Consider the following 57,671-nt stretch of genomic DNA (forward strand, 5'->3'; position numbering starts at 1 on the left):
CCGCTCATCAGCCTGTCCACTGCCCACACCACGAGCAATAGGGGCAGTGTGCCGAAAACAAGATGCAGTATGACCACCGCATTGGAGAGCAGGCTGCGACTCTCCCGTTCCTCATCGAGAGGCTTGATTTTTTGTTTATCCATATATCTGTATCGTTTTGATTTTCTAAGATGCAAAAGTACGGAGACGCACAGGGGTAAAATAACCCGAATGAGCATTACACTGCCCAAAAACGATAACTTGACACATATAAAACTCAATAGGGGTATAAGTGTGGATAGTAGGGTTATTTATCTGTTTTATAGGTGGGTAATTTTGTACGAGTTTTTATAAACAGATAAGATATGTCAATCAACTCAATAGTTCATTTATACAAAAGAATGCTCATCATCAGCATCCTATTGCTGTGGGCTTATCCGATGTTTGCACAACAGCATTCCATCGAAATAAAAGTTATTGATGCAGAGAATGGTAACAGTATAGAATTTGCCACGGTGCAATGGAAAGGTCTGAACGACCCTTCGTACAAGAACGGTACAACCACCAACATAAAAGGAGTGGCGAAACTAAATACGCCTGCCCATCAAAAACTGGTATTAAGGGTAAGTTATGTAGGTTATCAGACAATTACCGAAACGATTACGGCAAATGAGAAGCGTCATACCCTGAAATTACGTCCGGAATCGACAGAATTGGCAAATGTGGTAGTCTTCGGAAAAACAAAAGCACAGGTTATCAGAGAGTCGCCCGAAGCGGTTTCAGTGATAAATGCAAAGGAATTGCAAGGTCGTTCCGTTTCTTTAGAAACCATCTTGAACAAGACCATTGGTTTGAAGGTCGGGCAGACAGGTGGATTGGGAAGCAGTTCGAGGATTATTGTTCACGGTTTGGAGGGAAATCGTATTCAGATTCTTTGGGATGGTATTCCGATGAATACTTCGGACGGAGCCTTTTCGCTTGATGAAATTCCGATAGACATTATCGAACGGATAGAGGTCTATAAAAGCATTATCCCTGCACGTTTCGGTTGCGATGGCTTGGGTGGTGCCGTCAATATCGTCACGAAGGAGTTCAGTACGGACTATTTGGATGCTTCGTATGAACTTGGTTCTTACCAGACACACAAGGGAAGCGTCTTCTCTCGCAAGAACTTTCCGAAGAGCGGTATTCTGCTCGGTGCGGGAGGGTATTATACGTCTGCAAAGAATGATTACTCATTTAGAGTTCCCGAAAGAGAAAACCTGTTAGTGAAGCGTGACCACGACCGTTTTCGTTCGTATATGCTGAAAGGGAAAGTCGCTTTCACGAAACTTTGGTTCGATGAGATTAGTACCGAGTTCGGGTATTACAACCGTTTCAATGAGATACAAGGAGTATTGAAGAATATCCAGCACGCTGAAAACAAATCCGGGATGTTTATGCTCGAAAACAAACTGATAAAAAGCGGAATACTGAACAATCGACTTAACTTCGAGTCGCATTTCTCCCTCTCGCATACGACGAACAATTTTGTGGATACGGCACGAGTTAATCACGATTTTGAGGGAAATATATATCCGAGCCCGAACGGACAGGGAGAAACGGGGGACGTTCCTCACAACTCAAACGACAAAGGTTTGGAAATCAACGAACGTATCAACCTTGATTACAGATTGTCTGTCAATCACAGTTTGAACCTGAACACGCTTATTAACTATGCCCGCAGACAGCCGAATGATGACATTGCAAGTCAGCACGCAGGGTTTATTATCGGAGGATTTCCCAGCAAAAAGACCAGCGTCGTCTCGGGCTTGACTTGGGAAGCGAAACTCTTCGGCAGGAAACTGACGAATATGTTATCTGTAAAATATTTCCATCTCCATTCCGAGATAGAGGATTTGACGTCATACGAGATGATCGAGGCTCCGAAGAAAAAGAGCAATACGACATCGCAAATCGGCTGGATAGAGGCAATGAAATACGAACCGTTCAGAGGCTTTCATCTGAAGACATCTTATCAACGGGCAATACGACTCCCCAATTCGCAAGAGTTGTTCGGTGACGGTATCATTACCTTTCCTGCTGCCGGGCTACGACCAGAGAAAAGCCACAACTTCAATCTGGGTTTCTTGATAGATAAAAACGATGTATTCGGACTGTCGCGATTGCAATTTGAGGTGAATGGCTTTTATATGCAGGTGAGCGATATGATAAAACTGATGAAACAGCATATGGCAGCCGGATATGTGAATGCAGAAAAGGTGCATATCAAAGGTATAGAGACCGAGTTGAAATTGGATATATCGCCGACAGTCTATGCCTACGGGAACCTGACTTATCAGGACGTACGCGATGTTTTGGACTATTTGCCGGGCACCCAAGCCCCTAATCCGACAAAAGGATTGCGACTGCCGAATATTCCCTATCTGTTTGCCAACTTCGGAGCGGAATATCACAGCGACCGATTGTTCAAGAATTGGTATGTCAAGGCATTTTGGGACGGGAAGTTCACGGAAGAGTTCTTCTACTTTTGGGAACTTACCGAATTGCAGAAACGACGTATTCCTCGCAGTTTCGTCAATGATATTGGTCTGCTATTGACCTACAAGAACAAATATTCCATCGCTTTGGAATGCCACAATCTGATGAATAAAGAAGTGTGGGACCAGTTCCGCCAACCGTTGGCAGGACGGACATTCCACCTCAAATTCAGATACGTCTTCTCGAAAGGTATTTTATAACTCTAAACATAAATGATAATGAGAACAACAACATTGAAGAACATAGCCCTTTCTGCTATGCTGGTCGGCTCCATAGGGCTGACGTCCTGCGACAAGAACGATGACCCGAAACCAACGCCCAATGAGGTGCAACAGCATTTTGCCTTTGTGCATTATGTGGACAAAAGTGCTTACGTCGGCACGTTCGGTGATTTGACACCTCAAGCAACCGACAACAAGAAAGCCTTTGAATTTGGCTTTGGGTGTTATCTCTTCGCAAAAGGAAACACGGTACTTGTGCCCGAAGGGAAATTCGGAGATAAGGTACACAAGTTTACAAGAGGGGCGCACGGCGAACTTCTAAAAGCAGGTACGATGACCTTTGAACAGATGGCGCAACCCGGAGAAATCAATTTCATCGACGAACAGCGGGCATACGTTGCTTTGCACGGAAGGGGAAAGATTGCGCTAATCAATACCGCTACGTTGCAAAAAGAGGATGAAATCGACCTCTCGCCTTATGCTGTTCAGGACAATAATCCCGACCCTGGCTGCAACGTCATTCGAGACGGAAAGATGTATGTAGCTCTTAACCAGCTCAATTCGCCCCACACCTCCGTTCCGGGGACGGGTGCAGAGGTGGCTGTTATTGACCTTAAAACGAAAAAGACCGAAGTCATCAAGGATAGTCGCACAAGTGTTGTCGGATTGTTTCGCCATTCCGATGCCTTTATGGACGAGCGAGGCGACATCTACTTTTACAGTGCGGGCAACAACTTCAACGTTGCCAATAAGGAAGGTTTCCTGCGTATCCGCAAAGGAAGCGACCAATGGGACGCCGACTACCTGTTCAACTTGTCGAAGACAACCATAAAAGGGATTGGCAAAACGGGGCAGTATATGATTAAGTCTTACTATGCGGGCAATGGCATTGTATATAGTTGCTTGAAAGTAACGGATACGGAATTCGGAATACTCAAGAAAGACTTCCAACCCGTGAAAATCGACATTTGGAACAAAACCATCGAAAAACTCGATTTGCCGATGACCGACAGCAATGGCTCTTTTGCCATAACCCGCTACAAAGATTTCATCGTCTTTGGTATGACGTGCAATAACGGAACGGGCTACTATACCTACAATACCAAGACGGGTGAATGCTCTCAAACACCTGTCGTTACTGCCGTGGGAGTACCTTCAAGTTTGGTCGCATTTGAGTAAATCCCTATCGCAAGAGTATTCCCTCAAAAAGGAATACTCTTGTTTTTTATAGAGCACGTGATTCAACAAGGATAAAAATATAAGAAAATCCTCTTTTTTATCCTTGTTTATTTGTAAATTTGCAGAAAGGTATAATGATATGACCATAGAATTTTGTGCAATCAATAAGCCAGAAGATTGGATGGAGATGGTTGCCGAGCAATTCGGCACATCGGTAACGAACGATGGTTTTACCGTTCCGCCCTCAGTGGGCAGCGGCTTTTTCAAGCAATACTACCCGTTGTCATGGCTCACATTGACCTACATCAGTTTCGTATCGTACGAACCGATGACAATGGTGCGTCGCTCGGTGGAAAACTCGAAATGGATTCCCGTGATGTTCTATATCAACGAGCATAAGCACGAGCAGATTATCGGCACAAGCACGAAAACGGTCGGGATGGACACGCTCGACGGTATCTTTATGCCCTCAAGCAATATCCCTACGGAGTGGACTTTCGCTCCCAAACGGCAGTATGAAAACATCACATTGACCTTCAACAAGGATTGGATAGAGCAAATGGATACGGCTCACGAAACCTACATCGGTCGGTTGCTTCAGTCAGACAAGTCTTTTTATCTCTTCGAGACCATCACACCTGCGATGCAACAAGTATTGGATGGCATTAAGGCCACAGCCAAAAGCGATGTGCTTTTCTATCCCCTCCATTTGCATGGAAAGGCAATAGAACTGCTGACAATATTCCTTGAAAAACTCGAAAAGCGTTCGGAAGTAAAATCCCTTTCCAACTTGAATTTGAACGATGTGGAGGCTGTCTTCCGTGTCCGTCGTCAGATTTTACAAAGTTTGAACAACGTACCGAGCATTCCCGAACTGGCACGTGAAGCAGCAATGAGCAGTTCCAAACTACAAAAATGCTTCAAACAGGTTATTGGCAAGGCGATTGCCGAGTATGCCCTATCCGAAAAGATGGAATGGGCAAAACGTTTGCTTTCCACTCGTCTTTACTCTGTATCCGAAGTAGGCTATAAAATCGGATATGCCAATCTCAGCCACTTCACGGAGGCTTTCCGAAAATATCACAGAATAAAACCCAAACAATATCTCGACTCCTTGTAAGATTGACATAGCATGGATAAAACTTGCTGTCTGAGGGTTATTTTACTCCAAATAATCTTCCAAACTTCGCCTATAAAACATTAGGCAATATGAAAAGACTTATTAAAAAAGAATCCTTTAAACTGTTATTCTCCAGTAAAAGTAAGGAAGCAACCGATGATCTTATCAGAGAAATCATCAAGTTGGGGGATAGTGAAGAAAATCTTGTTTTGTTGTTTCGCACATTAAACTTTACTCGATTCCAATTGCGGATGATAGTAGAAAACTCAGACATAACCTCTGAAGAGGGGAAAAAATGTGTCAAAGTTGCTCTTTATCATTGGCACAGAGTTGAAATTGCTAAAGATGCGCATGCAAGGAATGTTGCCCGCGTCACAAAGCAAACCTGCCAAGAAGTTCTGTTGGACAGGAAAGATCGTGGACTTGGTAGAACTACTCTATGCTCTTGACACTTGCGATTGTATTAACAATGGAGAAATCGGTGTAGAGGAACTGGCTGATGCCCTTTCCGAAATCTTCGGAGTAGAAATCAAGAACTGCTACAACGTCTATATGAACATGAAAAATCGCAAGGACGACAGTCGCACATATTTCCTTGACGAACTCCGAGAGAAACTGAACAAACGAATGGTAGAGAGCGACCTGAAAGGTGGAAAATTCAAAAAACGGTAATTGCATGCAAATAATCAATCAGGCTTCCCCAAACGAGATGGAAGCCTGATTTTTTCATCCAAAAAGAACAGTACGATGTAAAATGGTTACTGCCGATGTTGCCATTTCTCTTGAAATTCACGAGTCAGTTGCACGATTTCACCTCCGATTATTGCTAATTCAAGTGTCAGTTTCTCCAACTGGGTGAGCATCACAAAGGCTTTCTTCTCCGTGAAATTGCTTTTCAGAGCGACCACAGTCTGGTTGTAATTCACCCCGACGCTGCGAAATTGCCCGTACAGAGTCGTCAATTTTTGATAGTAATCAAACAGTGACCGATCCACTTTTATCACTCGAAAGGTCTCATTAAAGACTCTTGCCTTGATAAATAGTGACAGACTTCGTACACCATTTTCCTCTTTCATCGTGAGGAAATGAGCGTATTCCGTCGGTGTGAAATTGACCGAAACACGCTTTTCTGTCTTCTCTTTGGAGCGTGCGCTCCGAATTTTCTTCATTTTCATTTCTTACTTCGGATTTTAGTGTTTCACGGCATAACCGGCATTCGAAACATGATATTGTCTCTTTCAAGAAAAACGACTTCGGAGTTTTTCAGCTCTCTCGGGGAGCAAGGGTTTTATGCTGCAAAAACGGAGTCGTGCTGCATAAAACATACCTTGCTATTTGCCCGATGCAAATAAATCCGTCCCGAAGAGCGGAGCATTTCTTTCTCGAAAAGAGAGGATTTATGCCTCGAATGCATCTGCTCACCGCTTGGGTGCAAAGTTACTAAGCGTTGTGTCTAAACCACTTGCCTCTCACAGAGCCACAGATACGCAAATCAACGCCACAAGTACGCACTAAAGAAAATCACGCAGATTACAGCATCACCGAACCATATATTTGCATTGTCAAATATGTCGGTGGTAGTATGCGTTTTCGATAACATCACGTTTCGATGAGCGATATAGGCAAGGGTGTATATCAAAGAGCATATCCTTAATTCTCTCACTCGAACGTGGGAATGTGCGAAAGCAGATACAATCGAACGATTGTATTGATGGACACTAATGAACATCTCCACTGAAAGGGTATGAACGAAAGGATGTAGCCCTACTGGTACAAGCCGATTGTTGGACATATCTTCGATAGTGGATGTATTCGTCTTCGTCGGTAAATATACCGGCAACGAAATGAACAGAGAATTGTATAACGAACTATATTAATAAGCAAATAAAATGAGAGCAAAAATTCCACCATAGGTTATTTTGTTTGATGGGTAGAAACGAATCCATCCACATAAGGTGCATCTGACTTGATTACGGCAAATGCCTGTCTGACGAGCTTGTTCGCGACAGCAATAAGAGCTACCTTGGAAGGCTTCCCATTGGCTTTCAATCGCGCATAACACTCTTTGCAAGTAGTGTTTCCACGTAATGCCGACCACGAAGCGACATAAAGTAGTGAACGCAGACTCGCATCCCCGTTGCGGTTAATCCCACCTTTGATGTGTACGGATGTTCCTGACTGCTGGTAAGTCTGGCATATCCCGATAAAACGGGAAACCTGCTTTGCATTGTTGAAATAGGAGAATCCTCCGGTAGCGACAATCAAGGCTGTAGCCAAAGTGATGCCAATCCCTTTGATGGATGTGAGTAGTTTAACCTGCCTGTCAAACTCAGATGAAGCCAAGTCTGCAAGTTCAGATTCCAAAGACTCAATTTGGCTTGCCAAAAAAGAAATAGTCTTATCCAAGGCTTTCATCCCGTTCTTGTCTTGGAACGGAAGCACTACGAGAGAGCTTTTCAGGTTCTTGCTGGCCGTAAGCTGTTTCTTCAACTGCCTGATAATCGTTTTCTTCTGCTTCAGCAGCATGACGGTTTCAGAGGGCATCTTGTAAACGGGAGGATTCATTTTCTCCCCGTACATGGCAATCATACAGGCATCTTTGGGGTCGGTCTTGGTGACGGTCATCATCATGCGTGAAAAGTGCTTGATTTGTTTGGGATTTACCATACTGGCAGCTATTCCTTGCCTGTCAAGCAGATAAAGAAGCAGAAAGCCGTAATTGCCGGTGGCTTCCATCACACAATGATGTTCTGTTATGGAAAGTGAGCCGATGAACTTCCTGATACCTTTTACGCTATTAGGGTAAGTTTGGGTCTGATAACCCGATACTTTCGGAAAAGCAGCTACAAAGCTGTCCTTGCTGATGTCAATTCCAATGTAAGTCATAACGTTTTTAATTGGGCTGAATACATCCTGTAACCTATCGTCGCTAACACGGGATCATAAGTCCCAACGAACTATCCAGATTTCAGATGTAAAGGCATGGGGACTGAACGTTAAACCCGGCTTCAAGAACCACCAATAAATCGGTCTTTGTCCATGCCTATATCAAAGTTATAAATTATCGAATTATTAACCAACGTACAAATGTACGACAATAGAAATTAAGAAAGTATGACAGAGAATCAAAACAGCAAGGTAGATCCCATTGCCATCCGAGAACTTATTTCACAGGGTATTCCCATGAAAAGAAAAGAGAGTGAGATGAAACGAGCTCAATCAGAAGAGCGGTGTGTTGAATCAGAACGTCCAAATGACGAGCCAATGTCAAAGGATTTTTCAAGAGTCCCAAGAAGAGAAAGGCGAAAGGCTGACAAAGGCGATTATGAGTCACTTTTCATCTGTCGCAACACTTTGAAAAATCGCAAGACCATCTATATTGCCAAAGAGTTGCAAGACACGTTGGCGGAGATAGTCATGTCGATGAGAAACAGAGATATGACCATCGGCATCTATGTGGAGAACATCATCCTCCACCACCTTGAGACCTACAAAGATGAAATCAACAGATTGGCTGAGATGAAATTTAGGAAGCTATTGTAAGTCGCCTTTCGCCAACATCCTGCTACTCTTCAATAATGACCAATCGGATGTTTTGATTTTATGCGGATTCCAGAGAAGAGGGAGTTGAGTTTTCATTTTTCTTTTTCTCTGTCCTCGCGTTATCGACATTTTTATGCGTCTTTCCATCGGGTTGGTCGTTTTCGTTTCGAGACAACAAAGAGGTAGGGAGCAAAGACAACAAGGTTTAGGGCAAGAATACTACCTGTAATGAAATGGAAGTGTGGAGATTGTTGCTCTAACGGCTTGCCATTTGACCTTGTTGCCCGCAGTACGCCGGAACTACCTTTGCCGAAGAAAATGAGAATGATCAATCTCTGATGTATAGTACAGAAAAGGCTCAAATATCTACTGATAATTTTGTGAGGATAGAGAAAATCAGTAAATTTGCAAGAAAAAGACTATTTCATAAAAGAAAAGTCGAAGTTGAAATATTTGAACATATGCTATTTCCGAGTAAAATAAAAAAGTTACGAGAAGAGAAAAAACTTTTGCAAAGACAATTGGCTACAGTATTAGACATAGATACGCCTTCATATAGCAAAATTGAAAGGGGAGATAAAAAAGCAAAACGAGAACATTTGCCGATTCTTGCAACTTACTTCAACATTGAGGAGCAAGAACTTCTTGTACTATGGCTTGCGGATGCAGTATATGCCATTATTGATAAAGAAGAATGTTCTGAGGAGGTCATAGAGGTCGTGAAAAATCAAATCAAGAGCCATAGAAAGAATGGAAAAATCTAATGTGAAGAAATTATCGGCACAGCCAATAATTGAGGCCATAGACTTATTTTGTGGCATCGGAGGATTGAGTTTCGGTCTTAAAAATGGCGGAATACATGTTCTGGGTGGATATGATTTGGATGCTAGTTGTCAATATGCTTTTGAAGCTAATAATGGAGCTGTTTTTCACCACAAGGATATTAAAGAGGTTATGCCAGAAGAGATATTAAATACATATTCTTCTGATTCTATAAAACTTTTAGCCGGCTGTGCTCCTTGTCAACCTTTTTCTTCATACGCTTTTAAGAACAAGAATAAAGATTCCGGTAAATATGACTTGCTCTATGAGTTTGGTCGTTTAGTAAAAGGTGTTCAACCTGATATTGTTACGATGGAAAATGTCGCTCAGATATTGACATTTAAAGAAAAACCCGTATTAAGTGATTTTGTATCCTTACTACAAGATGAAGGATATTATGTTAGTGTAGACAAGGTGTTCTGTCCCGATTATGGAATACCTCAAAGCAGAAAAAGGTTGGTTTTGTTAGCATCGAGATTTGGAGAAATCAACTTAATCTCGCCGACACATAAACCTAGCGACTACTTAACAGTGAAGGACGCTATCGGTGGACTTCCAGAACTTAATGCGGGTGAGATTAATAAACAAGATCCTCTACATAGAGCAAAGGCATTATCGCCATTAAATATGGAGCGGATTCAGAGTACCCCGTATGGGGGAAGTTGGAGAGATTGGCCGGAGGACTTACTTCTGCAATGCCATAAATCAGAAAACGGTAAAAGCTTTGGAAGCGTATATGGAAGAATGGTTTGGGAAAAACCTGCACCAACGATGACAACCCAATGTACGGGACTAGGAAATGGTCGTTTCGGACATCCCATTCAAAATAGGGCGATTTCTATCAGAGAAGCAGCTTTGATTCAAACTTTCCCAAAGACGTATAAATTCTTCCTCAATGAAAAAGAAATAGCTACAACAAAAGCATCTAGATATATTGGAAATGCAGTTCCTCCTAAATTGGGAGAAATAATAGCTAAAAGTATAATATGTCATTTATCTTTAATAGGAAAATAACGACAAAAAAGACTATATCTGATCAACAATGAAAGAATATGAACTGAATGTAGATCCAAGAATTTTGGAATTATTGGGTCCTAATCTATATACGAATATCTATTATGTGTTGGCTGAGTTAATTGCAAATGCTTATGATGCTGATGCTCATAATGTATATGTTATTTCTAATAGAGATGACATTCGTATAGAGGATGATGGGCATGGTATGTCATATGAACACGGAGAAGTTAAAAAATTTTTGAATGTCGCCGGTATATCACGAGCCAAAGAAGATGAATCCAAAACTCGATCAGGCAATAGGCGAAAAATGGGACGAAAGGGGGTAGGTAAATTAGCGGCATTGTCTGTTTCTGAATATGTTGATATAATGACTATCAGTAATGGGGAAAAATCAGGATTTATTCTATCACGTAGACCTATTGATGGAAACAAACTACAAGCTATATCGGAAGAAGACATAGTATTCGATTATGTTGAAAACAATGGAACAGCAATAGTTATGCGTAACCCGCAATATAGATTGAATAAATCTATGGAATCAATAAAACGCAATCTCTTGAAAATCTTCCCTTTAGTAAATGAGGAATTTAAGATTCATATAATCAGAGGAGGGGAAAGAACAACAATAGATACATTTGATAAGAATATTGCTAAAGAACTTTGTGCATTCATTTCTTTAGGAGATGAGTTTGTCTGGCTTTCTAATCATATACCGAATACATTTCCAAATAAACGAACAGAATTAGTTGAAAGAAAGGATGCTTATACTGAACCTTTGGTATTGAAAGACAATACTGGAATAGAACACGAATATGAACTGAAGATTACAGGATGGATAGGAGCATATGCTTCTACTAGAGGACGCAAAGCCACCTTTACAGATTTTCCCGATAATTTCATTTCGTTATACGCTAATAAGAAATTAGGAGAATTCAATATTTTGCCTCTCGTGGGGCAAAACAAATTGAATGAAGTTTTTGTTGTTGGGCAATTACATGTAGATTTATTCGAATTATCCGAACTTCCAGATATGGCGTTGAGTAATAGGCAGGGTTATAAATCTGATGATTCACGTTATGAAGCTGTAATAAAATACGTCAGAAATGACCTTCTTCCAGATATTCTCCGTAAAAGAGTTATCTTTTCCAACGAACAAAGCAAAGCAAAAAAGCAACGTAAATTAGACACACAAAAAGGGAATGAGGATAAATTTCGGAAAGCTGTAGATTTATTTAGGACAACAGTCAGTGAAAAAGCTGCTGAGGAAATTGGACAATTGGCACCCAATTCTCCCAAAGAGACTATTGAACAAGTTATTTTTAAAACAATCAATAATAATGCAAAGACTTTGGGATTAAAGCCTATTGTAGATTCTCAAAAAAAGAAAATATTAATTAGTCACGCCTCAAGAGACAAATTGCTAGCAGATCTTATATATTCATTTTTGATATTTAACAATATTCCTCCTGAAGACATACTGTATACGAGCTGTGATGATGAGGTAAGCCGCATTCCAGAAAGTGCAACATCTATCTACGATTATTTGAGGGATTTTTTTGTTGAAAGCTATTCAAATCAAAAGATATTTGTCATATTCGTTACGAGTATCAATACTCAAAATGCATGGGGTGCAATGACAGAAGTGGGAGCATCGTGGATAACGCAAGTTGATAATAGAATATTCAATATTCCTCCATTTAAACCACAACATCCATTAAATGATGAAGCGTTATGGCATAGTACAGAGAGAAGTGATGACAATGAATTGTCTATGAGTCCTTTGAACTCCGATATTTTTTGCCAAAAGATAGAGGCAATCTGCGATAAACTCGGATATAAAAAGAAATCTCGAATAGAGAATATTACACGGTTAAAAGATTATATTATCATTAAAGGATAATGGGCGATATTGTCAGTAAGGAAAAGCGTTCGGAAATAATGTCTCATATTACCGGAAAGGAGACAAAACCTGAAATAATAGTCCGAAAGTATCTGTTCGCTCAGGGCTTACGATATAGGAAAAATGTAAAACAATTGCCTGGCACTCCAGACATTGTTATTCATAAGTATAAAGCTACAATATTTGTTAATGGTTGTTTTTGGCATGGACATGAGAATTGTAAGTTTTCTCGACTCCCGTCAACCAATGTGGCTTATTGGGAGAACAAAATTTATGCGAATATTGAACGAGACAAAAGAAAAATATCAGAATTAGAGAATTTAGGATATAAAGTATTGATAATATGGCAATGTCAGTTAAAAGCATCAGTTAGAACATATTTTCTCAATAGATTGGTAAAAGAAATTAAATCAGGGCTATCAAAGTAGTTTCAGGAGAAAAAGTGGAGAGAAATCTACCTTTCTGTGCAGAAAATGCGACCTTTGCTACCTCAAAAAGTGACCCTTCGAAAAGGTTAAAGAAAGGAAAATATAGAACTTCACTGGTTTCTTTATCATCACCCGCTATTTATTGTAAACCACTGAAATGCAACTGTTTGCAAATTTGATTATGTCTAGTAATATAAAAAAATACTGTTACCCCCTCCCCAAAATATATATAGCAATTAACGTTTTTATTATTGAAAACAACCATAACAGTAGGGGCAATTCCTTGATGTCCGAACCATACAATTAAAAGACTTATTCCGAAATAAATGTGCAGTTCGGGAGGAAACACTACACATTCCATTAGTAGAAGAAAGACTAGGCAAAAACTAGAAAAAATATAAAAAACGTTCCACCAACAATGAACCTTAGAGAAAAGGGAATGATATTATCGCTTGCATGCTCGGAACTTACAACGTTTTGGAGATAAAATCCGTTGTAACTGAGAAATTAAGAAGATAAAACTACATACCAATGCTATCATCGGAATAAAATTATAGGAAAGAGTGATCTCGATACAAGAATATATTGGCATACTTAGAGCCGGATACAAATAGACAGATCGACTCAAAAATTTTCTTCATAAATCAGACTACCATCACTATACGAAAAAGGAAGGGAGAACTCCAAATGAATTGTTTTCTGAAAATAAAACGGAGAATAATTGCTCCTTCCCGTGGATCCTATTACCTTTGTGCATATATAAGAATATCACCCACGAAAAAGAAGCAAAGCATTGCAGAAAATCGGTGGAGCAATAGCGGGAGATTAGGTCTTTTGTAGAATATAAACTCAAAGAAATACAGCCACTTATCAATTTTATTCGATTCCTGGTGGCACCACTTTGAAGAAAAGCAAAACCACGTAAACTCCTGATTTTCAAACGAAATTAGGAGTTTTTCTTTTTTCGACTATATGATAAGTGGAAAATCCAGTGTAAGATGCCCCCCTAAAACCAAAATGATTCTACCCCCTGAAAATATTCAATAATGCCCCCGTCTTGACCGTATGCCGCCATCTTCCGGACACTTTCCCCGGTTAACTCAGTTCGGTGAGCCGTATGTATAATACGATCCATGATGGCATCTGCCACGGTAGGATCCCCGATTGTATCATACCAATACAACAAGAAAGCAACCATCCTGACAAGCCAACTGCCGGTTGTAGACTGGCACCATGTCTTCTAAAGTGAGCTGATTGCAGAAGCCTGTCTGGACAGAATCGTACACAAGGCAATGAAATTTTGCCTCACAGGAGAGAGCCTAAGAAAAAATATTAACTTTGCTAACGATACAGAAGATTACCAACGGAGTGAACGGGTATCACCGGAAATGCTGAACGGGTATCAACCGAAATATGCATTAGAATTATTGATGTAGACAAGTAACCTTATTTCGACATACCAAAACAGGGTTATAATAGATATTATTAGACTTTCCTGGACATGAAAATCTTGTAGAAATCTTCACGATAGGTAGCACCAATACCTATTCCTCGTTCTCCAATAAAGACATCGTTATTATCAAAGGAATCTATTCTTTTCAAGTTTACAATATAGGATTTATTGATTCGGAAGAACTTTTTTTCGGGTAACAATTCAAGAATAGTTCGCAGATACATTTTTGTTATAATTCGCTTGTTTCCGGTTTGGATAATTACATAATCTTTTAGTCCTTCGATAAACAAGATATCATCATAATAAACCTTGAAATAGCGGCGTTCAGATTTCACAAAAATGAAATCATTATCCGCGTCTATCTCCTCTTTAGCTTCATTTACTAATAGGGAATGATAAGAGATTGCTTTATCAACCGCTTTTCTAAACCTTTCCCATTCAATGGGCTTGACCAAATAATCTATGGCATCAACATCATAGCTATCTAAAGCATATTCGGAATAAGCAGTTGTGAAGATAACAAGCGTTTTTTTCGGGATGCTTCGGGCAAACTCTATTCCGTTTATTCCAGACATTTCGATATCCAGAAAAATCAAATCAACAGGATGAACGTTGATATACTCCGAAGCTGTTTCTGCAGATTCAAAACTTCCTTCTAATTGCAATTGGGGTATTTTTCCTATTAATGCTTCTACTCCTTCCCGAGCAATAGGTTCGTCATCTACAATAATGCACTTCATATTTTCAGGTATAAATTAACGATATATTTTTTATCCGATTCGTCTATGTGCAATGTATGGTTATTGCCATATAACAACTCTAATCTCCTATTGATATTTTTTAGTCCTAATCCACCAGATTTATATTTTGATGGAGTGACAGGTTTTGTATTTTCACAATAAAAATGCAAATATCCCTTTTCTTCTCGGAAAAAGATACGAATGTATGCTTCTTCTTTCACAGAAACACTATGCTTTACAGCATTTTCTACAAAGGGAATAAAGAGAAGAGGTGGTATTTCCATATGAGATATCGTTTCTTCTGTTTCCAGTTCATACGAAAAGCGGTCTCGGCGAGTTTTTTCTAATTCCAGATAATCCGTTATAAATGTTACATCATCTTTCAGTAGCACTGTGCGTTGAGAAGTACCAGTCAATTGATACCTCAACAATTCAGATAACTTTGTTATTATATGATAAGCTAATTTCTGGTCCTTTTCGACCTTGATATTTGCGTTGTTTATCGTATTGAATAAGAAATGAGGATTAATCTGATTTTTTAATTGTTGCAGTTCCGCTTCTATAGTTGTAGTTTCCAGTTCATTGATATTTTTATTACGTTCTATCCAGTTACGAAAGAGAGGAAATGTAGAGGAAGCTATAATAATCAATCCAATAGATATAAGCGTACTGATTATGTTAATTCCTACTTCAGAACCAGTTCTGTTGTCATCCACAGAATAGGAGAATATATTTTGTATAAAGACAAACGTAAAAAGCAAGAAAACCATTGTTATGATAATGAGAATGGCATACGTGAGCAATTTGTTTTCCAGAAGGAATTTGGGAACAAGCAGGTACAAATTGAAGTAAATAACTCCGACGAACAACAAGTAAGTTCCCGTGAATTGGTATAACAAACCATATTCAGAGTAATATCCGTCACTATTTTTATAGATCATACCAAACACAATGATACCAATTATAAGCAAAGACAACATATGACGGAGAAGTTTGTATTCTTTTCCGCTAAGCATATTAATTACCTTCTCATCTATATTTTTATAAGGTTGCATCTATGGACTGTTTCTCTTTTATTATCCTTACATGTAAAAATCACACAATTGTCTGTAATTGCAAATTTCAGTTCAATCAAAAGGTCATCCTTTTGTTCACGAAACGTATCTAAAGCATCTTCAACAATAGGAACAAAAGATAACGGAGGAACGAAATAATTTTTCTCTAACGGAGGATATGTTATTATATAATTCAGATTCTCGTTACAACTATTCTCTAAACTCAAATAATCACTTAGGAAATTTATTTCTGAACGTAACAAAACCACATCTCTGGAACTGTCATATAACTGATATCTAAGCAGCCGACTTAGTTTCAATAATATTTTTGAGGAAGTAGCTGGGGTTGATTTAGTAGATTCTCCTGCTTTATACAAGACATTTAACAAGAAAGAAGGAGCAACCCTCTCTTTCAATACATCCAATTGGGTATATAGTTTATCTTTCTTCAATGCTTTTTCCCGCTCCATACTTAACAGCCAGTTCTTGAAAAATACGGTAATAGAAATACCTATGAGCAAAATACTGGTTAATAATATATCTGATAGTAGTTCTACAAACGGAATACTTCTCAATGAGAAAAAAGAAAATCGGTTGAACGGTATCCCATAGTAGCGATGAATAAAATATTCTATACAAATATCAGCAATCGTAATCGAAATTGCTGTCATGAGAAGTGCAATCAAATAATAAAGATATTTGCTTTTTATCAGAAGTTTAGGGATTAGGACATAGAGATTTAGATAAATAAAGAATAAATATACAGATAAATAACCTATCAAAACAGGTAGGGGGTTAATTTGATTTACGACTTCGGAATAAGCAAGCAAAAACTGATTGAGAACGATTAGGCAGACAACACAAAATAAGATGATGTGCCTGATAAATCTAAATCTTGGCTCAATAAGCAACTGATATAGTAGATTGTTATTGTTATTGTTTTGTTCTCTCTGCATACCTTTTAAACTCTAAAATTACAGGATTATTTTTAGAAGCCGTATTTTATCCCGACTGAAAAATAGGCAGATACACCAAAATGGGGATAATTATCTTCACTTTTATAGAACGCCTTTAATGTTCTGGATTGAAAGTAAGTATCCCGCGTAAGCGAAACCCCGCCTGTCGCATAAACAGCTAAATCTTTAGCAATTTTATATTCAGGTTGGATACCCGCATATCCATATTGAGAAACAAAATACATATTTTTTCCGTCTTTCTCTACTGCTGACATTAAACCTTTAGATTCTCCAACAATACTTAACTTAAAGTTATCATTAATCTGAGAACTTAAACTTAGCTGAAATGAATCATACATAGACAAATTGAAGTCATATATCCCGCCTAAACGCCAATCCAAATAGAAGGAAGGGAATATCATCGGATAACCGAGTGCGTTATTTATGGCAACTCCGACACCCCAATCAAAATTTGGTTTAGCGTGTCTTATAAACAATATCCCGCCTTGCCCTAATATGGATTTCCCCGAAATTTTATCGAGGTTAGAAGTATATATTCCCGCTCCCAATGTGGCAAGTATCGACCATTTTTCGTTTAGTGGTCGCACATGCATTACTCCAACTTGCGCATTTAGTATTTCAGACGTAGCGTAATCTTTAGAAATATCTTTATTACCTAGCGAAGCATACGTTCCAGTAAGCGCAATAGCCCAAGCAATAGGTTTATTATTCTCATCCATTTTGATACACACAGGAATTCTGATACCTCCGTCTATTGTTTTCAAATCTCCCTTCCCACGGAGTTTGTTTCCGTTCTTATCTTTGAACTTTGAAGGAGAGATATATTCGGATTTTAAGAAAACCTGTGCTTGTGCCTTATTTCCAAGACAAAGAAAGACACATATCAATAACGTTAGATTAGCCGTCTGCTTCATGCTGATTGGTTTATAAATTCAGACGACAAAAGTAAAAGGGAAAGCAAAACATATTTGTGAAAGTGGACAAAGACGTTCTTTTCATAGACGAACAATGCTACTTTTACATACAAGTATATTTCTGGCATTATTTTTGATGGTTATAATGCTTTGCTAAATCATGTAACTCGAAATTAATCCCTAAAAAAATCGTCATAAATTTCCAATTTATGACGATTCCTCGTATATTTTGTAACAGGAAATGAGTAGTGAAGAATTTCTCTACAAAATGGCGCAAAAGTTTGATGGAGCATAGCGGGAGATTACTTCTTTATAAAAACTTATATATAAGAAATACAGCCACTTGAATCAATATAACGATTCCTGGTGCACCACTTTGAAGAAAAGCAGAACAACGTAAACTCTGATTTTCAAACAAAATCAGGAGTTTTTCTTTTTTCGACTATATGATAAGCAAAGTATAGCAAAATATTACCGATTCCGGCAGAGCAAAAGGTAGAGACAAAATAGGCAAAACGGAATGTCTCGAATCAAACAAGAATATTACCTTCCCACCATAAGAAAACGCTAACAAGTTTCAATAACCTATTAGCGTTTATCCTGTACTCGAAGCGGGACTTGAACCCGCACAGCCGCAATGGCCAAGGGATTTTAAGTCCCTCGTGTCTACCGATTCCACCATTCGAGCATCCTTTTAAAAAAGAAGAGCGGAAAACGAGACTCGAACTCGCGACCCTAACCTTGGCAAGGTTATGCTCTACCAACTGAGCTATTTCCGCGCTTTTCAACGGGTGCAAAGATACATCGTTTCCTCGTTTCTGCCAAACTTTTTTAGATAAAGTTTACCGAAAACAAGGTTCACTACCCGGAAAAAATCAGGAACAAGTCGAAACATAAAGTTTCTTTGCTTTCGGATATTTATCTTTGCTTCTGTCCTTGCAAAATAGACTCTCAATGACTAAAGCTTATCCGACGCTCATTGAGCATTTCCTTTATTGGCTTCTTTATTCATGAATAAGAATTAAGCACATCGGATATTAACACACTTCATACCCCTCAAAGGGAAATTTGAACTTATAAAACTTTGGTACAGGGCCCTCAGGACACATAAGATTATCCTTTGACTCGGGAAAAAGGATGCATTTCTTTTCTATAGTTTGCACTCCGGATAAAATGCGACCATATATCGGTTTTGCAGGAGCACTTTCTACATTCCCATTCAATAAAATAATGTAGCACAAATGCAATGTAATTCGTTTTGCAGGAGTGCTTTTTATATACCCATTCAATACTTCATCAGCGTAGACTCAATCATGTTCATGATTTTTAGGAAGCGCATCCGGCAAATCTCATTGGGAGTTTCAATTCTTGCCCATCTTACCGGACGCAGGTTGTCCGGCGAAGTCGAAAATGCTCATCAGAAAGTGGTTATTGATCTAACAAAGCCTTTTCCGCAGCCTCCATCTTATGGAAATGGAAGCCGTCCATGACTTGCTTCATCAATCTGCCGATTTCCTGATTACACAAATTGCCGATACTGCCTTCATGCGTATGACGAACTTGTTTGTCGTGACTGAAGAGATCGGCCTCGATGTCCAAACCAACTTTTTTATAAGCATCACGGAAAGGTATTCCCTCGCGAACCAAACGGTTGACCTCTTCTACACTAAAGATAAGCTGGTATTTATCATCGTCAAGAATATGTTCGTTTACTTTCATCTCACCCACAATAAAAGCAGTCATCTGCAAGCAATCTTTCAACTCCTGAAACGCAGGAAGAAAGACCTCTTTTATAATCTGCAGATCACGGAAATAGCCTGAAGGAAGATTGTTGGCAATCATCATGATCTGTTGCGGAAGAGATTGCAGCTTGTTGCATTTGGCACGAACCAGTTCGAACACATCGGGATTCTTTTTATGCGGCATAATACTCGATCCTGTAGTGCATTCATCGGGCAGACGCACGAAACCGAAGTTCTGGCTGTTAAACAAACAAGCGTCGTATGCCAATTTAGAAACTGTTCCGGCAATGGTAGCCAACGCGAACGCCACGTTACGTTCGGTTTTACCCCGACCCATCTGAGCATAAACCACATTGTAATTCATAGAATCGAAACCGAGCAGCTCGGTGGTCATCGTTCTGTTCAGTGGAAAAGAAGAACCGTATCCCGCAGCAGAGCCCAAAGGATTGCGGTTGCAGGTCTTAAAAGCAGCCTGCAGAAACTGCATATCGTCTACCAGACTCTCGGCATATGCGCCGAACCATAGCCCGAAAGAAGAAGGCATTGCAATCTGCAGGTGTGTGTAACCGGGCATGAGAATGTTTTTATACCGTTCGCTCTGGCGAATCAATATATGAAACAAACGCTCCACATCTTCAGCCACTTCCTTGATTTGCGCACGGGTAAAAAGTTTCAAATCCAGCAACACCTGATCGTTGCGCGAACGCCCGCTATGGATTTTCTTGCCCATATCACCCAAACGGCGGGTCAGCATCAATTCTACCTGAGAATGCACATCTTCTACTCCATCCTCGATCTGAAACTCCCCGCTCTCAGCAGATGCATAGATAAGCTTCAGCCCGTCCAGCAATTGCCTTAATTCATCTTTCGACAACAAACCGATGCTCTCGAGCATTGTGATATGAGCCATCGAACCTATTATGTCGTGCTTGGCCAGATAAAGATCCATTTCGCGATCGCGTCCTACCGTGAAACGCTCAATTCTCTCGTTTACCTGCACGGATTTTTCCCAAAGTTTCTGCGCCATCTCTCTTACAATGATTAATATTGAATAACAGCCAGCATTTCAACCATTTTCTCCAGTCCGTCTTTCAGCGGCTTTTGCACCATCGCTTTCATAAACGGATTGACTTCCATGCCGACGGTCACTTTAATCTTACATTCCTCCGGAGCCGTTTCGACAATCTGTATCCACAGGTTAAAAGGCAACGGAGACTGAGTTGTCGCGAACTTGATACATTTACAGGGCTCACGCTCCACGATTTGGAGAGTCAACGACCCAACGGGAGAGACACTGAAGCTCAAGGTGTCGGAATCGAAATTCAGACCTTGTACTTTATCTTGCGGCAAACGGTCTTTCACCGCTTCCAGATTCTTCAGATCGGACAACTTGGCATACACACGCTCTTGGCTGCAAGGTATTACCTTAACACTACTCTCAAATTTATTCATATATTATGTATTTCTAAATAAACGGAGACATTCTTCTGTTCGATGAAAGACTCCGTGAATCACAACATTCAACAGATGTTTTATCTTAATAAATAAAAAAAGAACGATTCGGGTTGCAATACCCGAAAAGTCCTTTCCCCCAAATCAACATAAACCCCAAATCCTTATTTTCCGGCATCCCAATGTGCGGGGTCTTTACGCCATTCGTTCAAAGTCGGCACATCTTCCTCTTCAATATATCCTGTACGAAGGGCAACCTCCAGCACGGCTTCATAATTGGTCAGCGTAACCAAAGGTACTTTAGCGCCTTTGAATGCTTCTTCAGCAACCGGGAATCCATAAGTAAAGGCTGCAACCATACCGATAACTTCGCATCCGTCGCGACGGATGGCTTCCACAGCTTTCAGACTGCTTCCGCCGGTAGAGATCAGATCTTCCACCACCACTACTTTCATTCCGGGACGAAGTTCTCCTTCGATCAAATTCTCCAACCCATGATCTTTAGGTGTAGAGCGAACATACACAAACGGCAGATTCAAAGCATCGGCCACCAAAGCCCCTTGTGGAATTGCTCCCGTAGCCACGCCTGCAATTGCATCCACTTGTCCGAATCGCTCCAAGATGAGACGCGTAATCTCAATTTTCACAAAATTACGAAGAGATGGATAAGACAGAGTTTTACGATTGTCGCAGTAAAAGGGGGATTTCCATCCCGAAGCCCAAGTAAAGGGGTTGTCCGGTTGAAGTTTTATTGCTTTAATTTTCAAAAGCTTCTCTGCAAATAATCTCTCTAAGTTTTTCATAAACAACTAACCTTTTATCATTTGGCGCAAAATTACAGAAATTGGGTGAGATTCAAAAGAAAGAAACCGTTTATTTTGATTTTTTCTTGCAAGTGCGACAAGGCTTCCTCCTCCCGGTTTCTTTTTTGGATGCGATTCACACCGTTCTGCAAAGAGAGGATATGTTTGCCATATTTATCCATTCCGCTGAACATATATAGCCACCTTGCTGGCCATATATACACACCACGGTAGCCATATATGCACACCGCGGTAGCCATATATACACACCAAGGTGGCTATATATGCACACCGAAGCAACCATATATTGTCATCATTCCGACAAAAGAGGCTTACTCCAAAAGAAGAACAACACACTGATTTACAGAACAATAAAAAAAAAGAAAGAAGAAAACGGGGACAAGCTATTGGGAAATGTGCCGAAACGATTTCTCCGGTAACCGGTAAAACCGGAAACAAGCGTTCTTGGCAAGAGCATCATTCAGCCTTCTTCCTCCAAGTCGATACACTGCCTGATATATTCCCACTCAAATCCACGGCTCATCGCAAACCGTGCCAGTTTGGCATTCCGTTCATATTCGTTTTCCGCACGGACGCTTTTTCGCTTGGCACGCAACAGCTCGCGAAGCACCGACAAATAATGTTCGTCATCGATCTCGTCCAGACAGCGGCACACTGCTTCCGCCGGGATTTTCTTCTGATAAAGCCCTTGCGCTATTTTCTTCTTTCCCCATTTGGAAAAGCGGAATTTATCGTTGACATAAGCACGGCAAAAGCGTTCGTCGTCTATATATTTCTCGGCCTCGAGCCTGTTCGTTATACGTTCGGCCGCATCGGGCGCGATTCCCCAACGCCGCAACTTTTCATTTATTTCTTCCCGGCAATGTTCGGATGCCGAGCAATACGAAGCGGCACGCGCCAATGCTTCATTCTCCGTCATTTGTCTATTCATAAGTCTGCTGCAACCATTCTGTCGTTCCCAAACATATCTTTTATCACACGTACATTCCCGTATCCGCTCCCTTCGAGCATGAGGGCGGTTTCCCGCCCGTAAGCGCGATTGATTTCGAAATACAGCTTCCCCTGCGGAAGCAGCATCTTTCGTCCCAACGCGGCAATCCTGCGATAAAACCGCAAAGGGTCGCTATCGGGAACAAACAACGCCTGCTCCGGTTCCCATTCGAGAACATTGGGTTCCATCGTCTGCTTCTCAGACTCGGTCACATAAGGAGGATTGCTTACAATTACATCGTAAACAGGGGACTCGCACTCCGGTTCGGTTTGCGCATCGGACAGCACATCGATCTTCTTCAAAGCTACGTTCGCCTCCAACTCCTTATTGTTGGCACGAGCCACAGCCAATGCGTCTTCCGAAACATCCCAAGCGTCCACTGCCGCTTCCGGCAGCCTTTTATCCAAAGAGATTGCGATACATCCGCTACCCGTTCCGATATCGAGCAAACGAGCGGCTTGCGGATTTTCCCGTACAATTAAATCTACCAACTCCACTGTCTCGGGACGAGGAATCAACACACCGGGAGCCACCCGGAAACTCCTTCCGCCAAACTCCGCATACCCGCGAATATACTGTATCGGCTCACTCTTTCGCAGGCGGGAAACAATGTTTTCCAATTCGCGCTGTTTGCTTTCAGATAAAATTATATCTTTGCCCATGTAAAGATCAAGAGCTTTCAGTCCCAGCATATCGCAACAGATCAGCATCGAAAGAGCGCGCAGCTCTTCCGGGGGATAAAGTCCCTGCAATGACTGGCGGATGTAAGCGGTGATCTGATTCATTATTCCGTATATTTGATTTGCAAAAGTAAGAATAAATAGAACGAAGCACACCGATGGAAGAAGAAAAATATATGAGACGTTGCATCGAACTTGCCCAAAACGGGCGGAACAACGCCGCACCCAACCCCATGGTAGGGGCTGTCATCGTGCACAACGGACGGATAATAGGCGAAGGATACCACGTTCGTGCCGGCGGCGCACACGCTGAAGTAAACGCAATACAGTCCGTCGAAGACCCGTCTTTACTGAAGCGGTCGACAATCTACGTCAGTCTGGAGCCGTGCTCCCATTACGGCAAAACGCCTCCCTGCGCCGACCTGATTATCGAAAAGCAAATCCCCCGCATCGTAGTAGGATGCCAAGACCCTTTCCCGAAAGTTGCAGGGCGAGGCATCGGCAAATTGCGCGACGCGGGCAGAGAAGTAACAGTCGGAGTGTTGGAGCAAGAATGCAAGGCGTTGATTCGGCGGTTCGTCACTTTCCACACGTTCCGTCGCCCCTACATCACCCTTAAATGGGCAGAGTCGGCAGACCGTTTCATCGACCGGGAACGCACAGGCGGAAGGCCGGTCATACTGTCGTCTCCTCTTACTTCCATGCTGACACACAAAAGAAGAGCCGAAAACGACGCCATTATGACAGGAAGACGAACCGCCCTACTCGACAATCCTTCATTGACCACACGCCACTGGCACGGGCGCAATCCCATACGCATTGTTTTAGACCGCAGCCTGTCTCTTCCCGCAAACTTGGAGATTTTCAACGGGGCTGTTCCTACATTGGTCTTTTCAGGACGTGAAGCCCCGGACAGAGAGAACGTCACTTACATTCCGGTGGACTTCAACGAACGTCTTCTGCCTCAGATCATGGAGCATCTCTATCGGCGGAACATCCAATCTGTTTTGGTAGAAGGAGGCAGACAACTGCTCGATACGTTTATCAACGACGGCCTGTGGGATGAAGCGTTCGTAGAAAAATGTCCGCAGCTGCTGAAAGGCGGCGTAAAAGCGCCCGAGATACATTCGCCGGCAAACTGCTTCATCGAGAATCATTTCGGAAGAACGTTCTTGCATTACACCAATGAAAGCAACGTTAAATAATCGATTTTGCAGGTTTTATGCCAATAAAAACAGCATTATTATCTATAATTTTATATAAAACTTATCGGGAATGTACAATATCGGGAAAAATGTTCCTATTTTTGCAACTTGTAAATAAACACAATCTTTCAAATGAAAATAAAGTTTTTATCAATCATTGCGAGCTTCTTCCTAGCATCGTTCGTCATAACGTCATGCCTTGACAATGATAAGAATAATATTGAATACAGTTCGGACGCGACGATACACGCATTCGAGCTCGACACCATAGGTCGCGGGATTACTTATAAATTCACGATCGACCAGATGAAAGGGGAAATTTACAACGAAGACTCCATTCCCGTCCATGCAGACACCATCATCGACCGCATTCTGATAAAAAAAATGGCTACCGCATCGGGAGTCATAACGATGAAAGACAAAAGCGGGCAGGACTCCATAATCAACCTCTCCGATTCGTTCGACCTTAGAAAGCCCGTTGTCTTTACAGTCTATGCGCCGGACATGAAAAACAAAAAGACATATAAAGTAAACGTACGCCGTCATAAGCACGACCCCGACTCTCTGCTGTGGACTTACATCGGAAAGATACAGGACGAAATTACCGGCGCGCAAAAAACCGTACGTTTCAAAAACGGATATTACCTCTACTCTGTTGTAAACAACACGCTGAAAGTATACCAAAGCAATGACCTCAAACAATGGGACGGCGGCAAAGCCACTACAGGCATCACCGACGGACTGCCTACCTCCATCATCGCATTCGATGACGAAAAACTGTTGCTTGCGTCTTTCGCCAACAAGGTATACGAGTCTGCCGATGGCATTTCATGGAAAGAGTCCGATAAGATAAAAGGCAGCATCAGTACTTTGGTTTCACTATGGAAGAGCCACGAAGGAATCCGCAAACTCACTTACATCAAAGAAGAAAACAAAAAGCAATACATATGCGAACTGGCGGAAAACTTTTCGGAAGAGTCAGAGAAAAAGACGGAACTGCCAAACAATTTCCCGACAGAAGATATCTCGTACACTACAATCAAAAAAGAAAGCAGCACCTATAATATTATAGCCGGCAAACACACTCCTTCGGTAACGATTGATCCAAAAACAAATGCCAGTATCATATGGGGATACGACGGAAGTACATGGACCGACCTGAGCCCTGCCACCAATCCCGTGAGCTATTGTCCTGAATTCAGCCATCCTGAAATTCTTTATTATAACAATCAGCTTTATATCTGGGGCGATGGATTCAAATCCATATACACCTCTATAAATGAAGGCGTAAGTTGGAAGCCGGCAAATGCCAAATTTGCATTTCCCCATCAGAAAAAGGGAGATACAAATACCGGTAAATCGTTATTCGAGGGACGCACCAACTTCTCTGTGATACACGATGCCGAAAAAGATTACATCTATGTACTGTTCAGTACATCCAATATAGCAATGGCAGAAAACAACCTCGACCATCGCAGTCAGGTTTGGCGCGGGCGCTTGAACAGTCTGTGGTTTCTCCGCGACCGTTGAATAAAATAATCGAAAGAATCCGTTTCAGGCAAATTCAAAAAAGAAGCAGATGTCCTATCCAGAACAAATAGACAAAAATCGAATACCCCGACACGTAGCCATCATTATGGATGGAAACGGACGCTGGGCAAAGCTGCGGGGCAAAGAGCGTACTTACGGCCACCAAGCCGGCGCCAAAACTGTACATACGATTATTGAAGAGGCAGCGCATTTGGGAATTAACTTTCTGACTTTATATACTTTCTCTACAGAAAACTGGAACCGTCCGCAGGAAGAAGTGACAGGACTGATGAATTTGCTCTTGGAATCCATTGAGCAGGAAACTCTGATGAAAAACAACATTCGCTTCCGCGTCATCGGCGATTTCGAGAAGCTTCCCGCCGAAGTGCAAGACAGTTTGTCATCATGTGCAGCACATACGGCCGGAAACACAGCCATGACTCTGGTACTGGCACTCAGTTATTCCTCGCATTGGGAAATAACCGAAACAATCCGCAAAATTGCGCTACTCGCCAAAACCGGCAAGATCTCGCCCGAACAAATCACAGACAGCTTTGTAAGCGCCCAACTGCAAACCAGTTTCATGCCCGATCCCGATTTGTTGATCCGCACCGGAGGAGAAATCCGGTTGAGCAATTACCTACTATGGCAATGCGCTTACTCGGAACTTTACTTCTGCGATACCTTCTGGCCCGATTTCGATAAAGAAGAGTTTAGGAAAGCTATTTGCGAGTACCAGCAAAGGGAACGCAGATTCGGCAAAACAAGTGAACAAATCAGTTAGTATAACCTCGAAACATCAAATTTATAATATAAATGCATTATCGTACATCCTTTATATTCGCGACGTTTATCTGCCTGTTCGGCTTTGTATCGACAGGCATTGCGCAAAACGCCAACATTGATGACAACTCTACTCCCGTTATCTTATACTCGGGCACACCCAAAAAGTATGAAATAGCAGACATCAAGGTTGAAGGAGTAAAGAACTATGAAGATTATATATTGATAGGCCTATCCGGGCTGTCCGTAGGACAAACCATTACCGTTCCGGGAGATGAAATAACCGGAGCTATCAAACGCTATTGGCGGCACGGGCTATTCTCCAATGTACGAATTACAGCAGAAAAAATAGAGGGTAGCAAAATCTGGCTGAAAATAGAACTGACACAGCGCCCTCGAATCGCCGAAGTGCGCTATCAAGGCATAAAGAAATCGGAACGTACAGACTTGGAAGGAAAGCTCGGAATGGTGAAAGGAATGCAAATCACCCCGAATACGGTAGACCGTGCAAAAACGCTCATCAAACGTTATTTTGACGACAAAGGGTTTAAAAACGCAGAAGTAAATATCACACAAAGAGACGATGCGTCGGGCGACAACCAAGTAATAGTGGATATCGACATCGACAAGAAAGAGAAGATAAAGGTAAACGAGATACAGATTGCGGGAAATCATGCAATCAAAACGTCTAAGCTGAAACGGGTGATGAAGAAAACCAATGAAAAAGGAAAACTTCGCAACCTGTTCCGCACAAAGAAATTTGTACCTGAGAACTATGAAGCAGACAAACAACTGATCATAGACAAATACAACGAGCTGGGATATCGCGACGCGAAAATTATGGAAGACAGCGTGTCCTCGCATGATGAAAAAACGGTCAACGTTTACCTGAACATAGATGAAGGGCAAAAGTACTACTTGCGCAATGTCACGTGGGTGGGCAATACTCTTTATCCTTCAGACCAACTGAACTATCTCCTGCGCATGAAGAAAGGAGACGTGTACAATCAGAAGTTACTGAACGAAAGAATATCGACCGATGACGACGCCATCGGCAACTTGTATTACAACAACGGTTACCTCTTCTACAATCTCGATCCCGTAGAGGTGAACATCGTGGGAGATTCTATCGACCTCGAAATGAGAATATCCGAAGGGAGACAGGCCACCATCAATAAGATTAAAATCAGCGGCAACGACCGCTTGTATGAAAACGTGGTACGCCGGGAACTCCGTATTCGTCCGGGGCAATTGTTCAGCAGAGAAGACCTGATGCGTTCTTTGCGCGAGATACAGCAAATGGGGCATTTCGACCCGGAAAAGCTTCAGCCCGATATTCAGCCGGACGGCATGAACGGTACGGTGGACATAGGCTTTCCTCTGACTTCCAAAGCGAACGACCAAGTGGAATTCTCCGCCGGTTGGGGACAGACAGGCGTTATCGGCAAGCTGAGTCTGAAGTTTACGAACTTCTCCTTAGCCAACCTCTTCCGCCCGGGAGAGAATTACCGGGGAATTTTGCCTCAGGGCGACGGACAAACATTGACAATCAGCGGACAGACGAATGCGAAATACTATCAGTCATACAGCATTTCATTCTTCGACCCTTGGTTTGGAGGCAAACGACCGAACTCTTTCTCGGTTTCGGCTTTCTTCTCCGTGCAAACCGATATCAGCAACCGTTACTATAATTCCAGCTACTTCAACAACTACTATAACAGCATGTATAGCGGTTATGGCGGTTATGGCATGTATAATTACGGAAACTACAACAACTACGAGAATTACTATGACCCGGATAAGTCTATCAAGATGTGGGGACTTTCCGTTGGTTGGGGCAAGCGTCTGAAATGGCCCGACGATTACTTTACGCTTTCTACCGAATTGGCTTACCAGCGATATACATTGAAAGACTGGCAATACTTCCCGGTAACCAACGGTAAATGTAACGACCTGAGCCTTACTTTGACATTGGCGCGTAACTCCATCGACAATCCGATCTTCCCGCGCGTAGGTTCCGATTTCTCTTTGTCGTTGCAAGTTACGCCTCCTTATTCTTCTTTCGACGGGAAGGACTATAAGGGATACTACAATGCAGATGGAAGCATTACTCAGGACAATATGAACAAGCTCCATAAATGGGTGGAGTATCACAAATGGAAGTTCAAGGCCAAAACGTATACTCCGCTAATGGACTACATAGCACATCCCAAATGTCTGGTGCTGATGACACGCACCGAGTTCGGTATGGTAGGACATTACAATGAGTATAAGAAATCTCCTTTCGGCACATTCGACGTGGGTGGCGACGGAATGACGGGGTACTCAAGTTATGCGACGGAAAGCATTGCCTTGCGCGGATACGAAAACAGTTCTTTAACGCCTTATCGCGAGGAGGGATATGCTTATACACGCCTCGGTCTCGAATTGAGATACCCGTTGATGCTGGAAACAAGTACGAACATCTATGTATTGGGTTTCCTTGAAGCAGGTAACGCATGGAATGACATCAAGAAGTTCAATCCGTTCGACTTGAAGCGCTCGGCAGGTGTCGGTGTCCGTATCTTCCTTCCGATGATCGGAATGATGGGTATCGACTGGGCGTATGGTTTCGACAAAATCAGAAACAGCAAACAATTCGGTGGAAGTCAGTTCCACTTTATCTTAGGACAAGAATTCTAATGTATCACCAAATATACCAAACGTTATGAGAAAATCTGTATTATCCATCATGCTGCTGTTTGCCATCAGCCTGACAGCCGTCGCACAGAAGTTTGCCCTGATCGATACGGAATATATCCTGAAGAATATCCCCGCGTATCAGCGCGCGAACGAGCAATTGCAACAAGCCACGAAAAAGTATCAGAACGAAGTGGAGGCTTTGGCAAAAGACGCTCAGAAAATGTTTCAGGACTATCAGGCAAAAGCTTCCGGTTTTTCTGCCGCACAGAAGACACAAAAGGAAGATGAAATCGTAGCGAAAGAGAAAGCTGCCGCCGAATTGAAACGAAAATATTTCGGTCCTCAAGGCGAATTGGCCAAAATGAGAGACAAGCTGGTAACACCCATCCAGGATGATATTTATGAAGCTGTAAAAGCCATATCGGAGCAACATGGATACTCCATAATAATGGACAGGGCTTCGGCATCCGGAATTATTTTCGCCACTCCCCGCATCGACATCAGCGATCTGGTTTTGAGAAAGCTGGGATATTCAAATTAATTTTATACATTTGCAAAGAGTAATGAAACTAAAAATCACTCAAATAAATTATAGAACTATGCTTAAAAAAATTACAATTTTTATCTTGCTTGCACTCCCGATGAGTGTATTTGCGCAAAACCTCAAGTTCGGCCATATCAATGCTCAAGAGATCATTACCGTGATGCCCGAATTTACAAAAGCACAAAATGACCTTCAGGCTTTGGAAAAGCAACTGACCGACGAGTTGAAAAGAACTCAGGAAGAATTCAACAAGAAGTATCAAGAGTTCCAACAGGCAATATCCAAAGACTCTCTTCCTGCAAACATTGCCGAAAGAAGGCAGAAAGAATTGCAAGACATGGCTCAAAGACAAGAGCAGTTTCAGCAAGATGCTGCACAACAAATGCAGAAGGCACAGGCAGACATGATGGCTCCTATCTATAAAAAGCTGGACGATGCGATCAAGGCTGTGGGAGTCTCCGAAGGAGTAATCTACATCTTCGATCTGGCGAGAACTTCCATCCCTTACATAAACGAGTCGCAAAGCATCAACCTGACCAACAAGGTGAAAGCACAACTCGGCATCAAGTAAGAAGAAAGCAACAGAAAAAGATAAGAGAAGGAAAAAGAAGCGCGGTTCTTCTTTTTTCCTTCTCTTTTTTCATATAAATTTGTGCACGTAAAAGCCCATTCACATGAAAAACTCTTTGCCCCGTACTCCCGGTCCTATCGGAGTGTTCGACTCCGGATACGGCGGATTGACCATTCTTAACAAGATAAGAGAGGTGTTGCCCGAATACGACTACATCTATCTGGGAGACAATGCGCGCGCTCCTTACGGGTCGCGCTCTTTCGAGATCGTGTACAAGTTCACGTTAGAGGCGGTCGGCAAACTGTTCGAGATAGGATGCCATTTGGTGATACTGGCTTGCAACACGGCTTCCGCCAAAGCCTTGCGCAGCATTCAAATGAATGATCTGCCCGGCATCGACCCTGCGCGTCGTGTACTCGGAGTTATCCGCCCCACAGTAGAAGGCATTGGCAACATCACCGAAAGCCGGCATATCGGAGTGTTGGCAACGGCAGGCACCATAAAGTCGGAATCGTACCCGTTGGAAATACAAAAGCTGTTTCCCGATATCCGCGTCAGCGGCGTAGCTTGCCCGATGTGGGTGCCGCTGGTAGAAAACAACGAATCGCAGGGAGAAGGCGCCGACTATTTCGTCCGGAAATACACCGACCTGCTATTGCAAAAAGACCCGGAAATAGATACCGTAATTCTGGGATGTACGCACTATCCCCTGCTGCTTCCCAAAATCCGGCAATACATGCCGCAACATATACGCATTGTTTCGCAAGGGGAATATGTAGCCGAAAGCCTTAAAGACTACCTGCGCAGGCATCCGGAGATGAACGCCCAATGTACGCAAAACGGAAGCTGTTTCTTCTATACGACGGAGGCGGAAGAGAAATTCAGCGAATCCGCCTCCATCTTCCTGAACCAACCGATCGGCGTGGAGCGTATATCGATCGAAAAAACATAAAAACGGCTAATCTTTTTCTTCCTTTCTATTGTTGTATTATAGGACAGCAAAAACCATGAATCATGAAAGAAGAAAAGTATGACAAAGCGGTTGAGGTATTCAGAGGCTCTGCGTGGGAGGCCGAAGTTATTAAAGGATTGCTGCAAAGCCATGGCATTCCGTGTGTGATACAAGACGGCCGTTTAGGAGCGATAGCTCCATATATAGACCCGGATATATCGCTGTTGGTGACCGAAGAGCAGTACGAAGCGGCCAAGAACCTTATTGAAAGCAACAAGAAGAAAGCAAACGACTGATGCGGGGCTTGCCCGGACAGGATAACGGACAATGTTTCGAGGAAGGCTTCGCCATGCAAAAGCCGTTGGCAGAAAAGCGCGATTATACTAAAATAATTTCAATACCTCTTTTTTTCAAAACCTCCACCATATAGGCAGGGGCATTGGTGTCGGTAACAATACGGTTGACTTTATTGAGATCACAGATTTTGCTGAACCCTCTCTTCTCGAATTTGGAAGAGTCGGTCAGCACGATCACTTCGTCGGCAGCATTGATCATTTGCTGATTGATATAAGACTCGTTCGCATTGCTTGTGGTAAACCCATGGTTCAGGTCGATTCCGTCGACACCGATGAACAACTTATTGCAAGAGAATGTCTCCAGAATGTTTTCCGCAAAATGCCCTATCACGGAGGCCGAGCTTTTGCGCATAGTGCCTCCCAGCTGAATGACTTCGATATTAGGGCTGTAGCAAAGCGCCAGCGAAACCTTTATGGCGGAAGTTATCACAGTGAGGTTTCCTTGAATTTCGATATTTTTGGCAAAGGCGAGCAGGGTAGTTCCGGAAGCGATGATGATTTTATCGTCCGCCTTAAGCAACTTATTGGCAGCCTTTGCAATCCGCTCTTTTTCTTCCGTATGCAGCTTCTCCTTTATGTCGATGTGGGTATCTGAAATGAGCAGATTCGGAGTACTGGCGCTGCCGTGATGGCGTATCAGCAATTTACGATCTTCCAGATATTGAAGGTCTTTCCGGATAGTAACCTCTGAGACATTGAGTTGATCGCTTAATTCCAACACTTTTACGCAACCGTTTTCTTTCAATTGCTCCAAGATGAATTTATGTCTTTGAATCGCATTTCTCATATCAGGATAAATATTTGAATACAAAGTTAGATTAATTATACGTTATATACATATTTTTTACCCTTATTTATTGTTAAAGCCCAAACGAATCGACCGGAGCTGCCCGCACAACAAAAACCCGATGCTTCGGCAAGCCGTGCGCCGTTCTTCTCCGCCGATGCCGTGTCCGGTTCGCGCAATGCGATGCTTCATGATGCCGAACGGAAGAACAGGCGGAAATACTTGCAGAGCAGGCAGACAATACTTCGGCAACAAGCAGAAAATACTTCGGCAATATGCAGGCAATACTTCGGCAACAAGCCGGACATATATCAAGAGGTTTAGTTTCCCACTGGGGAAACTTTATTTTCCCACTATTGAAACTTTTGTTTCCCACTGGGGAAACTTTTGTTTCAATAGTGGGAAACAACTCATGCTTGCGAAGCAATAAAGAGGCAGATGAAAACAATAGAGGCTGCACCTCTGTTAGAAGTGCAACCTCTCGAAGCATCTCAGAATGCTTCAGTGTTTAAAACAGGTTGAAAGCTACTTGAATGTTGGCTTCGTTTCGAGCAGGATTCCACATAGCCATAGCAGAAACGGGAAGTACGTAGTTACCCAATTTCAGCTTCTTGGAAACAGTCATATTGACATTTACAATGCCCGGATTGTCTGCATAAAAGTTTGCGTCGCTGCCGCTCTCCTTGTTCAAAGCAAATGCTCCCGCAATGCCCAAGTCGAGATCCACTATCTTATTTCTCACAACCGGATAGTCGAGAGAAACATAAGTGGAATACAGGTTTTTCTCATTCTTCACACCTCTATCCCTCCCGAATACGATAGTCGCCCACGTAATCTTAAGCGGGAAATCATGCTGGAACTGATACGACAACGCAACATCTACAAAATGCCCGGTTTCCCTTGCATTATAATTAAACACTTGCCGGTTGTTATAAGTTGCTCCCGGAGAGAAGTTATAGATGTCCCAAACCGCAATGCTAAAGCCTCCCTGCTGGAAAGAAGCGTAATAATCGAACTCTTTGAAGTCGCTATTGAAGCTGGCTCCGCCCCATAAGCCGAACGTGAAGCGCTGCGACTTGTCGGTAAGGTGAATATCTACTCCTCCCATTGCCGAGGTAGTAACCTGATAACCTCTCCACAAATGCATATTTTTAATTTGCAGGGAGAAATCCAACGGCTTATAGGTTGCAGATTCTTGAGCCGAAGCTAAGGCAGACGAGCAGAATATCCCTAAAACCGATAACGCTAAAATTTTAAAATATTTCATATCCTTTGTACAATTAAGATTTCTGAATAAATAGACTCAAAAAACAAAATTAAAAGATAGCCAGATACACCCCTCCGGCCAACACAGCGCCCACCATGGGAGCTATAACCGGAATCCATGAATAAGCCCAATCGCTGTCTCTCTTATTCTTGACAGGCAGGATGGCATGTGCTATACGCGGAGGCAAATCGCGGGCAGGATTTATCGCATAACCGGTCGTTCCACCCAAAGACATACCTATAACGACGATCAGAAGAGCCACAGGATATGGGCCGGGAATTGAAGCGCCGGCAACGGTCAGAATACCGAAAACCAGCATGAATGTGCCTATGAGCTCGCATATGAAGTTATAAAAATAATTTCTTATGGCAGGCCCCGTACAGAATACCGCCAATTTGCTGTCTTTGTTTTCTTCCACATCGAAATGAGGCTTATAGAAAAGATATACCAGACAAGCTCCGACGAATCCGCCCAGAAGTTGTGCAACAATATAACCCATAATATTTCCTTTGAACGCTCCGGTCATCGCCAGACCGATCGTAACGGCGGGATTCAAATGCGCACCCGAATAAGGAGCGGAGATATAAGCTCCCACAAACACTGCAAGACCCCACGCAATGGTTATCACTACCCATCCGGCATTTTGTCCTTTCGTACCTTTCAACAAGACGTTTGCTACAACGCCGTCGCCCAATAGGATAAGCACAGCTGTTCCTATAAATTCAAAAAGAAGATCTAGTTGCATAATTTTAAGTATTAGAGTTGGTTTCAGTTGTTTTTTTAAAGTATTCGCATCAAGAACCCCAATGCGGCAATCTCACTGCAGACTTTATTGACTGCCGTCCCGGCGGTTCAATGAAAATGATGTGCGGAATAATTATTTGATCCAGTTTTGCGCACGGTAAACGGCATCCGCCCATTTACGCTTGGCCAACTGCATGTCGATTTTCTCATCCGGCTCGAAAATGGTATTGACGGACCATTGTTTCTTCACCTCATCGATGCTGTCCCAATATCCCACGGCCAATCCCGCCAGATATGCAGCGCCCAACGCTGTGGTCTCGGTGGTTTGCGGACGAATCACCTTCTCTCCCAACACATTGGCTTGGAATTGCATAAGCAGATTGTTTACAGCGGCGCCACCATCTACACGAAGTTCTCTCAATCCGATACCGGCATCCAGAATCATGGCGTTGATGACATCCATCGTCTGATAGGCAATGCCTTCCAATGCGGCACGCAAAATATGCGCAGCCGTAGTTCCTCTGGAAATACCCACTATCGCACCGCGAGCATACTGATCCCAATAAGGAGCTCCCATGCCCGTCAGCGCGGGAACAAAGTACACATCACCGCAATCAGGCACCTGGCTTGCCAGTTTCTCTATTTCCGAAGAAGAATTTATAAGATGAAGCCCGTCGCGCAACCACTGTACGATAGCGCCTCCCATAAAGATACTTCCTTCGAGGGCATAGCATGTTTTCTCTCCGATTTTCCATGCAACGGTTGTCACAAGATTATGCTTCGACAGAATGGGGCGCGTACCGGTATTCATCAGAATAAAGCAACCGGTTCCATAGGTGTTTTTCACCATGCCGTCTTCCACGCACATTTGTCCGAAGAGTGCTGCCTGCTGGTCGCCGGCAATACCGGAGATAGGCACTTTGGAAGCGAAAATCGTAGTTTTCGTATATCCGTATATCTCACTGGACGAAGCGACTTCGGGAAGCATCGACATCGGGATGTCGAACAGTTCGAGCAACTCTTTGTCCCATTGCAGCGTATGGATATTGAACAACATCGTACGCGAGGCGTTCGACACGTCTGTGACATGCTTCTCACCGCGCGTGAGCTGCCAAACGATCCATGTATCTACCGTACCGAAAGCCAGTTCTCCGCGCTCGGCTCTGGCTCTGGCTCCTTCTACATTGTCTAAAATCCATTTCACCTTTGTAGCGCTGAAATAAGCGTCGATAATCAAACCCGTTTTCTCTTTGATGAAAGGAATCAACGAATTTGCTTTCAGCTTGTCGCAAAACTCCGCCGTCCGTCTATCCTGCCAAACGATGGCATTATACACAGGCTCTCCGGTATTACGATCCCATACGATAGTAGTTTCGCGCTGATTGGTGATACCGATGCCGGCAATGTTATTGCCGTTGATGCCGATCTGCGTAATAGCTTCGGCCGCCACCGAAGCCAACGAAGACCAAATCTCATTTGGATTGTGCTCTACCCATCCGCTTTGTGGAAAGATCTGCGTAAATTCTTTCTGAGCAACCGAACAGATTTCTCCCTGATGGTTGAAGACAATAGCTCTGGAACTCGTAGTTCCCGCGTCGAATGATAAAATGTACTTTTCCATCGCACTAGTGTTTTTGGTTAATAATAAAAGTTGATCACTATAATATGTAAATGTATGTTTTTCCGGACCGGCCCATTCGCCGTGCTTATACCAAAGCTCTTGCAATGATCGAGATAGGATGCTCGCACTTTGCTTTCGTAGACATTTCTATCTGCCATTTGCAGGTTTCGCAATCGCTGACCACATAGTCTATGTCCAACGAATCTATCTGCCTGAACAACGGATTGCCTATTTTCTGTGAAGTTTCATAATTCTCTTTTTTAAAGCCGTAGGTTCCTGCGATTCCGCAGCAATTGGAATCGAGGACAACCAGCTCGATATTGGGTATCATCTTCAGCAATTCGATCGAATAGAACGACCATCCCAGCTTGTCCATATGGCAAGGAGTATGGTAGGCCACTTTAATCTTTTCCTTTTTAAAGTTGAGATTCAAAGCCCCTGCCTCAAACAAGCGGTATAAATATCGGGTCACCAGTTCGACCTGATCCTTCACATCTGCATTATCGATTCCCAAAAGATGAGGATACTCATCCCGGATAGTGAAAATACAAGTCGAAGAAGTGCCTACGACGGGAGTTTTCCTGTCGATGACAGAAGCGCGGATGGATTTCATATTCACTCCGGCCTGCTTCTTCGCCTGATTGATCAAACCATTGGATATCAAAGCCACTCCACAGCATTTCTCTTTTTCAAGAAGCTGCACGCCTATCCCCAGCGCATTGAACACACGAACGGTGTCTTTACCCAGCTGAGGATTGTTGTAGTTCACATAACATCCGTGGAAATAGCACACCTGTTTATCGTACTGCTTCTGCCGTTCTTCCTGCTTCTTATACCATCTCTCAAATGTCCCGAAAGCATATTTCGGAAAAGTACGGTGATGATCTATCTGCAACACCTTATCCATGACATATTTCGTCGGTGTCAGGCCCAATACCGGATTGAGCAGGGGAGAAAAAGGAGTAGCCAAAGTTCCCATGATGTCTGTATTCGCCAGAAGCCTGTCGCGAAGTTTCGGACGCTTTTTGGCATACTTGATGCGGGCAGACTGGATGATATCTCCAATTCTTACATTCGAAGGACAAGCGATCTCGCACCTTTTGCAGTTAGTACAATATTTCAGAGCTTCATCATAAAAATTGCTTTTCTTCAAGCGCTGACGTTCACCGTCGGGACCGGCCTGTTTCGGTCCGGGGAAACGAAGATTCACAGCGGCAACCGGACAATAGACCGTACAAATGGTACATTTGATACATTGCTCGAAGTTGTTCCGGCTAATATTATCGTGTTGTAAGTTTTCCATATTCAGATTCATGTTAAATGGTATCAGCCACGTGCAAAGCAGTCAGAATCGAAACACCGGCCCCACTCCCCTCTTTCAATGGAGAGAAGCCCTCAAGCCCCGCACCGATGACATATAAATTTTCAATAGGAAGGCCCGAACGGAGTGCCTGAAAACGATGATTCGTACGCACGCCGAACTGCATGTAATTCTGCGACTCGAATACATCGTCATTATACCACTCCTGACGGTCGTGGAGATAGTCGACATCAAGGTCGAAAACCGGCTCGTACACTCTATCGCGAGAAGCGATCAACCCCTGGCTGAAGTAGCTTCCGGTGGCCAGAACAAAATGATCGGCAACAAATGGAATATCACCGTGATTTTTGCTGAATACGCGACGAAGAAAATTCCCTTCCGTATCGCCTTTTAGTATGGTGTCGCCCAGCATGAAAGTTCCGCCTTCTTTGCGGAAAAGACGACACAAATGCTGTTGCGTTTTGATTCCGGCGATGGAAGGAGGCAGTGTAGGAAGCAATAAGATAGGCTTTCCTACCGCATCTTCCATCTCTTTGAGAATTGTATCATTGGAAAGCCCAACGAAAGCAGGGAAAATAATGACATCAGACTCACGGCTTCCATCTTTAAGAATCTGAATCAATTGGTCTTTATACTCTTCCTTATCAAGAGCTTTCGCAACATTCGTAGAGCGGAACTCGCTCGGATTCTGCTGAATATCCTCCAGACCGGGCAGAGCAAAGAGGCGGATTTCGGAAGAGACGCCACGTTTGGAAAGCTCCGAAGCTATAAACTCCGGATAGAAGTCCAAAAAGCCTACCATATTGAATATAGCCGCTTTTTTCCATGGCAAACGCCCGTCGGAGAAAGCCACGGCAAAATGTGACAACGTTTTCCATGTAGGCTTCAACTCACCCATAGCGCTGATGCGATAATGATTTTCCTTATAGCTTCCTACGGTATCGATCCCCGCTTCGGTGAAGAAACCTTCCGCTTCTTTCACTAATGATTCGAAACGTTCTTTCCCCAATTTCGAATAAGGATGGAAAGGTTTTCGGGCGATCAGATCATCGATCGATGCAACCGGATGCGAAACAGGTGTTCCGTCGGGCATGTAGTTCAAAAGATCAAAAGAACCCGAAGAAAAATGCAAGGCGCTCTGTCCCGAAGAGACAATCGCGCACCGTTTTCCACGCCGGCAAAGCTTAATGCCGCACACTAAACCGGCCAAGCCGCCGCCAATAATTACTGTATCGAATTTCATTGCCGTACTTTTTTACAATCGTTCAATCCACACACACACTCATAAACCCATGCTGCATATTCGCTTCCGCGCAAACTTTCTCCCCAAGCGGTGGGAAGAATCCCTTTCCAGCGTTCATTCAGAAAATCGCAAAGAGAGCGTTTCGCAAGTCCCGGGCACATCTTTCCTTCACGATGCATCAACCCGGCAGCGCGGCAGGCGCAAAGTTCTCCCTGGCAAGTACCCATGCCCACACGCGTTCGACGCCGTAAGTCAATCAGGTTATGGACATCAAGCTCTCTCAAAGCATAATTCACTTCACCCACTGAAATCTGTTCGCACTCGCAAACCAGGCTGTGATCGCCCGCCTTGTCTCCGGCAAAAAGTTCCGCCATCTCGCCGTGGCGATAAACAGCCGCCTCACGCAGTGTATGAGGAACGGAATGCATCTTCTCATTGATTTCTTCCAGGTTATAACGCGAGCCGGGCAAGAGATCGGAGGCGGTAGTACAAGGAGCAGAAACTCCGAGTTTTCGGCACACAAGATCTGTAGCCCATTCGGCCATTAAACGATAAGTCATCAGCTTGCCGCCGGTGATTGTCACGAAGCCTTCCAAACCGTCACGTTTCGCATGATCGAGAAGAACAATTCCCCTGCTTACGCTACGACCGGAAGGGTCATCGTCGCTTGCAACAAGCGGGCGAACCCCGGCATAAGCCCGCAAAATGCGGGTGGTGGCAAGACTGGGACTCAGCTTTTCACCCTCACGTATCAGCAGATCGACCTCCTCAGGAGTGACTCTCACATTGTCTATCTCGTCATAAGGAATACGCAGGGAGGTCGTTCCAATTAAAGAAATAGTATCGCCCGGTACGAGAATATCGGCATCGGCAGGCTTACGGCAACGGTTCAGTACCATATTGTTCACCCGATGACCAAAAATAAGAAGGGAGCCTTTCGAAGGAAACATATTGACTTTAAGATCGGCATATTCGGCTATTCGTTGTCCCCAAATACCTCCGGCATTGACAATTACTTTCCCATAAACTTTTTTACGTTCGTTATGGCGGACATCGAGTATTTCGACACCAACCGCACGCCCCTGTTCAATAATAAGGCCAAGAACCTCGTGATACGTAAGCACCGTAGCACCGTGATCCTTGGCGTCGATTATATTGGAGGCGGTCAATCTAAAAGGATCTACCGTACCATCGGGCACTTCAACCGCACCGATCAGCGCAGGATTTACAGAGGGCTCTTTACGAATCGCTTCTTCAGGAGAAATCGCGCGGGCAGAAATGCCTGCTTTCAAGCATGAATCGATAAATGTTTTCTGAAATTCCAAGCCGTCTTCAGGCAGGCTGATGAAAAGACCATTGCTTTCTTCAATACAATGGGGGGCAATACGCTTCAGGATCATGTTTTCCTTGATACATTCCTCGGCCGATTCAAAATCAGTAACGGCATAACGCGCACCGCTGTGGAGCAAACCGTGGTTACGCCCCGTAGCTCCCGTAGCAATGTCGCTACGTTCTATCAAAAGGGTGGAAAGGCCTCTTTTAGAACAATCGCGCGCAGTTCCCGCACCGGTAGAACCACCGCCAATGATAATCGCATCAAACAATTGCGAAGAAATACCTAAATTGTTATTTTTCATCTTGGTCAACAAGTTTTAGTTCCGCAAATTAAATTATAAAAATCAAGAAAACAAAGCTTTTTCGAAAGAAAAATGATTTCAAACGAAAGAAAATAGTTGTAAAATAAAACAGTTTCATCTTTAATATCACCAGATAATCCCGATACATTAGGAGAAGTTGAAGAAAGCAAAACCTAAAATACTATCAAAAAAAACTATTTTTCTACCTTCCCCAAAAGAGCTTTTATATATAATATGAGTAAAGTACAAAAAGGAGAGAAAATAAAAATGGGCAGATGCTTTTCGGGTGCCATCCTATATTATAGGATATGGAAAAACGAACAAAGGAATAATAAAAAGAAAAGCAGATCTCCTCCACCACAGCGAAGATCTTTATAAAAAAAAGACACAATTGTGGGGGCAATAAAAAAACTATTGCAACAAACCGAACGAAGAAAGAATCATACAGACAATTCAAAAGCGTTTATTGGCTCCTTTTATTATCTCTGAAAAACCGACCAAGTTAAAGATCTCTCTCAAAAATGAGAGAACCTCCAAATAAACATCCGACTCTTCGCCGCCTTTATTCACAGGGCTAATCTCGCGCACATCAGAAGCGCCAATCATGATATCCTCCCGGAAATCCACTTCACACATTTTACTTACCATGTCCCGATAAAAGTTTAATATTTAATACTCATTTCTTTGATTCCTTCTTTACGCTCCCTCATAACTTTCGAAATACTAAGATAACCGATTCGGAAAGCCATCGCGGGGAATAAGACACCCCAACTGCGGTCAACACTTCTAATCATACTGATAAATATGACTTTACGTATTCATAGATCAGCTGCAAATATAATACAATATTTTTAATTAGCAAACATTTCGAAATCAAATGAAATATATATTTTCGAAAAAAGACTTGGAATATTTCGAAAATAAGACAAAACACGATACTTGACAACGGCAACCAAGTTCTCAAAAAAAGAGGGAGACGCACAAAGCATTCGAATAAGTGAAACCGAGAGAAGACAGGGAATAGTTTACACTTTATACGACTCATCGAGATATTATATTGCACATTATTACTTAACATGGATTATTGCGTGCAAAAACAAAGATATTTCGGCGAAAAACCTTATAAATAGATATTTTTATGTAGATTTGTGCTTTCAAGCAAAAGAAATATGAGACAGCAAACTATGCGCATAGCGATTAAAGTAGGAAGCAATGTCTTGGCACGGGAAGACGGAACACTGGACATTACCCGTATGTCGTCACTCGTCGACCAGATAGCCGAACTTCACCGGGCGGGAAAGGAAATCATTCTTGTCTCATCAGGAGCCGTAGCTTCGGGACGCAGCGAAATACATCCGCAAAAGAAGTTGGACAGTGTAGACCAGCGCCAGCTATTCTCGGCAGTAGGACAAGCCAAACTGATCAACCGCTATTACGAACTTTTCCGCGAACATCATATTCCGGTCGGGCAAGTCTTGACGACCAAAGAAAGTTACGCCACCCGTCGCCATTATCTGAACCAGAAAAACTGCATGACGGTGATGCTCGCCAACGGGGTCATCCCCATTGTCAACGAAAACGATACGGTTTCGGTGAGCGAGCTTATGTTTACCGACAACGATGAGCTTTCGGGGCTTATCGCTTCCATGATGGATGTCGACCAATTAATCATTCTCAGCAATATAGACGGAATCTACAACGGAGACCCTTCTGCTCCGGACACTTCTGTCATTCGCCAGATCAAGCAGGGAGAAGATATTTCGAACTGCATACGGACTTCAAAATCGGGCTTCGGACGCGGAGGCATGCTCACAAAGACAAACATTGCCCGTAAAGTGGCCGATGAAGGCATTCCCGTAGTAATAGCCAATGGAAGGTGTGACAATATATTAATCGATCTGCTCCGAAACCCCGGCAAAACCTTATGCACCCGTTTTCTGCCTTCGAACGAACCGGTTTCGAGTGTAAAGAAATGGATTGCACACAGCGAAGGGTTTGCCAAAGGAGAAATACACATCAACGAATGCGCGACACAAATGTTGAACTCCGGCAAGGCCATCAGCATTCTTCCCATCGGAATCATCCGGATCGAAGGAGAGTTCGAAAAAGACGACATTGTGCGTATCTTTAATTTCAAAGGAAATCGGATAGGCGTAGGAAAAGCAAACTGCCATTCAATGCAAGCCAAAGAAAATCTGGGCAAACATGGGAAGAAGGTTGTGGTGCACTACGACTATTTATACATCGAATAGCTAGCTTTTCTCAACATATTTCCGTATTTTTGCAAATAGAGGCTTCTTTTCTTTCAAAACAACAGGTTTATGATTACCAATTTTAAAGGGATATTTTCTACCGTTAAAGCTGCCGCCCGAGAATTGGCTGTGCTGAACGACGACACAATCAACCGAATTTTAATCACCGTTGCAGATGAGATAGTAAAGCAAACCCCGTTTATTCTTACCGGAAACGAAAAAGATCTGGCAAAGATGGAGGAGTGCTCCCCGAAATACGACCGCTTGCGACTGACGGAGGAACGGCTGAAAGCAATGGCTGCCGATACCCAAAACGTAGCAACCCTCCCCTCGCCTTTGGGAAAGGTACTAAAAGAAACGGTTCGCCCTAATGGGATGAGACTAACGAAAATCAGTGTTCCCTTCGGAGTAATCGGCGTAATTTACGAAGCGCGCCCCAATGTCACTCTCGATGTATTCTCATTATGCCTGAAAAGCGGGAACGCTTGCATACTGAAAGGCGGAAAAGATGCCCAAGAGTCGAACAACGCCATTGTAAGCATCATACACAGCGTATTGAAAAGGCTCGAAATCACCCCCTGTATCATAGAACTGTTACCTCCGAGCAGGGAAGCCTCCGAAGCTTTGCTGACGGCTACGCATTTTGTCGACCTCATTATACCGAGAGGCAGCAGCGGCCTCATCAATTTTGTGCGCGAGAATGCCAAAATACCGGTTATCGAAACCGGAGCAGGCATTTGCCACACTTATTTCGACGAGTTCGGAGATAGGGAGAAAGGAGCAGCAATCATACACAATGCCAAAACACGCCGCGTCAGTGTGTGCAACGCATTAGACTGTGTGATCATACACGAAAAGCGTTTGGGCGATCTACCCGCTCTCTGCCGTAAACTGGCAGAAAACAAGGTTATCATTTATGCCGACGAACCGGCATACAAGAGCTTAGACGGACATTATCCGGCAGAATTGCTGCAACAGGCCACAGACGAAAGCTTCGGCACAGAGTTTCTGGATTACAAAATGGCTGTAAAAACCGTAAAAAGTTTCGAAGAAGCCATAGCCCATATTCACGAAAACAGTTCGAAACATAGCGAATGCATCGTTACCGAAGACAAAGGGCGGGCTGCGCTCTTCATCAAGATGGTAGATGCCGCCTGTGTATATACCAATGTTTCGACTGCATTTACCGACGGTGGACAATTCGGATTGGGGGCCGAAATAGGAATCAGCACCCAAAAGCTGCACGCTCGAGGCCCTATGGGATTGGAAGAGATGACATCCTACAAATGGATAATCGAAGGAGACGGACAGACAAGAAATCCATAAAGTGCGATAGGAAAGCACGAATAACGAATAGAATAACAACTAAACGGAAAAGAGAATGAAAAAATTTACCTGCGTACAGGATATCGGAGACTTGAAATCTGCTCTTGCAGAGGCGTTCGAAATCAAAAAAGACCGTTTCAGGTATGTAGAGCTGGGGCGAAACAAAACGTTGATGATGATTTTCTTCAATTCCAGTTTGCGAACGCGTCTCAGCACACAGAAAGCCGCTACAAACCTCGGAATGAATGTAATCGTATTAGACATCAACCAAGGGGCTTGGAAACTGGAAACAGAGCGGGGCGTAATTATGGACGGAGACAAGCCCGAACATCTGCTGGAAGCCATTCCCGTCATGGGTTGTTATTGCGATATCATCGGCGTACGCTCTTTTGCGCGATTCGAAAGCAAAGAGTTCGATTATCGGGAAACAATCCTCAACCAGTTCATCCAATATTCCGGCAGACCGGTATTCTCGATGGAAGCAGCCACACGCCATCCTTTGCAAAGCTTCGCCGATTTAATCACAATCGAAGAATACAAAAAGACTCCCCGCCCCAAAGTAGTATTGACATGGGCTCCGCATCCGCGCCCATTGCCGCAAGCTGTCCCCAACTCGTTCACAGAGTGGATGAACGCTACCGATTACGAGTTCGTGATCACACACCCCGAAGGCTATGAACTCGATCCGCAATTCGTGGGCAATGCCAAAGTGGAGTACCATCAGATGAAAGCATTCGAGGGAGCGGACTTCATATATGCCAAGAGCTGGGCAGCATACACCGGTGAGAATTACGGCAGGGTATTGAGTACAGATCGCGAATGGACCGTCAGCAAGCGGCAAATGGATGTGACCAACAATGCTTTTTTCATGCACTGTCTCCCCGTTCGCCGAAACATGATCGTGACGGACGACGTGATCGAGAGCCCACAGTCCATCGTTATTCCCGAAGCGGCCAACCGCGAGATATCCGCCACCGTTGTCTTGAAAAGAATGCTGGAGCAGATGCCATAATGCCCTCAAACCCTTATCCTGAAAGTGTGCCAAAGCTAAACCGATCACCCGGAAACGTTGCGGATTGTAACGGACAAACATAAAACAGCCCTATCAAACTTCATGTTGAGGTAATGATAGGGCTATTTTTACACCAACTGAAGATCGTCCGGTTTCAGGTTAGAGGCCTACCTTTATTCTATGTGAATCTTGACACACCCAGTGCCGCAGCCGAAACAGGATAGAAGTCGTCAAAAGACTTCTGTCATCACAGACCCGACTATCCACTCTCTTTCCTCCACAATAAGTTCTTAACAGCGTCTACCGAACAAACGAAACCTTTTTCATGCAAAAAGTTATTCGTCTTTCGTCTGTGTTTTATTCGTCTGCCGAACGGCAGACGAATAAAACACAGACGAAAGACGAATGGTACACAACCGACAGACGAAAGAACACTTTAAAAAAACGCGTAAAGCAATAAGCAAAATCACTTAATATCCGTATCGGGGTATAAAAGTTACCTCGATGAATCTGCGCAGGTAAAGGTGCACCGCTTTTTATGCTCTGCCCACTTCAAATACCAATATAATGAATCATTTTGCAAAGCTTAATAAGGAGTCTGTTCGATTAAATAACCCAAAAACAACATTCATCATTTGCATAAATGTTGTAAAAAGAATTATTTTTGCACCCATCATGAAGAAAATAGTTCTAATTATATTTACACTTATTCCCGCCTCCATTTACCCACAGGAATATCAAGAAGACAGCCTTTCGACTTCAACCAAGTATTTACAAAAACATCAAAGAATACTGCGAAGTCCGCTCTATCAAATTACCCATGCCGGTATTCCTTTAATAATCATCGGGGCATTAAACTACGATAAGGACAAAGACTTTCGGGTCATACGCAATTCATACATTCCCCATTTCCGCTATCATTACGACGATTATCTGCAATATTCTCCGGGGATGGTAATGTTGGGGTTGAAGGCATCCGGAGTAGAAGGCAGAAGCTCGTGGGGCAGAATGCTTGTTTCCGACATTTTCAGCGCCGGAATCATGGCTGCCACGGTAAACACGCTGAAATACAGCTTTCGCAAGCCGCGCCCCGATGACAGCAGCAACAACTCCTTCCCTTCGGGGCATACTGCCACTGCATTCATGTTCGCCACCATGTTGCATAACGAATACGGAACTACCCGCAGCCCTTTGTACAGCGTGTTAGGCTATTCTCTGGGCACAGCTACGGCAATCAGCCGGCAACTAAACAACAAGCACTGGTTTTCGGATGTGCTGACGGGAGCCGGAATAGGCATCGTATCTACCCAGCTGGGGTATTATCTTGCCGGTCTCATCTTCCGAGAAAAAGGGTTCATCCGTCCTTTACTTAAAGGGGAGCCCGATATCGAAGGCAGAACTTATGCTTCATTGGGCATCCAAATGGGATATACCGTCGGTCGAAACAGAATACATCTACCCGAACATATCGACATCGTCGGACAAGGCGGCGCCACATCTTCACTTTCGGCTGCATGGTTTCTTACTCCGCACTGGGGTATCGGCGGCAAATTTACCGTTGCGCAGACTTCTCCTCAGATACGCACAAAACGCTTCTTCGACACCCATCCGGAGGCCGAAAAAATGATTGAAAGCTTCGAAGCCCGGACTATCAGCTATATCAGCAGTGTCGGAGGGATTCATTACAACGCTAAAATACTTCCGGGAGTATATGCAGGTGGAAGCGCGATGGCAGGCATAGGATATCCGCGCAATTATCACATAAACATACGCTATAAAAATCAGGAACATACGGAACCTTTGCTGCATTGCAATTCCCACATCATACCGAACTTAGATGTGACGGCTCATTGCATGCGCATTACAGGAAAAAATGCAGGATTGAAATTGTTTGTAAACTATAATCTGAGTATCGGGAAAAGCGATTATATATACTATCCCCTGCAAAAGGGGAAAAACGTTGAACCGAAAACAGGAGTGCACCGATTTACCTTACATAATTTCAGCATCGGGGCAGAAGTGTCCGCCCTGTTCCGGAAATAAAACGGTAGTGGCCCCAACTTCTTTGCCGGGGAAATATTCCATCAAGGAGAATCAGCGTTCTACCGGTTTTGCGGCAGATTTCCATGAATTAAACCCTTTTGCGAGCTCAACCACCTGATAGCCTTTCGAAAGCAGTATTTTTGCCGCCCGTTTGCTACGCTTGCCACTGCGGCAATATACGGCTACCGGACGTTCTTGTGTAAGCAATGAACCTGCCATACTTTCAAAAGAATCATCAAGCACATTGATATTGATCGATTTGGCAATATGGTCCTCGGAATATTCCGCAGGGGTACGAACATCCAACAGTTGTACGGCATCGTTCTGAACATACGCCTCGAAATCTTCCACATTCAGCGATTTAAAATCCACGTTTTGTTTCTGGCAGCCAAAAAGAGAAGAAAGGAAGACAAATAATCCCATAAGCAATTGATTCAATCTATACATATTTAATAGTATGTTTAATTTTATCTTATTATCATCCGATTGCGCTCACTCTTACTCCTTAATTTATATAAGCAGCCCGGATGCCTTTAGAAGCGCAAGCGAATGTCTTAAAAATATAGAATTACGCAATCAATTACTTCCGGAGATATATTCAAAGCCCGGTTGGCAATATCGGTCCGACTCCACGATATTACCGTCTTTATCGTAAGTATGATATTTGAATTTTATCCTGACAACCTGTTCCGGTCGATTGCTTTTATATTTTTGCAGAGGAATGGAGATATAAGCCCTGCGGTCGTAATACGGTTCATCTCCTGCCGCATCGTGAAAAAGTGACAGCGTCACAACTTTTTCGTTCCCTTTCTCCACGATACTCTCTTCCACCATACCGAACACATGCTTTTTTCCTCCCTTTACCTTAAGGTTTAATATCATATTCAGGTAATCTCTTCCCATCCAAATGCTGACCATAGTTACCGGATCAGTCTTGATTCCGTCGGCATAAGCCGGGTCTTCGGGAAGTTTGGGTTCGGGAGTCAGCAACTCTTGCAGGGAATAGATGGTGACTGAAGGTGTTCCATCGGCAACAGTTACCTCATAATTACTAAGCATTCGCTTAAAAGCATAAGGGGCAATCTTAGTGTTAGTGCGATCTTTTAAAACAGGCATCGGAGATCCCTTATCAGGAATCAGTATCTGCAAACGCCCGTCTTCTCCGGCTTTTACGGTTACAAAGTCCAACGATACGGAAGGATAGCGGTAATCATCGTTTTCTTTACAAGCGATAAGCAGAAAAAGCAATCCCAAAATCCGGGCAATATGCAAATATTCTTTTTTCATTGAGTAGCAGCCAAGTAGTTAATTAAAGGATTGGCATACATCTGGAGCAGTTTCTCGCGCAGAAATTCATCATCTTTATCAGTCAGCTTGATTTTTCCGAGCTGCCCGGAAATGTATGCAAGGAAATCTTCTTTCTCTTGTGAGGTATACTTCGATACAAACTCATCACTGCCCTTTAAAGAATCGTATGCGATGTAGTTTCCCGGAAATATCCGATAGTTCTCATGAATCCGCTTATCTATGCAAGCAGAAATTCGGGCAAAGAGTTCCGGTTTAGGCAACGAGCGATCCATAAGTGCCAATTCGTCGTTAATACACGGAGCTACTTGAAAATGCACTTTCCCTTTATATCCGAAAAGCCCGGTTTCCATACTTACCAAATCATCCTGAGTGGTTTTCTTATAATCTTCTACGTCTCTCTTCAACTGAAATTCCTGAGCTTTCAAGAAATCACAAGGATCGTATTCGTATGAAATAGACAAGGGGGCAATGTTCATTTCCATCAAACGCTCTACAACATCCCCTTCGCCTCCCATCACCAGCATTTTCAACACACTGTCTTGCGTCCGGTCGTTCGAATCTTTTGCCCGGCCTTCACGCTGGGCAATCCAGATCGACTGTTTTTTCTGCGTAATGGTGTAGTGCATATAGCGCGACATCCGGGCGGAAGAGTCGAGCATCGGACGCATCGTAAGCGCCCGTTGCACGATAAACGATTTGTTAATGCGCACTAATTTCTTTATCCAAGGATAAATGAGCAAATTATCCCCGATAGCTATCTCCACCGTATCCATTCCCTGCTGAACGAGCAATACGGAAAGAAAGCCGGAGTCGAGAATAATATCGCGATGATTTGACATATAGGTGTAAGCCTTACCCTCACCCGGCAAAGCCGTATGATCCAGTGTGAGTCCGGCTGTATGTTCGCTTGCTATCTTCCACAGAATGCCGTAACAGAAAGTTTTCTGGAAGTCCAACTTAGTCTTGCAAGTACGCATTTTTTCGGCCAAAAAATCAAAAGGCACGTTCGGTACCGCAGTAGAGGCAGCCTTCTGAAAAGCCGGATCGACAATCAATTCCTCCAAAATTTGAGGAAGCTCCTCATCATGATAAGGACGAATTTCATCAAACTCTGTTATATCCATCATAAAGTATGTATTAAGAGTCAAGCATCAAGTTTGGGTATAAGACTTACAAGCCTCTTCTGAGGACAAAGTTAATACTTTCTGCTTAATACTCAATATCTAATCTAAAATTGATTCTCTATTATATCTGTCATTATATTCTTTATGTCCAAGCCTGCGGCGCGCACTTGCTGCGGAATAAAGCTCGTAGCAGTCATTCCCGGAGTAGTATTCACTTCCAGTAAATTGATTTTTTCGCCTGCCGTCACAATATAATCCACACGGATAATGCCCGAACAACCTAATATATCATAAATGGCCGAAGTCAATTTTTGTATCCGGTGCGTCAATTCTTCAGAAATCCGTGCAGGAGTAATCTCATCGACCTGCCCGTTGTATTTGGCATCGTAATCGAAAAATTCGTTATGTGCAACCACCTCAGTAAGGGGGAATACCACACTTTTTTCTTTCGTCTTATAACATCCGCAAGTCAGCTCCATACCTTCCATAAATGCTTCTATAATCACTTCGCCAGCCTCTTCGAAGGCCTTTAGGATGGCAGGCTGTATCTGCTCTTTTGTTTTCACCTTGGTTATTCCGAAACTCGATCCACCCAAGCTCGGTTTGATGAAACAAGGCAAACCGATATTCTTCAACACATCCTCATCGGAGATGGACTGTCCGCGCCGCAACAACAACGATTCGGCCACACGAATTCCAAAAGACTTCAGATATTGATTGCAAGCAAATTTATTGTAAGTGATTGCGGCCGGCAATACGCCGCTGCAAGAATAAGGAATCTGCAACATATCGAAATATCCCTGCAAGCGTCCGTCTTCGCCCGGAGTACCGTGAATGGTGATATAGGCAAAATCGAAGCGAATTCTCCGCCCATTCTGTACGAAGCTGAAATCATTCCGGTCGATCATTGCTCTTGTCCCGTCAGGCAGTTGCACTTCCCAACGGAGACCTTGCATCTCAACAATATACAGCGTATACTTTTCTTTGTCTATAAAAGAACAGATTCCCTGTGCGCTACGCAGAGATACCTGAAATTCGGAGGTGTCTCCCCCTGCCACGATAGCAATTGTGCGTTTCATTCTAATTCTCTATTACTTATGTAACCTCTCCACTTGTCTATAAGCTGTGTCATATCGTCCGGAAGCCGGGATGTAAAATACATATCTTCTCCTGTAACCGGGTGTACGAAGCCCAGCGTCATGGCATGCAAAGCCTGACGGGGACAAATGTCGAAGCAATTGTTCACAAACTGTTTGTATTTACTAAAATGGGTTCCTTTCAGAATTTCATGCCCGCCATAGCGTTCGTCATTGAAAAGAGTATGTCCGATGTGTTTCATATGTACACGGATTTGATGGGTACGTCCGGTTTCGAGCATACATTCCACCAAAGTGACATATCCCAATCTTTCCAATACACGGTAATGAGTGACAGCATGCTTTCCTTGCCCGGGATCGGACATTACAGCCATCTGCATCCGGTCTTTCGGGTTTCGGGCAATATTGCCGGTGACGGTTCCTTCGTCCTGCTCCACATTGCCCCATACCAAAGCGCGATATTTCCGTTGAGTAGTCTTATTATAAAACTGAATTCCGAGATTGGTTTTAGCATCGGGAGTCTTGGCGATAACCAAGAGGCCCGACGTATCTTTATCTATCCGGTGTACAAGACCCACATGCGGATCGTTGGCGTCGTAATCGGGAACATCTTTCATATGCCATGCCAAAGCATTGACCAGCGTGCCGTGATAATTTCCATGCCCCGGATGAACGACCAGCCCGGCCGGTTTGTTGACCACCATCACATAACGATCTTCATATACGATATCCAACGGAATGTCTTCGGGAATGACCTCATTCTCATAGCGGGGGCGATCCATCATTACGGTAATGACGTCGAGTGGCTTCACTTTATAGCTGCTCTTCACAGGCTTGCCGTTGGCCATCACGAATCCGTCTTCAGCTGCTTTCTGAATCCGGTTGCGGGAAGCATTGACAATGCGTTCGAACAAGTATTTGTCTACCCTGACCATTGTCTGCCCTTTATCTACAACTACACGAAAGTGCTCATAAAGTCGGGCTTCATCACCGACGGGTTCTATTTCATCCAGATCATTGTCCGGTTCTTCCGGAAAGCCTTCCTCTATCATGCGAATCTGTGTTCTGTGATTGCTCTGTTAAAACCAACTATCATCCTCTGCAGACGATGATTCCGATGAAGAAGAACTCATCGCGTCTGTCGCAGTGGCAATCGAATCTCCCGCTTCTTTTCCCGAACCGCTCCCTACCATCAAAACCAGCACAGCGCCCATAGGAACTTTCTCGCCGGCAGTCAATTGTCGGCCTTGATACTTCACACCGTAAACCCAGTCTTTTTCTCCGCTTACCAATTGTATCTCATCCAGTTTAAAACCGGCAGCAAGAAGTTTGGCTTGCGCCTGACGATAAGAACTGTTGTCCGCCACGTCGGGTACGGGGCGCAACGGAATATTTCTGGTATTGACGGTCAAATAAATCATACGCCCCTCTTTCACCTTACGCCCGGCTCCGGGATTAAGATCGAGAACAACGCCTGCCGGTTTGTTTTTCACATAGTTCGAATCGGCCACCATGCATTCCAACCCTTGATTACGCAACATTGCAGAAGCCTCCTGCACCGTCATCTCTTTTACATCCGGAACAATCACGGCTTCACCATGCCTGGTATATACATCAAGTCCTCTCAACACAATGAAGAGTATCAATATCACTGCTCCAAACATGGCAATGATGTTCAGCCAGAAATATTTATTCGTTTTAAAAGAAAAGAATTCTTTGATTGTCATACGTTCTTCTGCTGTTAATCTGCGCCAAAGATACGATAAATTAGTTGATTTATTGAAAAGTGGGCAACGAAAATATCCCGAACCCGTCAAGAAAACAAAAAAGGCAGAGTTTACATCTCTACCTTTTCTATTTCTTTATCCACTGATTACAATCAGTCCTTCCGTCCGTTGTACTCATCGGAAACGGTCAGTTTCTTTCTTCCTTTGGCACGACGGGCAGCCAGTACCCTGCGTCCGTTAGCCGTTGCCATTCTCTCACGGAAACCGTGCTTGTTCTTTCTCTTTCTGTTAGAGGGTTGAAATGTTCTTTTCATTACTGTATATTGTTTATGTTATTATTCTACGTAATCGGGCTGCAAAAATAGACACTTTTTTTAAATTAACCAAGAGATAATTCATTTTTTACTCCAAAGTTTTTGTGTTTTCTACTGATTTAGATTACTTTTGCATCGGATTTTGAAGCAAGATTAAATCAGTAATAATATAAAAGAATAATAGAAGTATGATTAATGCTCAAGACATCAAAAACGGGACATGTATCCGTATGGACGGAAAGCTATATTTCTGCATCGAGTTCTTACATGTGAAGCCGGGAAAAGGAAACACTTTCATGCGTACCAAGCTGAAAGATGTGGTTAGCGGATACGTCATCGAACGCCGTTTCAACATCGGCGAAAAATTGGAAGATGTACGCGTGGAACGCCGTCCCTACCAATTCTTATACAAAGAAGGAGAAGATTATATCTTCATGAATCAGGAGACTTTCGACCAGCATCCTATTGCCCACGACCTCATCAACGGTGTAGATTTTCTGCTTGAGGGCATGGTGCTCGAAGTTGTTTCCGACGCTTCTACCGAAACCGTACTTTATGCCGACATGCCTATCAAGGTTCAGATGAAAGTCACCTATACCGAACCGGGACTGAAAGGCGATACGGCAACCAATACGCTGAAACCCGCCACAGTAGAGTCAGGCGCTACGGTACGCGTCCCGTTGTTTATCAGCGAAGGTGAAACGATTGAGATAGACACTCGCGACGGTTCTTACGTAGGCCGTGTAAAAGCATAAAATGTCATACCAATGACACAAAGAAACGGTGGATTTGCAAAAGCATCTCCGCCGTTTTTTATTATCTTTGTCCATCATAAACTTAACATCATAAGAAATGAAAAGAATTATTTACACATTATTATTTGTCCTTATTTCCGTCGCAGCCAACGGACAGGCCAAATATGTATTCTATTTCATCGGCGATGGAATGGGAGTCAATCAAGTGAACGGCACAGAAATGTACGCCGCCGAACTCCGAAACGGAACAATCGGCGTGCAGCCTTTATTATTTACGCAATTTCCGGTGGCAACCGTAGCGACAACCTTTTCCGGAACCAATTCAGTGACGGACTCTGCTGCCGCCGGAACGGCGCTGGCCACCGGAAAAAAGACATACAATCACGCCATTTCGGTAGATCAGGACAAGAATCCGATTCAGACATTGGCGGAAAAAGCCAAAAAGGCAGGAAAAAAAGTGGGCGTAACCACTTCGGTCAGCGTAGATCATGCCACGCCCGCTGCCTTCTATGCCCATCAGCCCGACCGGAATATGTATTATGAGATTGCGCTCGACCTTCCGAAAGCCGGCTTCGACTTTTATGCGGGAGGAGGTTTCCTCAAGCCGAACAAAACTTTCGATAAAAAAGACGCCCCCGATATTTTCCCGATCTTCGAAGAAGCCGGATACACCATAGCTCGCGGATACAACGATTATAAGAATAAAGCGTCAAAAGCAGAGAAAATGATCCTTATTCAAGAAGAAGGCGCTTCACCTTCGTGCCTGCCTTATGCCATCGACCGCAAACCGGGCGACCTGACACTGGCTCAAATCACGGAAAGTGCCATCGACTTCCTGACAAAGGACAACAAAAAGGGCTTCTTCCTCATGGTGGAAGGCGGAAAGATCGACTGGGCTTGCCATTCGAACGATGCCGCCACCACATTCAAAGAAGTACAGGATATGGACGACGCTATCAAAGTGGCCTATGAATTCTATAAAAAACACCCGAAGGAAACGTTGATAGTTGTCACCGCCGACCACGAAACCGGCGGTCTGGGCTTGGGAACAGGCAGATACGAGCTGAACCTGAAAGCATTGCAATATCAGAAACACTCTGCCGATGAACTGTCACGACACATCAGCGAACTGAGAAAAACCAAAGAAAACGAGGTGACTTGGGAGGATATGAAGGCGTTTCTGGGAGAAAAGATGGGATTCTGGAAAGAACTGCCCGTTTCGTGGGAACAGGAGAAGATGCTGCGCGACGAATTTGAAAAGTCATTCATCAAACACAAGGTGGTGTATGCCGAAAGCCTGTACTCAAAAAGCGAGCCTATGGCGGCCTGCGCCAAGAAAGTGATGAACGAAATAGCCATGGTAGGCTGGGTAAGCGGAGGACACTCCGCCGGATATGTTCCGGTATTCGCCATCGGAGTCGGCTCTCAACTGTTCGGAGAAAAGATCGACAACACGGAGATTCCCAAACGTATCGCCAAAGCGGCAAAATATTAACCGCCGGCATAATACATCGTTTTATATAAAGCAAACCGCCTTTCAGCATTTCTCTCAAACAGGCTGAAAGGCGGTTTGCCGCTTTCGGGCTAAACTTTCGTTTCGCCCTCGACAAAATTCTCCAGAAAAAGATTCTCTCCATCGAACACTGCGTATGAAAAATAACGAATCCAGTCGCCTAAAATCAACACACGGGCAGTAGCGCTTAGCATCAAGTCCAATTCGATATGCCGATGCCCGTAGAGGAAAAAATTAATAGTGGGATGGCTCTTCAAATATTCTTTGGTGTATAGCACCAGATATTCTTTATCTTCTCCCATATAGTCGGGTTCCTTTCCATCCATCCGCTTTTTCCGGCTATGCTTCGCCCACGTCAACCCCAACTCAACACTCCAGCGGGGATGTAAAGCAGAAAAAAGTTTCTGCAAGGTCGTACTGTGAAAAAGTCTTCTCAGCAGTTTGAACTTATGATCGGGATCGCCCAATCCGTCACCATGCGCCAGATAGAATTCCTTTCCATAAATCTCCACTGTCAGCGGTTCGCGATGAACAATCACCCCGCACTCTTTCGTCAGATAATCGCCGCACCAAATATCATGGTTGCCTATAAAAAAATGAACTTCCACCCCCATATCCGTAAGCTCAGAGAGCTTTCCCAAGAAGCGGGTATATCCTTTGGGGACGACCAAACGAAATTCATACCAGAAGTCGAACATGTCTCCCAGCAAATAAACGGCAGCAGCTTTATGCTTGATGCTATCGAGAAAATTCACCAAACGCCTTTCATGAGTACGCCCGTGCTCGATGGCGCGTGAACCCAGATGCGCGTCGGAAAGGAAATAAACGTTTTTCATTCAACGGTAATGATTAACGGCTCGCAAACGGCGATTATAAAAAGCCCAGTTCCAGTTTCGCTTCTTCACTCATCATGTCTTTGTCCCATTCCGGTTCGAACACCAGATTGATGGTCGTGGATTTCACTCCCTCCACCGAGTCTACCTTCTGCCGGACATCTTCCATGATAAAATCGGCAGCCGGACAGTTGGGCGCGGTCAGCGTCATGTCTATCACAACATCCCCGCTATCCGCCACATCGATTTTATAGATCAGACCGAGTTCGTATACGTCCACCGGAATTTCCGGATCGTATACGGTTTTCAACATCGCCACTATTTTTTCTTCTATCTGAAACTTCTCCATAAAGCTTTCTACATTTAAATTCGAACAGCAAAGATAAGAATAAATTCGTTTAGAGGAGCCCCTCATCGGCAAAACTGTAATATCGCCCCTCACAAACAATAACGTGGTCTATCAGATGAATGTTCATTGTGCCCGCCGCCTTGCGGATATGTTCCGTCAATGTGCGGTCGGGCTGACTGGGCAAAACATTGCCCGAAGGATGATTGTGGACGACAGCCATCTGCGTCGCCCGTTGAAGCAACGCCTCACGCAAAATAGTCCGCACGTCGGCATACGTCCCGTCGATGCCGCCGGTGCTTATCCTCACCTTATCTATCACTTTCGCCGCCTGATTCAAAAGCAACACCCAAAACTCTTCTTGCTCCAAATCGCACATCAACGGGTGGAAAAGATCGTATATGTCTTTAGAACATTCGATTTGACGCCTCACTTCCGCTTCCTGCAACTTCCGCCTCTTGCCCAGCTCCAGAGCCGCCATCACGGTAATGCTTTTGGCAGGCCCCATGCCTTTGAAGCGAGAATAATCCCGCACTTCCCATTTCGCCAAAGAGTTGAGATTATTATCGCAACTGAGCAGAATGCGCCGCATAAGTCCTACGGCGCTTTCATCGGTATTTCCGGAACCTATCAGAATGGCAAGCAACTCGGCGTCGCTCAAGGCTTGCGCTCCTTTTTCCATCATTTTCTCACGCGGACGGTCTTCTATCGCCCACTGATTGATAGACAGTTTGTGTTTTGCTTTCATTTCAATTTGTATTTTCCCGCCTCTCCGTAGGCCGACCTCAGCGAAGCAGAGACGGAACAAGATTTGTGTTCATAGTTTTTTGTATGCTGTTTTCCCGCAACTCAGCAGAGAACCTTACTCATTGATAGAAATTCTTACGAAAAGCCTCGAATTCCTCCCTGCCAAGCACACAACGCTGCCACCATGCCCGCCAGAAACCGGTGCCATAGCCTATCAGCTGGATAAAAGCGGCGGCAATGGAGTAAAAGCCTATACGCAAACTTTTATTCTGCCATGCGGCATCGGCAAAAACCAGTAGGGCGTAAAGCAAAAGAGGCATGACGCTGTAGCCGCAAAAAGGAAATACCAACAACAGTACCGCAGTACCCAAAGTGAACAAAGCCGGAAGAAGATGTACAAGTTTGAGCGATTCGGGATACTTCTTATACAGGTTGATGCGGGCAATGCCCGAA

General features: G+C 43.6%; 54 protein-coding genes, 2 tRNA genes and 2 pseudogenes (1 of these 58 running past the window's edge). 24 read left to right on the forward strand and 34 right to left on the reverse strand.

The features are described from left to right. Window positions 1-218: pseudogene (locus GGR07_RS13910) on the reverse strand (ABC transporter ATP-binding protein); the annotation flags it as partial. 126 nt (window positions 219-344) lie between these two features. Here GGR07_RS13910 and GGR07_RS07480 point away from each other — a divergent pair. The 5 genes from GGR07_RS07480 (at window position 345) to GGR07_RS07500 (ending at window position 5,712) form a co-directional block, all read left to right on the forward strand. Further along, window positions 345-2,720, forward strand: a complete 2,376-nt coding sequence (locus GGR07_RS07480; RefSeq protein WP_122056735.1) for a TonB-dependent receptor — start codon at window positions 345-347, stop codon at window positions 2,718-2,720. Between the two features lie 18 nt (window positions 2,721-2,738). Further along, window positions 2,739-3,920 carry a hypothetical protein gene (locus tag GGR07_RS07485; RefSeq protein ID WP_122056734.1) on the forward strand — a complete coding sequence of 394 codons (1,182 nt, stop codon included), beginning with the start codon at window positions 2,739-2,741 and terminating at the stop codon, window positions 3,918-3,920. A gap of 139 nt (window positions 3,921-4,059) precedes the next feature. After that, a complete protein-coding gene (locus tag GGR07_RS07490) occupies window positions 4,060-5,040 on the forward strand; it encodes a helix-turn-helix domain-containing protein (protein WP_122056733.1) in 981 nt (326 codons plus the stop codon). Between the two features lie 89 nt (window positions 5,041-5,129). Further along, complete coding sequence (locus GGR07_RS14070; RefSeq protein ID WP_316928483.1) at window positions 5,130-5,489, forward strand: hypothetical protein; 360 nt, start codon at window positions 5,130-5,132, stop codon at window positions 5,487-5,489. Further along, a complete protein-coding gene (locus tag GGR07_RS07500; RefSeq protein WP_034543154.1) occupies window positions 5,386-5,712 on the forward strand; it encodes an RteC domain-containing protein in 327 nt (108 codons plus the stop codon). Before GGR07_RS14070 ends, GGR07_RS07500 begins: the two co-directional genes overlap by 104 nt. A gap of 86 nt (window positions 5,713-5,798) precedes the next feature. Here GGR07_RS07500 and mobA read toward each other — a convergent pair whose 3' ends face one another. Then, window positions 5,799-6,215, reverse strand: coding sequence for a conjugal transfer protein MobA (mobA, locus tag GGR07_RS07505; protein ID WP_034543155.1), 417 nt, complete (start codon window positions 6,213-6,215; stop codon window positions 5,799-5,801). Between the two features lie 739 nt (window positions 6,216-6,954). Beyond that, window positions 6,955-7,926 carry an IS110 family RNA-guided transposase gene (locus GGR07_RS07510; protein ID WP_021645805.1) on the reverse strand — a complete coding sequence of 324 codons (972 nt, stop codon included), beginning with the start codon at window positions 7,924-7,926 and terminating at the stop codon, window positions 6,955-6,957. A 228-nt stretch (window positions 7,927-8,154) separates the two neighbouring features. Between GGR07_RS07510 and GGR07_RS07515 the strand changes: the two genes are divergently transcribed. The 5 genes from GGR07_RS07515 (at window position 8,155) to GGR07_RS07535 (ending at window position 12,750) form a co-directional block, all read left to right on the forward strand. Continuing rightward, window positions 8,155-8,583, forward strand: coding sequence for a DUF3408 domain-containing protein (locus GGR07_RS07515; protein WP_021645804.1), 429 nt, complete (start codon window positions 8,155-8,157; stop codon window positions 8,581-8,583). Between the two features lie 338 nt (window positions 8,584-8,921). Continuing rightward, window positions 8,922-9,347 (forward strand): helix-turn-helix domain-containing protein, encoded by a 426-nt coding sequence (locus GGR07_RS07520; RefSeq protein WP_021645802.1) that lies wholly within the window; start codon window positions 8,922-8,924, stop codon window positions 9,345-9,347. Then, a complete protein-coding gene (locus GGR07_RS07525; RefSeq protein WP_021645801.1) occupies window positions 9,334-10,419 on the forward strand; it encodes a DNA cytosine methyltransferase in 1,086 nt (361 codons plus the stop codon). The genes GGR07_RS07520 and GGR07_RS07525 overlap by 14 nt, the downstream gene beginning before the upstream one ends. Before the next feature lie 28 nt (window positions 10,420-10,447). Further along, window positions 10,448-12,322, forward strand: a complete 1,875-nt coding sequence (locus tag GGR07_RS07530; protein ID WP_021645800.1) for an ATP-binding protein — start codon at window positions 10,448-10,450, stop codon at window positions 12,320-12,322. Next, a complete protein-coding gene (locus GGR07_RS07535) occupies window positions 12,322-12,750 on the forward strand; it encodes a very short patch repair endonuclease (protein ID WP_021645799.1) in 429 nt (142 codons plus the stop codon). The genes GGR07_RS07530 and GGR07_RS07535 overlap by 1 nt, the downstream gene beginning before the upstream one ends. Window positions 12,751-13,756: 1,006 nt before the next feature. Here GGR07_RS07535 and GGR07_RS07540 read toward each other — a convergent pair. The 12 genes and pseudogenes from GGR07_RS07540 to prmC form a co-directional block, all read right to left on the reverse strand. Continuing rightward, a pseudogene (locus GGR07_RS07540) lies at window positions 13,757-13,927 on the reverse strand (ATP-binding protein); the annotation flags it as partial. Between the two features lie 308 nt (window positions 13,928-14,235). Beyond that, window positions 14,236-14,943 (reverse strand): LytR/AlgR family response regulator transcription factor, encoded by a 708-nt coding sequence (locus GGR07_RS07545; RefSeq protein WP_021645796.1) that lies wholly within the window; start codon window positions 14,941-14,943, stop codon window positions 14,236-14,238. After that, window positions 14,940-15,659 (reverse strand): sensor histidine kinase, encoded by a 720-nt coding sequence (locus GGR07_RS07550; protein WP_221213954.1) that lies wholly within the window; start codon window positions 15,657-15,659, stop codon window positions 14,940-14,942. Before GGR07_RS07550 ends, GGR07_RS07545 begins: the two co-directional genes overlap by 4 nt. 317 nt (window positions 15,660-15,976) lie before the next feature. Then, window positions 15,977-16,954 (reverse strand): histidine kinase, encoded by a 978-nt coding sequence (locus GGR07_RS07555; protein WP_021645794.1) that lies wholly within the window; start codon window positions 16,952-16,954, stop codon window positions 15,977-15,979. A 32-nt stretch (window positions 16,955-16,986) separates the two neighbouring features. After that, on the reverse strand, window positions 16,987-17,889 hold the full coding sequence (locus tag GGR07_RS07560) for a DUF6268 family outer membrane beta-barrel protein (protein WP_021645793.1): 903 nt from the start codon (window positions 17,887-17,889) through the stop codon (window positions 16,987-16,989). 603 nt (window positions 17,890-18,492) lie between these two features. After that, window positions 18,493-18,577, reverse strand: a tRNA-Leu gene (locus GGR07_RS07565). A gap of 18 nt (window positions 18,578-18,595) precedes the next feature. Beyond that, a tRNA-Gly gene (locus tag GGR07_RS07570) sits at window positions 18,596-18,668 on the reverse strand. 649 nt (window positions 18,669-19,317) lie between these two features. After that, window positions 19,318-20,658 (reverse strand): argininosuccinate lyase, encoded by a 1,341-nt coding sequence (gene argH / locus GGR07_RS07575; RefSeq protein ID WP_021645792.1) that lies wholly within the window; start codon window positions 20,656-20,658, stop codon window positions 19,318-19,320. Window positions 20,659-20,672: 14 nt separating this feature from the next. Beyond that, window positions 20,673-21,083 (reverse strand): SRPBCC family protein, encoded by a 411-nt coding sequence (locus GGR07_RS07580; RefSeq protein ID WP_021645791.1) that lies wholly within the window; start codon window positions 21,081-21,083, stop codon window positions 20,673-20,675. Between the two features lie 164 nt (window positions 21,084-21,247). After that, window positions 21,248-21,886: an orotate phosphoribosyltransferase gene (pyrE, locus tag GGR07_RS07585; protein ID WP_021645790.1), complete on the reverse strand. Its 639-nt coding sequence runs from the start codon at window positions 21,884-21,886 to the stop codon at window positions 21,248-21,250. Window positions 21,887-22,367: 481 nt separating this feature from the next. After that, complete coding sequence (locus GGR07_RS07590; RefSeq protein ID WP_021645787.1) at window positions 22,368-22,838, reverse strand: regulatory protein RecX; 471 nt, start codon at window positions 22,836-22,838, stop codon at window positions 22,368-22,370. After that, a complete protein-coding gene (gene prmC, locus GGR07_RS07595) occupies window positions 22,835-23,683 on the reverse strand; it encodes a peptide chain release factor N(5)-glutamine methyltransferase (RefSeq protein ID WP_021645786.1) in 849 nt (282 codons plus the stop codon). Before prmC ends, GGR07_RS07590 begins: the two co-directional genes overlap by 4 nt. Window positions 23,684-23,736: 53 nt before the next feature. Between prmC and ribD the strand changes: the two genes are divergently transcribed. The 8 genes from ribD to GGR07_RS07635 all read left to right on the forward strand — a co-directional run bounded on the left by ribD (window position 23,737) and on the right by GGR07_RS07635 (window position 32,141). Further along, the gene (gene ribD, locus GGR07_RS07600) at window positions 23,737-24,783 is read left to right on the forward strand and encodes a bifunctional diaminohydroxyphosphoribosylaminopyrimidine deaminase/5-amino-6-(5-phosphoribosylamino)uracil reductase RibD (protein WP_021645785.1); all 1,047 of its coding nucleotides are present in this window, start codon (window positions 23,737-23,739) and stop codon (window positions 24,781-24,783) included. A gap of 132 nt (window positions 24,784-24,915) precedes the next feature. Next, entirely contained in the window at window positions 24,916-26,313 is a 1,398-nt protein-coding gene (locus GGR07_RS07605) for a DUF6242 domain-containing protein (RefSeq protein ID WP_021645784.1), read from the forward strand. Window positions 26,314-26,362: 49 nt separating this feature from the next. Next, a complete protein-coding gene (locus GGR07_RS07610) occupies window positions 26,363-27,097 on the forward strand; it encodes an isoprenyl transferase (RefSeq protein WP_021645783.1) in 735 nt (244 codons plus the stop codon). 32 nt (window positions 27,098-27,129) lie between these two features. Continuing rightward, window positions 27,130-29,778, forward strand: a complete 2,649-nt coding sequence (locus GGR07_RS07615) for a BamA/OMP85 family outer membrane protein (protein ID WP_021645782.1) — start codon at window positions 27,130-27,132, stop codon at window positions 29,776-29,778. Window positions 29,779-29,803: 25 nt separating this feature from the next. Further along, on the forward strand, window positions 29,804-30,319 hold the full coding sequence (locus tag GGR07_RS07620) for an OmpH/Skp family outer membrane protein (protein ID WP_039972684.1): 516 nt from the start codon (window positions 29,804-29,806) through the stop codon (window positions 30,317-30,319). A gap of 58 nt (window positions 30,320-30,377) precedes the next feature. Then, window positions 30,378-30,893 (forward strand): OmpH/Skp family outer membrane protein, encoded by a 516-nt coding sequence (locus GGR07_RS07625; protein WP_034543184.1) that lies wholly within the window; start codon window positions 30,378-30,380, stop codon window positions 30,891-30,893. Window positions 30,894-30,996: 103 nt separating this feature from the next. After that, a complete protein-coding gene (gene murI / locus GGR07_RS07630; protein WP_021645779.1) occupies window positions 30,997-31,845 on the forward strand; it encodes a glutamate racemase in 849 nt (282 codons plus the stop codon). A 62-nt stretch (window positions 31,846-31,907) separates the two neighbouring features. Continuing rightward, complete coding sequence (locus GGR07_RS07635) at window positions 31,908-32,141, forward strand: DUF2007-related protein (RefSeq protein WP_021645778.1); 234 nt, start codon at window positions 31,908-31,910, stop codon at window positions 32,139-32,141. Window positions 32,142-32,223: 82 nt separating this feature from the next. On the opposite strand, the gene GGR07_RS07640 is transcribed toward GGR07_RS07635, so the two are convergent. From GGR07_RS07640 to GGR07_RS07675, 8 genes are all read right to left on the reverse strand, one after another. Further along, a complete protein-coding gene (locus tag GGR07_RS07640) occupies window positions 32,224-32,988 on the reverse strand; it encodes a DeoR/GlpR family DNA-binding transcription regulator (RefSeq protein ID WP_021645777.1) in 765 nt (254 codons plus the stop codon). A gap of 508 nt (window positions 32,989-33,496) precedes the next feature. After that, on the reverse strand, window positions 33,497-34,255 hold the full coding sequence (locus tag GGR07_RS07645; protein ID WP_021645775.1) for a hypothetical protein: 759 nt from the start codon (window positions 34,253-34,255) through the stop codon (window positions 33,497-33,499). Between the two features lie 49 nt (window positions 34,256-34,304). Further along, the gene (locus tag GGR07_RS07650; protein ID WP_021645774.1) at window positions 34,305-35,000 is read right to left on the reverse strand and encodes an MIP/aquaporin family protein; all 696 of its coding nucleotides are present in this window, start codon (window positions 34,998-35,000) and stop codon (window positions 34,305-34,307) included. Window positions 35,001-35,132: 132 nt separating this feature from the next. Next, the gene (glpK, locus tag GGR07_RS07655; RefSeq protein ID WP_039972682.1) at window positions 35,133-36,620 is read right to left on the reverse strand and encodes a glycerol kinase GlpK; all 1,488 of its coding nucleotides are present in this window, start codon (window positions 36,618-36,620) and stop codon (window positions 35,133-35,135) included. A gap of 85 nt (window positions 36,621-36,705) precedes the next feature. Next, window positions 36,706-37,923, reverse strand: a complete 1,218-nt coding sequence (glpC, locus tag GGR07_RS07660; protein WP_034543185.1) for an anaerobic glycerol-3-phosphate dehydrogenase subunit GlpC — start codon at window positions 37,921-37,923, stop codon at window positions 36,706-36,708. A 13-nt stretch (window positions 37,924-37,936) separates the two neighbouring features. Beyond that, on the reverse strand, window positions 37,937-39,184 hold the full coding sequence (gene glpB, locus GGR07_RS07665) for a glycerol-3-phosphate dehydrogenase subunit GlpB (RefSeq protein ID WP_122056744.1): 1,248 nt from the start codon (window positions 39,182-39,184) through the stop codon (window positions 37,937-37,939). After that, on the reverse strand, window positions 39,181-40,821 hold the full coding sequence (glpA, locus tag GGR07_RS07670; protein ID WP_021645770.1) for an anaerobic glycerol-3-phosphate dehydrogenase subunit A: 1,641 nt from the start codon (window positions 40,819-40,821) through the stop codon (window positions 39,181-39,183). Before glpA ends, glpB begins: the two co-directional genes overlap by 4 nt. A gap of 453 nt (window positions 40,822-41,274) precedes the next feature. Further along, window positions 41,275-41,469: a hypothetical protein gene (locus tag GGR07_RS07675; protein WP_021645767.1), complete on the reverse strand. Its 195-nt coding sequence runs from the start codon at window positions 41,467-41,469 to the stop codon at window positions 41,275-41,277. A gap of 521 nt (window positions 41,470-41,990) precedes the next feature. Here GGR07_RS07675 and proB point away from each other — a divergent pair. The 4 genes from proB to GGR07_RS07695 all read left to right on the forward strand — a co-directional run bounded on the left by proB (window position 41,991) and on the right by GGR07_RS07695 (window position 47,454). Next, window positions 41,991-43,073 carry a glutamate 5-kinase gene (gene proB, locus GGR07_RS07680; RefSeq protein WP_021645765.1) on the forward strand — a complete coding sequence of 361 codons (1,083 nt, stop codon included), beginning with the start codon at window positions 41,991-41,993 and terminating at the stop codon, window positions 43,071-43,073. A 69-nt stretch (window positions 43,074-43,142) separates the two neighbouring features. After that, the gene (locus tag GGR07_RS07685; RefSeq protein ID WP_021645764.1) at window positions 43,143-44,399 is read left to right on the forward strand and encodes a glutamate-5-semialdehyde dehydrogenase; all 1,257 of its coding nucleotides are present in this window, start codon (window positions 43,143-43,145) and stop codon (window positions 44,397-44,399) included. A 55-nt stretch (window positions 44,400-44,454) separates the two neighbouring features. Next, window positions 44,455-45,411 carry a Rossmann-fold NAD(P)-binding domain-containing protein gene (locus GGR07_RS07690; RefSeq protein WP_021645763.1) on the forward strand — a complete coding sequence of 319 codons (957 nt, stop codon included), beginning with the start codon at window positions 44,455-44,457 and terminating at the stop codon, window positions 45,409-45,411. 675 nt (window positions 45,412-46,086) lie between these two features. After that, a complete protein-coding gene (locus GGR07_RS07695) occupies window positions 46,087-47,454 on the forward strand; it encodes a phosphatase PAP2 family protein (protein WP_172545208.1) in 1,368 nt (455 codons plus the stop codon). A gap of 51 nt (window positions 47,455-47,505) precedes the next feature. Here the strand turns inward: GGR07_RS07695 and GGR07_RS07700 are convergent, their stop codons facing one another. The 7 genes from GGR07_RS07700 to rpmH all read right to left on the reverse strand — a co-directional run bounded on the left by GGR07_RS07700 (window position 47,506) and on the right by rpmH (window position 53,024). Further along, window positions 47,506-47,901 (reverse strand): rhodanese-like domain-containing protein, encoded by a 396-nt coding sequence (locus tag GGR07_RS07700; RefSeq protein WP_034543167.1) that lies wholly within the window; start codon window positions 47,899-47,901, stop codon window positions 47,506-47,508. Between the two features lie 129 nt (window positions 47,902-48,030). Beyond that, a complete protein-coding gene (locus tag GGR07_RS07705; RefSeq protein WP_034543168.1) occupies window positions 48,031-48,741 on the reverse strand; it encodes a NigD1/NigD2 family lipoprotein in 711 nt (236 codons plus the stop codon). After that, entirely contained in the window at window positions 48,738-49,886 is a 1,149-nt protein-coding gene (locus GGR07_RS07710; protein ID WP_122056742.1) for an acyltransferase, read from the reverse strand. The genes GGR07_RS07705 and GGR07_RS07710 overlap by 4 nt, the downstream gene beginning before the upstream one ends. A gap of 104 nt (window positions 49,887-49,990) precedes the next feature. Beyond that, window positions 49,991-50,965 carry a D-alanine--D-alanine ligase gene (locus GGR07_RS07715; RefSeq protein ID WP_034543169.1) on the reverse strand — a complete coding sequence of 325 codons (975 nt, stop codon included), beginning with the start codon at window positions 50,963-50,965 and terminating at the stop codon, window positions 49,991-49,993. Next, entirely contained in the window at window positions 50,962-52,035 is a 1,074-nt protein-coding gene (locus tag GGR07_RS07720; RefSeq protein ID WP_122056741.1) for an RluA family pseudouridine synthase, read from the reverse strand. Before GGR07_RS07720 ends, GGR07_RS07715 begins: the two co-directional genes overlap by 4 nt. A 27-nt stretch (window positions 52,036-52,062) precedes the next feature. Continuing rightward, on the reverse strand, window positions 52,063-52,710 hold the full coding sequence (locus tag GGR07_RS07725; RefSeq protein WP_034543170.1) for a PASTA domain-containing protein: 648 nt from the start codon (window positions 52,708-52,710) through the stop codon (window positions 52,063-52,065). A 152-nt stretch (window positions 52,711-52,862) separates the two neighbouring features. After that, window positions 52,863-53,024 carry a 50S ribosomal protein L34 gene (gene rpmH / locus GGR07_RS07730; protein ID WP_021645754.1) on the reverse strand — a complete coding sequence of 54 codons (162 nt, stop codon included), beginning with the start codon at window positions 53,022-53,024 and terminating at the stop codon, window positions 52,863-52,865. Between the two features lie 188 nt (window positions 53,025-53,212). On the opposite strand from rpmH, the gene efp reads away from it, so the two are divergent. Next, window positions 53,213-53,779 (forward strand): elongation factor P, encoded by a 567-nt coding sequence (gene efp / locus GGR07_RS07735; protein WP_027325795.1) that lies wholly within the window; start codon window positions 53,213-53,215, stop codon window positions 53,777-53,779. A 97-nt stretch (window positions 53,780-53,876) separates the two neighbouring features. Then, entirely contained in the window at window positions 53,877-55,274 is a 1,398-nt protein-coding gene (locus GGR07_RS07740) for an alkaline phosphatase (RefSeq protein ID WP_034543172.1), read from the forward strand. Between the two features lie 89 nt (window positions 55,275-55,363). On the opposite strand, the gene GGR07_RS07745 is transcribed toward GGR07_RS07740, so the two are convergent. From GGR07_RS07745 to GGR07_RS07760, 4 genes are all read right to left on the reverse strand, one after another. Beyond that, window positions 55,364-56,128 (reverse strand): UDP-2,3-diacylglucosamine diphosphatase, encoded by a 765-nt coding sequence (locus GGR07_RS07745; RefSeq protein WP_034543174.1) that lies wholly within the window; start codon window positions 56,126-56,128, stop codon window positions 55,364-55,366. A gap of 34 nt (window positions 56,129-56,162) precedes the next feature. Beyond that, a complete protein-coding gene (locus tag GGR07_RS07750; protein ID WP_021645750.1) occupies window positions 56,163-56,474 on the reverse strand; it encodes an iron-sulfur cluster assembly protein in 312 nt (103 codons plus the stop codon). A gap of 49 nt (window positions 56,475-56,523) precedes the next feature. Continuing rightward, on the reverse strand, window positions 56,524-57,219 hold the full coding sequence (gene radC, locus GGR07_RS07755) for a RadC family protein (RefSeq protein WP_021645749.1): 696 nt from the start codon (window positions 57,217-57,219) through the stop codon (window positions 56,524-56,526). Between the two features lie 118 nt (window positions 57,220-57,337). Continuing rightward, window positions 57,338-57,671, reverse strand: partial view of a glycosyltransferase family 2 protein gene (locus GGR07_RS07760; RefSeq protein ID WP_034543176.1) — the end only. The gene runs 656 nt beyond the window's last position; the window shows 334 of its 990 coding nt (coding positions 657-990); the start codon falls outside the window, past its right edge — the gene reads right to left on this strand; it ends in the stop codon at window positions 57,338-57,340.

Source organism: Bacteroides pyogenes, from assembly GCF_014196225.1.
Taxonomy (GTDB): Bacteria; Bacteroidota; Bacteroidia; order Bacteroidales; family Bacteroidaceae; genus Bacteroides; species Bacteroides pyogenes_A.

Excerpts from the sequence above, each read along its gene's own strand:
- GGR07_RS07625 (WP_034543184.1), top strand. The coding sequence starts at position 30,378 with ATGCTTAAAAAAATTACAATTTTTATCTTGCTTGCACTCCCGATGAGT.
- GGR07_RS07530 (WP_021645800.1), top strand. The coding sequence starts at position 10,448 with ATGAAAGAATATGAACTGAATGTAGATCCAAGAATTTTGGAATTATTG.
- GGR07_RS07605 (WP_021645784.1), top strand. The coding sequence starts at position 24,916 with ATGAAAATAAAGTTTTTATCAATCATTGCGAGCTTCTTCCTAGCATCG.
- proB (WP_021645765.1), top strand. The coding sequence starts at position 41,991 with ATGAGACAGCAAACTATGCGCATAGCGATTAAAGTAGGAAGCAATGTC.
- GGR07_RS07685 (WP_021645764.1), top strand. The coding sequence starts at position 43,143 with ATGATTACCAATTTTAAAGGGATATTTTCTACCGTTAAAGCTGCCGCC.
- GGR07_RS07525 (WP_021645801.1), top strand. The coding sequence starts at position 9,334 with ATGGAAAAATCTAATGTGAAGAAATTATCGGCACAGCCAATAATTGAG.
- GGR07_RS07610 (WP_021645783.1), top strand. The coding sequence starts at position 26,363 with ATGTCCTATCCAGAACAAATAGACAAAAATCGAATACCCCGACACGTA.
- GGR07_RS07695 (WP_172545208.1), top strand. The coding sequence starts at position 46,087 with ATGAAGAAAATAGTTCTAATTATATTTACACTTATTCCCGCCTCCATT.
- GGR07_RS07500 (WP_034543154.1), top strand. The coding sequence starts at position 5,386 with ATGCGCATGCAAGGAATGTTGCCCGCGTCACAAAGCAAACCTGCCAAG.
- GGR07_RS07705 (WP_034543168.1), bottom strand. The coding sequence starts at position 48,741 with ATGAAAAAAGAATATTTGCATATTGCCCGGATTTTGGGATTGCTTTTT.
- GGR07_RS07545 (WP_021645796.1), bottom strand. The coding sequence starts at position 14,943 with ATGAAGTGCATTATTGTAGATGACGAACCTATTGCTCGGGAAGGAGTA.
- GGR07_RS07615 (WP_021645782.1), top strand. The coding sequence starts at position 27,130 with ATGCATTATCGTACATCCTTTATATTCGCGACGTTTATCTGCCTGTTC.
- GGR07_RS07635 (WP_021645778.1), top strand. The coding sequence starts at position 31,908 with ATGAAAGAAGAAAAGTATGACAAAGCGGTTGAGGTATTCAGAGGCTCT.
- glpC (WP_034543185.1), bottom strand. The coding sequence starts at position 37,923 with ATGGAAAACTTACAACACGATAATATTAGCCGGAACAACTTCGAGCAA.
- glpB (WP_122056744.1), bottom strand. The coding sequence starts at position 39,184 with ATGAAATTCGATACAGTAATTATTGGCGGCGGCTTGGCCGGTTTAGTG.
- GGR07_RS07510 (WP_021645805.1), bottom strand. The coding sequence starts at position 7,926 with ATGACTTACATTGGAATTGACATCAGCAAGGACAGCTTTGTAGCTGCT.
- GGR07_RS14070 (WP_316928483.1), top strand. The coding sequence starts at position 5,130 with ATGAAAAGACTTATTAAAAAAGAATCCTTTAAACTGTTATTCTCCAGT.
- GGR07_RS07690 (WP_021645763.1), top strand. The coding sequence starts at position 44,455 with ATGAAAAAATTTACCTGCGTACAGGATATCGGAGACTTGAAATCTGCT.
- GGR07_RS07560 (WP_021645793.1), bottom strand. The coding sequence starts at position 17,889 with ATGAAGCAGACGGCTAATCTAACGTTATTGATATGTGTCTTTCTTTGT.
- GGR07_RS07750 (WP_021645750.1), bottom strand. The coding sequence starts at position 56,474 with ATGGAGAAGTTTCAGATAGAAGAAAAAATAGTGGCGATGTTGAAAACC.
- radC (WP_021645749.1), bottom strand. The coding sequence starts at position 57,219 with ATGAAAGCAAAACACAAACTGTCTATCAATCAGTGGGCGATAGAAGAC.
- GGR07_RS07580 (WP_021645791.1), bottom strand. The coding sequence starts at position 21,083 with ATGAATAAATTTGAGAGTAGTGTTAAGGTAATACCTTGCAGCCAAGAG.
- GGR07_RS07715 (WP_034543169.1), bottom strand. The coding sequence starts at position 50,965 with ATGAAACGCACAATTGCTATCGTGGCAGGGGGAGACACCTCCGAATTT.
- glpK (WP_039972682.1), bottom strand. The coding sequence starts at position 36,620 with ATGGAAAAGTACATTTTATCATTCGACGCGGGAACTACGAGTTCCAGA.
- GGR07_RS07490 (WP_122056733.1), top strand. The coding sequence starts at position 4,060 with ATGACCATAGAATTTTGTGCAATCAATAAGCCAGAAGATTGGATGGAG.
- GGR07_RS07515 (WP_021645804.1), top strand. The coding sequence starts at position 8,155 with ATGACAGAGAATCAAAACAGCAAGGTAGATCCCATTGCCATCCGAGAA.
- GGR07_RS07555 (WP_021645794.1), bottom strand. The coding sequence starts at position 16,954 with ATGCAGAGAGAACAAAACAATAACAATAACAATCTACTATATCAGTTG.
- prmC (WP_021645786.1), bottom strand. The coding sequence starts at position 23,683 with ATGAATCAGATCACCGCTTACATCCGCCAGTCATTGCAGGGACTTTAT.
- rpmH (WP_021645754.1), bottom strand. The coding sequence starts at position 53,024 with ATGAAAAGAACATTTCAACCCTCTAACAGAAAGAGAAAGAACAAGCAC.
- GGR07_RS07740 (WP_034543172.1), top strand. The coding sequence starts at position 53,877 with ATGAAAAGAATTATTTACACATTATTATTTGTCCTTATTTCCGTCGCA.
- GGR07_RS07485 (WP_122056734.1), top strand. The coding sequence starts at position 2,739 with ATGAGAACAACAACATTGAAGAACATAGCCCTTTCTGCTATGCTGGTC.
- GGR07_RS07745 (WP_034543174.1), bottom strand. The coding sequence starts at position 56,128 with ATGAAAAACGTTTATTTCCTTTCCGACGCGCATCTGGGTTCACGCGCC.
- argH (WP_021645792.1), bottom strand. The coding sequence starts at position 20,658 with ATGGCGCAGAAACTTTGGGAAAAATCCGTGCAGGTAAACGAGAGAATT.
- murI (WP_021645779.1), top strand. The coding sequence starts at position 30,997 with ATGAAAAACTCTTTGCCCCGTACTCCCGGTCCTATCGGAGTGTTCGAC.
- GGR07_RS07590 (WP_021645787.1), bottom strand. The coding sequence starts at position 22,838 with ATGAATAGACAAATGACGGAGAATGAAGCATTGGCGCGTGCCGCTTCG.
- ribD (WP_021645785.1), top strand. The coding sequence starts at position 23,737 with ATGGAAGAAGAAAAATATATGAGACGTTGCATCGAACTTGCCCAAAAC.
- GGR07_RS07725 (WP_034543170.1), bottom strand. The coding sequence starts at position 52,710 with ATGACAATCAAAGAATTCTTTTCTTTTAAAACGAATAAATATTTCTGG.
- GGR07_RS07675 (WP_021645767.1), bottom strand. The coding sequence starts at position 41,469 with ATGGTAAGTAAAATGTGTGAAGTGGATTTCCGGGAGGATATCATGATT.
- GGR07_RS07700 (WP_034543167.1), bottom strand. The coding sequence starts at position 47,901 with ATGTATAGATTGAATCAATTGCTTATGGGATTATTTGTCTTCCTTTCT.
- efp (WP_027325795.1), top strand. The coding sequence starts at position 53,213 with ATGATTAATGCTCAAGACATCAAAAACGGGACATGTATCCGTATGGAC.
- GGR07_RS07535 (WP_021645799.1), top strand. The coding sequence starts at position 12,322 with ATGGGCGATATTGTCAGTAAGGAAAAGCGTTCGGAAATAATGTCTCAT.
- GGR07_RS07720 (WP_122056741.1), bottom strand. The coding sequence starts at position 52,035 with ATGATAGAGGAAGGCTTTCCGGAAGAACCGGACAATGATCTGGATGAA.
- GGR07_RS07620 (WP_039972684.1), top strand. The coding sequence starts at position 29,804 with ATGAGAAAATCTGTATTATCCATCATGCTGCTGTTTGCCATCAGCCTG.
- glpA (WP_021645770.1), bottom strand. The coding sequence starts at position 40,821 with ATGAAAAATAACAATTTAGGTATTTCTTCGCAATTGTTTGATGCGATT.
- GGR07_RS07480 (WP_122056735.1), top strand. The coding sequence starts at position 345 with ATGTCAATCAACTCAATAGTTCATTTATACAAAAGAATGCTCATCATC.
- mobA (WP_034543155.1), bottom strand. The coding sequence starts at position 6,215 with ATGAAAATGAAGAAAATTCGGAGCGCACGCTCCAAAGAGAAGACAGAA.
- GGR07_RS07640 (WP_021645777.1), bottom strand. The coding sequence starts at position 32,988 with ATGAGAAATGCGATTCAAAGACATAAATTCATCTTGGAGCAATTGAAA.
- GGR07_RS07650 (WP_021645774.1), bottom strand. The coding sequence starts at position 35,000 with ATGCAACTAGATCTTCTTTTTGAATTTATAGGAACAGCTGTGCTTATC.
- GGR07_RS07520 (WP_021645802.1), top strand. The coding sequence starts at position 8,922 with ATGTATAGTACAGAAAAGGCTCAAATATCTACTGATAATTTTGTGAGG.
- GGR07_RS07645 (WP_021645775.1), bottom strand. The coding sequence starts at position 34,255 with ATGAAATATTTTAAAATTTTAGCGTTATCGGTTTTAGGGATATTCTGC.
- GGR07_RS07710 (WP_122056742.1), bottom strand. The coding sequence starts at position 49,886 with ATGGATATAACAGAGTTTGATGAAATTCGTCCTTATCATGATGAGGAG.
- pyrE (WP_021645790.1), bottom strand. The coding sequence starts at position 21,886 with ATGAAAAACTTAGAGAGATTATTTGCAGAGAAGCTTTTGAAAATTAAA.